The sequence below is a fragment of the Rhizobium sp. Leaf453 genome, from assembly GCF_001425605.1.
Classification (GTDB): Bacteria; Pseudomonadota; Alphaproteobacteria; order Rhizobiales; family Rhizobiaceae; genus Pararhizobium.
Window position 1 is genome coordinate 401,485 of record NZ_LMRG01000023.1, and the last position, 56,486, is coordinate 457,970.

The following is a 56,486-nucleotide window of genomic DNA, read 5'->3' on the forward strand; positions in this document are numbered from 1 at the left end:
CAATATTGGAGCGCGCCGGAAACGGCGAGCGCAAAGGGCGCCTGGCCGAGTTCCGTCGGGTCGATGCCGAGGAACAGATGGTGCATGATGGGGTTAGCCACAAATACCATGTCGAGAATGTCGTGCCGATCGACCTCGCCTTCGGCGCAGACCTTGCCGATCAGGCCATTAATGGCCTCGCGCACCGCCTTGGTCATGGCTTCCCGACCATCGGGGTTCATCATGACATAGGAGACACGGCTCATCAGGTCTTCGCCGAATCGAATCTGCGGATTTGACGTGCCGGAGGAGCCAACGATGCGGCCCGACAACAGCGACACGAGATGCATGGCGATCGTTGTCGAGCCGATATCGCAGGCGATGCCGTAGGCCTCGTTCTTCAGACCCGGATAAAGGGCGACGATGAAGGGACGCGATGAGTCCATGTCGCGATGGATTGCAGCGGTGACGCCCCAGTTGCCCTTGCGAAGAATCGACTGCACCTGCGGGATGAGGTGCGGTGCCACCAGCAGATCTTTCCAGCCCCAGTCCTTTTCGAGCATGACCTTCAGACGATCGAGGTCGCCGAGCGGCTTGTGCATGTCGGGCTCGTCCACCTCAACATAGCAGAGCTGGACGGCGGCATTGCGCTCGATGACACGGTCGCTGGCAGCCTTGCGCACCACCTGGGCATTGACGACGGTATCCTGCGGCACGTCGATGACGAGATCGCCCTGAATCATCGCCGAGCAAGACAGGCGGCGGTTTTCCGGAAGGCCGCGGATCTTGTCGTAGCGTTCCTCCTTCGGGCCACGGGCCGAGATGTGGTCATTGGAGGAGACGATCTTGTGCTTGGCGAAATTGCCTTCCTGAACTTCGATCTGACAGCGCCCGCAGGTCGCGCGACCGCCGCAGACGCTCTCGACATAGACGCCGAGCGAGCGGGCGGCATCAAGCACCGGCGTGCCGACGGGAAAACGCCCGCGTTTGCCCGACGGCATGAACAGGACGAGAGGATCGCTTTTGTTTTCCTGGGCGGACACGGTCAGATCATTCCTATCAGGTAAGGCGCCGTACATTGGCTCGGATCCTTTTGCCGTATGGTTTGAGAGCAGCCACCGCAACGCGATCGGACGCGCCCGAGAGACCGGCACAGGTGCCGGTCGCCAGCGCTGTCGCGGCGATCATGCCTTCGTTCACCATGGCGAGATTGACGGCCATCGCGCTTTCGGCGGCCGCAGACAGTTTTTCGGTGATCATCTGGCCGATCTCCGCCGGTCCGGCCGCAGATCCGCTCATGCCCGACACGGCAAGGTCCTGCATTCGGGAGGATATGACCATGGGAGCCTGAAACCAGAGGCTCGCAAACTCGGTGAGCAGATCGGCACTGAAAAACATTAGTTCTCTTTTCCGGGCGGTTATTCCGCCCTAGCGCTTGTTCCGGCACGTCCGGCGCGGCCGCCACGGCGACCGCCACCGGCACCGGCCGGAGATGCCGCGGCAGCAACAGCGCCACCTTCGGCCGGCTTGTGATCACGATAGGTCATGATCCAGTTGCCGCAATTCGGGTCCGTGCCGTTCAGGACGTTGGCCGCGCGAACGGCTTCCATTTCCTGTGGGCGGCAGGGATTCATGATGGCCGACGTCATGCCCGCACCGATGACCATGGGGATGAAGCCGGCGTTGATGCCGTGGCGATGCGGCAGGCCGAACGAGATGTTCGACAGGCCGCAGGTGGTGTTGACCTTCAGTTCGTTGCGCAGGCGGTGCAGAAGCGCGAAGACCTGACGGCCAGCATCGCCCAAGGCGCCGATCGGCATGACAAGCGGATCGACAACGATATCGTGCGGCTTGATACCATAGTCCATGGCTCGTTCGACAATTTTCTTCGCAACTGCGAAACGAACGTCCGGATCCATCGAAATGCCGGTCTCGTCGTTGGAGATGGCGACGACTGGAACGTCGTATTTCTTGCAAAGCGGCAGGATGGCCTCGAGCTTTTCTTCCTCGCCGGTGACGGAATTGACCAGCGGCCGCCCCTTGGCGACCTTGAGGGCGGCTTCGATGGCGGCAGTCACGGAACTGTCGATCGACAGCGGCACGTCGACGAGGCCCTGGACGATTTCCATCGTCTGCACCAAAAGGCCTGGCTCCGTCTCGTTCGGGTTGACGGACGTGACGCCGGCGTTGACGTCGAGCATGGTCGCGCCCGCAGCCACCTGCTCCAGCGCATCCTTGATGACCGTGTCGAAATTGCCTTCGATCATTTCGGCGGCCAGCTTCTTGCGGCCGGTCGGATTGATCCGCTCGCCGATGACGCAGAACGGCTGGTCGAAGCCGATGATGATTTCGCGGGTGGCGGAGGCAACGATGGTGCGGGTCATGTCTGATCCTCTGGTGCGGTGGGGCGCTTGATCTCTGTCATGCGCCGGAAGGGATTGTCAAAGGCTCGGCCTCCCGACCGAACCTGTTGTACTCAAATTTGTTCAGTGCGGGCGATGGGCCGCGACATCGGCCATTTCCTGCGGATTTTCGGTCTTGCCGTCCTTCAGCGATTCCATCCGCTCGGCCACTCGGTGATCGCCAGGATTTTCCTCGCGCTTCCAGGGTGTACGTCCCTTCAGGACACCGGATTCATGCACGATCTCGGCGACATATTCTTCCTGGCGATAGGCCATCACGTGAACGCCGGAGACGCCCTGGATTTCCTTCACCTCGTTGATGATGTCGATGCAGAGCTGCTTGCCTTCCTTCTTCTGGTCCTGCGCGCCTTCGAGCCGCTTGATGATCGCATCGGGAATATGGATGCCCGGCACGTTGTTGCGGATCCAGTTGGCCGTCTTGGCGGATGCCAGCGGACCGACGCCGCAAAGGATGTAGCATTTCTCGTCAAAGCCGAGATCGCGCACCTTCTTCATGTATTCCCGGAACATCGGAACGTCGAAACAATACTGGCTCTGAACGAACTGCGCGCCGGCCTCGATCTTCTTCCCCAGGCGATAGGGACGGAAATCATAAGGCGGCGCGAACGGATTGATTGCAGCACCGAGAAAGACCTGCGGCGGCGTCGTCAGCTTGCGGCCGGAGAGGAATTTCGAATTGTCGCGCATGACGCGCACGGTTTCGAGCAGCGACATGCAGTCGAGGTCGAAGACGGGTTTTGCGCCCGGCTGATCGCCGGCCTGTACGCCGTCGCCCGTCAGGCACATGATGTTGGCCACGCCCATGGCGGCAGCCCCCAGCACATCGCCCTGGATGGCGATGCGGTTCTTGTCGCGGCAGGCGATCTGCATGATCGGCGCGTAACCCATGCGGGTCAGCAGTGCGCAGATGCCGACCGAGGACATGTGGCAGTTGGCGCCGGAGGCATCGACCGCGTTGATGCCATCGACCCAGCCTTCGAAAATGGCCGCGCGCTCGTAGACATCCTCGGGATTGGCGCTGTCGGGCGGGTTCAGTTCGGCCGTGACGGCAAACTCGCCGCGGCGCAGGACACGCTCCAGACGGCCACGCGAGGAATGGCCGGGCAGGGGATCGAGCGGAAGATGGCGGCCAAGGGGATTTTCATCGATATGGGCCATGGTGTCAGGCGTCCTTTGCAGCGGCTGCTGCTTCACGGGCTTCAGCGGCCTGCGCGGTCACGCGCAGCCAGGACGACGTCTCCCGCAGCGACTGGTTGACGGGTTTTTGCACGTTCAGGATCGCATCCCCCTTCACCATGTTGCGCGAGCCTTCCCAGGCCTTGACCCAGACACAGGGCATGTCCGGCTCGACTTCACAATTGCCATTGGCGCGAACGCCGCCACAGGGACCGTTGCGCAACTGCTTGGGGCAGTTCATCGGGCAGGACATGCCGGTCGATGAGAGCGCGCATTGGCCGCACATGCGACAGTCGAACAAGAGACCCTTCACGTTGCGCTCGATGAAGGTGATCGGCGCTTCAACACGGTTGTAACCGACGGCTTTCCAGAGCGGATGCAACAGCAGGAACACATCGGCGAAACGGTGGTAGAACCATTCGAGAAAGCGGGAATGACGCACGGCCCACAAACGGATCGTGTAGCTTCGGCGGGCGCGGCGGTTGGGCGAGACACCCGAAGGAGTGTAGGCGCCGGTCGCGGCCTTCTTGGCGGGGGCGGCATTGCCGGGTTTTGCGTCAGCCATTGTCTTTTCCACCGGATTTCACGAGAGCGACCAGTCGCTCCCGGTCATAGGCCGCCTCGAGTTCGGCTGCGGCCTTGTCCGCTTCCATTTCCAGATCGTCGGAAACGGGCGTCGGGTCGGCCTTTCGCCATTCGGCGAGATAGTCACCGCTGTCGGCCGCCCCGGTGCGCATGGCGCACATGTCGATCGCCTCGGTAAAGCGCAGGGTGAGTTCGCGCTTGGCGGTCTTGCGACCCTGCTTGATGATGACCTGGGCGGGAATGTCGCGCCAGTAAACGATAATGCGGTCTGCCATATGCCCGAAATCTCCTCCGGCCTGACAATGCGCATATACGCGCATCGGGGCTCACCTTGGCACGACGCGCGTCATGCTCAAAAGCGACCTATCTTGTCTGTCGGCGATATAACTACCAGATGCCGCGCGAGATGCCATTCCAGAGCCATGTCCAGATCGGCGGATGATACCATTGTCGCGAAGGACCGTTTGCCGTCAACGGTTTGAGCGTGCCGGACAAGGCGTCCTCAATGGCCTGGATGACGATGTCGGTGGACGCCGCCGTCTGCAACAGCGGGTAGGTGTGCATCGTGTCGCTTTTCGACGGCTTGATGCGCGACTGGTAAAGGATGCCGCCCGTATCGACACCGGCATCGACCAGATGCACCGTGGCGCCGAAATTATCCTCATCGTTCTCGACCCGCGCCCAGTATCCGCCCATCAGTCCACGATATTGCGGATTGATGCCCGCGTGGAAATTGATGACGGGGCAGGGGATGGTTGCCAGCGTTGCCGGCGACAGCATGCGGCAGCTGACAAGAAAGATGACGGCTGGCTGGAGTGTCCGGATATGCCGGACCGCCTGCTCGCTGTTGATCGATTCCATGGATGTGATCGGGATTGCCGGATCGATGCGGTCGCTGACCCCGTAATTACGAATGATGTCGTCGGATCGCTGCTCGGTGAGCCGCTTGCCCAGTCGTGAGGCGATCATTGTCGCAAGCTGGCCGACGGCGGTGATCCAGCCGAGTTTGCGGGCGCGCCGCTTGACGAAGACAGACTTGGATTCCGGTTGTTCCTGCAACACAGCGACGTCGACAAAACGCGATGCCAGCGTATTGATCAGGATTTGCGGGTTTCGGCCGCCGGCGGTGACGACAAGGATCGTTTTGTTGGCGGCGGGCGTCATGCTCGGCGATGTTCCGGTTTTCAGAAGATGAAGGTCAGGAGCGCGCCGGCAGCAAGTACGACCGCGCCTGCAACGGCGAGCGAGACGATACCGATCAGGGCACCGGCAGCAAGCCCCAAACCATCCCGCTCTGTGTGGGCGAAACCGATGACGGCGAGCGCGAAAGCGGGCAGCCAGTTGCCGAAGGGGATCGGCAGGAAGATGACGATCGCAAGGATCAGCGCCAGGAGCCCGATCAGGCGTTCGGCCATCCGGCCACCGAGAAACCAGAATCGCGCCCGGACCAAGGTTTCCGCGCGCTGGAGCCAGGGCGAGATGCGGTTGACGAAGACGAAGAATGCGGCGTTCTCGAAGGCATAGTCGCCCATACGCTTGGGTAACCAGATGCGGCTGCGGCGCGAGGCGAACATCTGCCAGGCGACAAAGATCAGCGGCAAGCCGAGAATGAAGGTCGCGCCGGGCGGAAGCGGAATAAGATTGGGAAGGGCGAAGACAACGAGAAAGGCGCCGAAGGAGCGGTCCTCCATGGCGATGGCGAGATCGCGCAGGGTGATCTTCGGGCCGGCATTGAGGGCGAGGTTGCGAAGAAGCTGGGAAAGCTGTTGCGGATGGTCATGTACCGCCGTTCTCGGCGAAAGCCCCGTCGCGAAAGTGTCCGTCATCCCCGTCGTCCTTTTGTTGTGCTTGTGGGACGGAGTGTGGCGTCGAGCCCTTACGATGGACTTAATCAAATCGAGGCGCGGGCATAAACTGGGCGCAAGGCTAACAGATGGTTGCCTGCGACATGATCACGCCTGCAGCAGTGCTGGCGTCAGGTCGCCGTAGCCGGTGAAGCGATATTCGTATTCGAGACCAAGCGTTTGCGCTGCCTTCTTCGCTTTTTCCTGCAGCTTTTCGTCCTCGACCTGCGAGAGATAGACGAGTTTCCTGTAATGACCGAAATACATGTCGCGGAGTTCCGGATGCCGGTCGAGGCCGAGCGGCTCGATCACGAAGGCCTCGAACTGGCGGGCAAGGAAATCGGTCAGGAAGAACGAGGTGAAATCGTCATCCCAGCCGTTTTGGAACGCCTCGTTGCCGGCGAAGAAGGAAAAACAGTGCGGTCCGGCAATTCGCTCGACCTTTTCGTCTTCACAGAGCGTGTCGAGCAGGCCGCCTGTACCGCAATCGGCATAGGCGACAAAGATGCGTCCGAATCCTTCGGCGCGCGCCTTGTCGATGGCTGCCTTGAGGCCGGGCGTGATTTTTTCCGGTGTGTTGTGCCAGATGGCGGGAAGACAGGTCAGATCGATATGGCCGAGCCCGTTGACCTCGCAGACGGCCAGGATTTCGCGAGCGATGGCTCCGCAACCAATGACGTGAACTTTTTCCGCTTTCGCGCGTTCCATAGCCGAAGATCCTTCTTCCTCGTCAATCTACCCGGCAAAAGTGCAAGGAACCCATCCCATGACTGCAAAGACAATCGCAACGATCGGTATCGTTCTGTTCTCGCTCACGACGCTCGCTTCTTGCGGCAACACCATTCGCGGTATGGGCCGTGACACGGCAAACGCGGTGGATGCGACGCAGGATGCCGGCCGCAGCGTCGAGCGCGCCGCCAACTGATTCCGCCCTGATATAAGAAAACCGGCCGCGCTTTTCATCAGCACGGCCGGTTTTTGCATGTTCAAACGTGTTTGATCAGGCGCCGGACAGCTGATTGTGCTTGCGCTTCATGAATTCCTTTGCGGTTTCCACGGCAACAGCGGCATCACGGCAGTAGGCGTCGGCGCCGACGGCCTTGCCGAATTCCTCGTTCAGCGGTGCACCGCCGACCAGAACGACGTAGTCGTCGCGCATGCCCTTTTCCTTCATCGTGTCGATCACGACCTTCATGTAAGGCATGGTCGTGGTCAGAAGGGCGGACATGCCGAGAATATCGGGCTTCTCGCGCTCGATCGCCTCGAGATAGTTCTCGACGGGATTGTTGATGCCGAGGTCGATGACGTCGAAGCCCGCGCCTTCCATCATCATGCCGACAAGGTTCTTGCCGATGTCGTGGATGTCGCCCTTGACCGTGCCGATGACGACCTTGCCCTGCTTCGGCGCACCGGTGGCGGCGAGCAGCGGGCGCAGGATGGCCATGCCGGCCTTCATGGCATTGGCGGAAAGAAGAACTTCCGGAACGAACAGGATGCCGTCGCGGAAGTCGACGCCGACAATGCGCATGCCTTCGACCAGTGCCTGCGTCAGCACGTCATAGGGTGCCCAGCCGCGCTTCAAGAGGATGTTCGTTCCATCCTCGATCTCTTCCTTCAAGCCGTCGTAGAGGTCGTCGTGCATCTGCTGCACGAGTTCGTCGTCGGAAAGATCCTCGAGAATGATTTCGTCATCTGCCATGATAGGTTTCCTCGGTTCCAGGCGCTGTCAGGCCCATTCCTCCCGACGCAGCCACTATACTTAGCTTTGTTGTTTTCAAAAGCTCTTTTCGAAAGCGACGTCGCATGCCGTGAAAAACGACGGCGTTGTTTAACATGGTTTTCTGCACGCGAAAGGGAATGTCGGAACAGGACGGAAAGAGGGGCTGTCAGAGGCATTGGTTGTGTTTGATCGGCGGCTTGTCCCGGCAGTATCGGCGTTCCGTTTGAATGTCGATCGGGATGCTATGAAATCTTTATACCTTTGCCGATCTTCCGGAATGGCATTCCTATGGATGGCGGCTCTACGTTTCCCGTCATCCGAAACAGGTAGCAGACCGATGCCGATACCGACGACCGATCCATTCCGTTACGCGAAATCCGCCTCCCGAAGCGGCATCCTCCATGCCGGGCGCCAGCGTTCTGTTCAGCGGCAGAGGCGGGCGCGGATGACGGCGGTTCTGAATATCGTCGCGATCGGGCTTTCCCTTGCTTTTGTTGCGGCCATCCTCGCAACCGCCTGAGGCCATGTGATGACGACGATGAACGGGTCTCCGATGGTGGAGGTTGCTTCGGCGACCGGACAGACGTCTCTGCGGACGGCGTTGGCCAGCCTTCTGGCACGGGTATGCGCCGCCCGCGTGCTGCGGGAACACTACATTTGGGAGGCCGTGCGTCTCCTGCCTGACACTGCCGGACTACCGGAAGACATCCGGCACTCTCCCATGCTCCACGACCTCATGGAAAAGGACGCGTTTGGCAGTGCTTTGCGCCTTCTTGCGAAGGCTTGCCGGCCATCGCGCGAGTTTTCCCGCCATGAGCAAAGGGGTGACCGCTGGCATGCTACGGTTCAGGTCGCAGGCGCGTTGGGCCGTGGCCGGCCGGTAACCGGGAATCATCACGATCCGGCCGCCGCCATGCTGATTGCCCTGCTGCGGAGCGCAATTCCACAAGATCGCCAACCGAGGGCAGGGAGGCGGTTGAGAGCCAGTCACCATCAGGAGTTCGCCAATGAGTGAATTTTCACGTCCTCACGGCGCGATCTGCGACCTTGTTACGCCGTTCAACGGTGACAAGCTGGACGAAGCATCCTTAGAGGATCTGATCGAATGGCAGATTTCGACGGGTATCGCGGGGTTGCTTGTGGCTGGCCCGACCGGCGAAAGCTGGGCTCTCTCGGACACGGAACGGGCAAACATGATCCGGATCGCGGTTGCGACCGCCCGGAACCGCGTTCCTGTTCTGGCAGGTACCGGTACGAACTGCACCGAAACGGCGGTCGCGCGCACGGCGGAAGCTAGGAATCTCGGGGCTGCAGCGGCCTACATCGTGATGCCATACTACAACAAGCCCGCTCAGGAAGGCATCTATCGCCATTATGAAGCGCTTGCCGGACGTGTCGATTTGCCCATCATCATCGGTCTCGCGCCGCAGCGGACGGCCATCGACCTGGCGCCCCGGACACTGGAGAGGCTCGCGACGCTGCCCTCCGTCATCGGCATCGTCGATGCGACAGGTGACATCAGGCGTCTCATGACAATGCCGAATGCCTTGCGCCAGCATTTCTCCCTCTATTCGGGGAATGATCTGACAGCTCTTCCGTTCACGATCGCAGGTGGATGTGGCGTCTTCTCTTCGGCAGCCAACCTCGTTCCGCGCCTGACGGTTGCGCTACACCAGGCACTGGCGACCGGAAACATGCAATCAGCGCAACATTTGCAGGAGCGGTTGAATCCGCTGTTTCACGCATTGGAGCGCGAGCCCATGCCGGCTGCGGTAAAATATGGCCTGAGCCTCCTGCGAGGCCTGAGTGACGACGTTCGATTGCCATTGACGCCGGTCGCTGCAGAAACCACCGCCGCGATCAGGATGGCGCTTGCGCCGGTGCTGTGCAAACCGACACGGCAAGCGCGGCAATTCCTATGAGATTTTAAGAAAACAGCCATTCGTTCCGAATGGAACGGATACGACCGCACCTCTATTTTCGAGGGGCGATGACCTTCGATCGAGAAACGATCGGGGATCCCGTCAACAACACAAGGTTAAAAGGATCATGGGCAGTCGATACCCCATTCAACATTCGCTTTCCGCAACAGCGCGTTTCACCGTGGGCCAGGATCATCATGGCTGGTGGGTCGTGCAGGACAGGCTCGGCCGTGTCGGCGGATTGTTCGCAAACGAGGCGGCAGCGCTGCATTTCGCCGGCGAGCAAAGCAACCGCGATGCCCGCGCCATCTGCTGCGCCCCCAAGGGAAAGTGTGTTGAACTTGAAGGGGTGACGATCGGTGCGGTGCCGCTGAACACCTACGCCGGCCGCGCGGCCTGATGCTTTGGGGCGTGTGTTTCCCCCTAAAACGACCCGCGCCCCCTTTTTTATCCCAGACCGTTCAGGTGCATCATCAGGGTGCGTCTGAACTGGCCACAGTCTTCTGAAACGCGATGTCGCACTGGAAGGAGTTGGATCATGAGCAGTGTCGAATCCCCCATGAATGGCCCGGCGGCGCCGAGGTCCGGTTTCGACCCGGAGCCGAATATCGCGGCCCCCGGTCCATCCGCGTTCATCGCCTGCCTCGCTTCGGTCGGCATGACGGCCGCCGCCACCGTCATTGCCGTCGGCCTCGACAACGGCATGACGATCCCCAATGTCTCGCTGATTTTCGTCCTGCCGGTCATCATCTGCGGGCTCGTGTTCGGCTTGGGCTCTTCCTTGCTGTCGGCCGTGCTGGGCGCGCTGTCCTATAACTTCTTCCTGACGGAACCGCGCTACTCGCTGGCGGTCGATGACCCCGCAAATGTCTGGGCGATCGCCCTGCTTTTCCTGGTGGGGCTGGTGGTCAGCAGCATTGCCCATACGTCCCGTCGCCGTGCAAGCGATGCGGCATTGCTTCGCAGGCAGACGGACCTCCTGCATGGCTACAGCCGGGACATGCTGAAAGCGACGGATATGGACAAGACGCTCGTCCTGACCGCGCAGGCTCTCGCCTCCCTGTTTCAGGTGCCCTCGACGGTGATGCTGATCGATTCGGGCAAGATCGTCTCGACGAAGACCGTTGGTGGCGTGGAGCCACAGGCAGGGGAACTCGACGCGGCGCGGTTGTCGCTCGAGCACGGCAGCGCCACGCGGGCCGGGGCCTATCCCGCCGAAGCGTCGCGGTTCGATCTCTGGCCCGTGCCGTCCGCGACGGGATCTTCGGCTGTCATCGGATTGGCATTCGAAGCCAACAAACGTCCGGCTTCACCGGAGTTTGTTGTCGATATCGTCGCAGGATTGATGGCCGGAGCGTTCAGGGCCAGTGGGGCGCGGGCGTCATAGCGCGCGCTTGGTCCGCGGGCATTTTTAACCTGCGGTATCCGGCTTGTGCGTGAGAGCTTTCAACAGCGAATGTTCAGGTTGCCGACCGATAAGCAATTGCCGGAAACGCTGCACTGCATCATATAAGGGCGAACAATTCAAAGCGCCTTCGGCGCCGGAGCCCTTCATGACAGCATCAACGGCCGCCGACCCCGCGTCGAAGTCGGATACGAACAAGTTTCTGGTCCTGCTTCTCGGCTCCATCGGTGTCGTCTATGGCGATATCGGCACGAGCCCGCTCTATGCGTTCCGCGAGGCACTTCGTCCTTTTTCCCATGACGGGGTCCACCCGGACGAGGTCATCGGTCTGATCTCGCTGATGATCTGGACGCTGACCATCATCGTCACTTTCAAATATGTGCTTTTCCTGTTGCGGGCGGACAATAATGGCGAGGGCGGCACGCTTTCGCTGCTGGCGCTGCTGATGAAAAAGTCCGGGAGCTACATGCCGGTCCTGTTTTTTGCGGGCATCATCGGCGCTGCTCTCTTCATCGGCGATGCGATGATCACGCCAGCCCTGTCGGTGATGTCGGCGCTGGAGGGACTGAAGCTGGTGACGCCCGTGCTTTCAGATTACATCCTGCCAATGTCGGCCGCGATCATGGTTGCTCTGTTTCTGGTCCAGTCCAAGGGCACGGCAGCCGTCTCGAATTTCTTTGGTCCGATCACGGTTGTCTGGTTTCTCGTCATGGCCTGGGGTGGTCTGCTTCACATCGGCGACGATGCGACGATCCTGCAGGCGCTCAATCCGCTGAACGCCGTGTGGTTCATCACCCACGCGGGATTTGTCGGCTTGATCGTCCTTGGTGCCGTCTTCCTGACTGTCACGGGCGCCGAGGCGCTCTATGCCGATCTCGGCCACTTCGGTCGCAAGCCGATCCAGACGGCATGGTTCATTCTGGTGTTTCCGGCACTGGCGCTGAATTATCTCGGGCAGGGCGCCTTCGTGCTCGCAAACCCGCAAGCCGCCGACAATCCGTTCTATCTGATGTATCCGGATTGGGCGCTTCTTCCCGTCGTCATCCTGGCGACCATGGCCACCATCATTGCCAGCCAGGCGGTGATCACGGGAGCCTTCTCGCTTGCCCGCCAGGCCGTTCACCTCGGCTTCCTGCCGCGTCTGCTGATCAAGTTTACCTCCGAGACGAACACGGGACAGATTTACGTACCTGCCGTCAATGTTTTGCTTTTTGTCGGCGTCATCGTCCTGATCTTCTCGTTCGGCGATTCGGAATCCCTGGCGACTGCCTACGGGATCTCGGTCACCGGAGCGATGGTCGTGACCACGCTGATGGCCTTCCAGTTCCTCCGGTCCATCTGGAAATGGTCGGCCATTACGGCCGGTGCCGTGCTGTTGCCGTTGTTTATCCTGGAGGCCATCTTCCTCGGCGCCAACCTGATCAAGATTCATGATGGCGGCTGGGTGCCGGTGGCGCTGGCGCTTGGTATCATGGTGATCATGTGGACGTGGACGAAGGGATCCCGCCTCTTGCGCGAAAAGACGGCCCGCAACGATATTCCGCTCGAAAAATTCGTTCATTCGATCGAGAAGTCGAGCCATGCCCCGGCGACGGTCCCGGGAACCGCGGTGTTCCTCACCAGCGTCGGCGACAAGACGCCGGCTGTCCTGCTTCACAACATCAAGCACAATCACGTCCTTCACGAGAAGAACGTCATCCTGACCGTCATCACCTCGGAAAAGCCCTACATTTCCGACGACGAGCGCGCGACCTTTACGCCGATCAGCGACAGGTTCATGCGGCTGGAATTGTGTTTCGGCTTCATGGACGAGCCGAATGTCTCGAAGGCACTGGCCGTCTGCAAGAAGAAGACCGATTTCAACTTCGAGATCATGAAGACGTCGTTCTACCTCGGCCGGCGAACCCTGCTCGGCGATCCGAACTCGGGATTGCCGCATTGGCAGGACAATCTCTACATCGCACTGGCCGGGCTCGGTATCGATCCCTCATCCTATTTCAAGCTGCCGGCAAATCGCGTCGTGGAGATTGGCGAGCAGGTCGCCATCTGAGGGCGTGAAGGCACACGCGTCTGAACTGGACTATGCCGTTGCCGACGATATCTTGGCTTGGAACTGCCGTCTGCCGATTATGGGCGTTGCAATCGTGTTCGAGTTGCGCCACCCGTTGGCGCATTGAGAACCGTTCGGATGCGTGGTCTTGCTAGCATAGGTTCAGCATTGCGCAGACAAGGCGCGGGAGAGGAAGACAGATGACTGAGTTGACGGAACAGACGGAAGAGACCGGCGGCCGCCGTTCGCGTGGTGAAGGCCGGGGTGCTGCTGCACGGCGCGCATCGCGCACAGGCGGTGGCGCGGCCCCTTCCTTGCCCAATATCACCCGCAAGATTCGTGAATATGAAGTGCTGGACGAGGAAGGCCTGGCGCTGATCGAAGCCAATGCCGAGATCATCCTGGAAGAGATCGGCATCGAGTTCCGTGACGATGCCGAGGCGCTGGAACTCTGGAAGCAGGCAGGCGCCGATGTGCGCGGCCAGCGCGTCCATTTTCCCAAGGGCCTTTGCCGCGAACTCCTGAAGACCGCGCCGAAGGAATTCACCTGGCATGCCCGTAACCCGGAGCGCAACGTCCATATCGGTGGCAAGGCGACTGTCTTTGCGCCCGTCTACGGCCCTCCCTTCGTTCGCGACCTCGAAGGTGTCCGCCGTTATGCGACGATCGAGGATTTCCGCAATTTCGTGAAACTCGCTTATATGGCGCCGTCGATGCACTCGTCGGGCGGCACGGTTTGCGAACCGGTTGACGTGCCGGTGAACAAGCGCCATCTCGACATGGTCTACAGCCACATCAAATATTCCGACAAGCCGTTCATGGGCTCGGTGACGGCGCCCGAGCGCGCCGAAGACACGATCGCCATGGCCAAGCTCGTCTTCGGCGATGACTTCGTCGAAAACAACTGCGTGACGCTAAACCTGATTAACGCCAACTCGCCGATGGTCTTCGACGAGACGATGCTCGGCGCACTGAAGGTCTATGCCCGTCATAACCAGGCTTGCGTCGTTTCGCCGTTCATCCTCTCCGGCGCCATGAGCCCGGTCACGGTTACCGGCACGCTGACGCAGATCCTGGCGGAAGTTCTGGCCGGTGCCTCCTTCACCCAGCTCATCCGCAAGGGCGCGCCGGTCCTGTTCGGAACCTTCGCTGCCTCGATCTCGATGCAGTCGGGCGCGCCGACCTTCGGCACGCCCGAGCCGTCACTGGTCTCGTATGGCGCCGCCCAGCTCGCCCGCCGTCTCGGCCTGCCGTTCCGTACGGGCGGTTCGCTCTGTGGCTCGAAGGTTCCGGATGCACAGGCAGCCCACGAATCGGCCAACACGCTGAACATGACGCTGCTTGCCGGCACCAATTTCGTGCTGCACGCCGCCGGGTGGCTGGAAGGCGGTCTCGTCTCGTCCTACGAAAAGTTCATGATCGACCAGGACCAACTCGGCATGATGCAGAAGATGGCGGAAGGCGTCGATCTCAGCGTCAACGCCCAAGCGCTCGACGCGATCCGCGAAGTCGGTCCCGGCAGCCACTATCTTGGCTGCGCCCATACGCAGGCGAACTTCCAGACCGCATTCTACCGGTCTGCGCTCGCCGACAACAACTCCTTCGAACAGTGGGAAATCGAGGGCGAAAAGCGGGTCGAGCAGCGCGCCAATGCGCTCGCCCGCAGCTGGCTGGAGCACTACGAGCGTCCGCCGCTCGACGCCGACATCGATGCAGCTCTTCTCGACTTCATCGCCAAGAAGAAGGATTCGATGCCCGACGCCTTCACTTGAAGAGAGCCCGAACAAGCCAGGGAGCAAGGCGGAGCGGCGCAAGTAGCAGACTTCATCCAGAAGGAAGTCTGGCGCCAACATTACGACAGGCAGGGACCGAAGCCGAAATGACCGGTCCCGCGGCATCCCATCATGATGTCTTGAACGAACTCCGTGCCGCGCTTGCGCCGCACGGAGTTTTTTTGCGCGGTGTCGTCAATTTTTCCAAGGATGATGCGTCGCCACCCTTGAAGGACGGAACGTCCGCCCGCAGCGTAGTTCTGTTGGGCAATGTCGGTAGCTCGATCTGGCCGGCGTTCGAGCGTTGGTGGGCAAGGATGCCCGGTAGCGACAATCCGCTCGACGACTGGTCGAAGGCGGTGATCGAGCCTGTGGCGCATACGCTCGGCGCGACAGCCTATTTTCCTTCTGACCCACCCTGGAAGCCGTTTCAGCATTGGGCGATGCGGGCCGAGGGGCTGAAAGCCTCGCCGCTCGGCATCCTCATCCATCCGGTCTATGGGTTGTGGCACGGTTATCGCGGTGCGCTCGGTTTCGATCATTTTCTGCCAATGCCTGCGCCGCCGCCGGATCGTCATCCCTGCGATCACTGTCCGGACAAGCCGTGCCTCTTGACCTGTCCCGCCGACGCCGTGCTGTCATCGGGTTTTCAGTTGACGCCCTGCCGCACGCATCTGAGAATCGAAGCTGGAGAGAAGGGGTGCATGCAGAGCGGCTGTCTGGCCCGCAATGCCTGTCCCGTCGGCATCGATTACCGGTACTCGACAGAACAGTTGCGCTTTCATATGGCTGCCCTGACTTTGTAGATTTTCCGCCCCGATTTCGCTTTTGTCCCATGACAAGCCAGCGGAAAATGGAGAAGTGTAAAGTATGTTTCGCTCCCTAAGCATCGGGTTCGCCATGACTGCATTTCTGCCTTTCGCTGACTCAGCCGAAGCCGTCTGCCGCACGGTGACGCACCTGACTCAAGGATATGCCGTCTGCAGCTTCGATCCCGCGACCAGCGACATCCGCATCCACCATCGTGGCCGTGACGGGTTGCCCTATGGCGGATTTGAAAATCTCGCGCGCGATCTTCGGCAGGACGGCGAATATCTCGAATTCGCCGTGAATGGCGGCATGTACGAATCGGACTTGAGTTCGGTCGGCCTGCTGGTGACGGATAGTGTCGAGCGCAAGCCGATCGACCGGGGACACAGCTGGGGCAATTTCTACCTGAAGCCCAATGGGGTATTCTTCCTCAAAGGCGGGAAAGCCGGTGTGCTCGAAACCGAAGCCTACATTGACGCCGATCCGAACCCGGATCTCGCCACGCAATCGGGGCCGATGTTGGTCGTCGACGGCATGCTCCATCCGGCATTCCTGCCGAAGAGTGACAGCCTGCAGATTCGCAATGGCGTCGGCGTGGACAGTGCTGGCAAGGTCGTGTTCGTCATTTCGCTTGAGCCGGTGCGCTTCCACGACTTTGCAACGTTGTTCCGCGATCAACTCGATTGCGCCAATGCGCTCTTTCTTGATGGCTCCATCTCCAGCCTTTTCGCACCGGCGCTCGACCGTTATGACAGCACCCATCCGATGGGGCCGATCATCGCCGTGACGCGAAAAATTCCGGGCACATAAAAATATTTCGATCCGGACCCAAAGGATCGGGCAGGATTGAACGTCTCAGTATCAGTTGCAATCAATCCGGGCGGATGAATTGGACGACGATCTGATCGACAGGGCACAAAAAGGCGATCGAACCGCCTTCGGGATGCTCATGGAAAGGCACTATGATTTCGTGCATGCCGTTGCCTGGCGCTGGTCCGGCAATGTCAGCGACGCCGAGGATATCGCCCAGACGGTCTGCCTCAAGCTCGCCAGCGCTATTCGCGGATTTCGCGGCGCCAGCCGGTTTCGCACCTGGCTCTACACGCTGACGCTAAATGCCGCGCGCGACCACCAGCGCAGCCAGTCGCGGGAGCGGCGCAAAGCGGCGAGTTTTCTCGCCGACCCGACAAGCAGCGCCGCCAATGACAATCACGATCAGACCGAGGCACTCTGGGAGGCGGTGCGGCAATTGCCGGACAAGCAGGGCGACGCGGTCCTTCTCGTCTACGGCGAGGGGCTTTCCCATTCCGCGGCAGCCGATGTGATGGGATGTTCGGAGGCGACCGTATCCTGGCATGTGCATGAAGCCCGCAAACGTTTGAAAATCCTGCTCGGCAGGGAGACGATGTGATGACAGACGATCTGAACAGACTTGGCAAAATGGCCCCGCCAGCACCGTCGCAGGCGGCACGCGAGCGCGCATTGTCGCTTGCCATGCAGGCTTTCGACGATGCTGAAAATAATTCCCATGCCACCCAAGGAACCACCGGCGCCCGGCGTCAAAGCTCCATAATCAACTGGCTATGGAGCCCCGTCATGAACAGGAAATTTCTCGCAGGTTCGGCACTTGCCACGCTTCTCGTGGTGCCCGCCGCCGCCTTCCTCACGCTCGAACTGACGCGCGGCGGGTTGCCGGTGGACACCGGGGGACAGCAGATCAAGGTCGCCGGCAAGGATGTGCCGAACGACACAAAGAAGCAGGAATTGTCGAAGCCGAAGGCAGATGCGGAGGTCGATAAGACTTTCGCCGACACCAAGCCCGTGGCGCAACCGTCCGGTGGACTTGCTCAGCAGTCTGATCCGCAGTTGTATCCGGAACCGGCACCCCGGGAAAGGGCGGACGGCGATGTCACTTTAAGCAAACAGGCGGCACCTGAGATAGTACAGCACGAAGCTGAAATGAACGATGCCGCGAGCCCGGCGCGACGCACGCAATTCGCCGCGCCACCTTCGGCCGTTGCAACCGAATCGATGGTCGGCGCCGTCGCGGAAATCATGCCGTCACCTGTGCCGCAGGACACGATCGCCCAGCCGGAAGAAAACCGCGACCGCTTTACCGAGGCCGACACCAATCCGGTCAAGTCTGTCGCCACCGACCCCGTGTCCACGTTCTCGGCCGATGTCGATACGGCCTCCTATTCCTTCGTGCGCAAGGCGCTGATGGCCGGGCAGTTGCCGGATCGCGATAGCGTCCGTGTCGAGGAGATGATCAACTATTTCCCCTATGACTGGGCGGGGCCGGACAACAAGGACCAGCCGTTCAAGGCGACGGTGACCGTGCTGCCGACGCCGTGGAATGCCAATACAAGGCTGATGCATGTGGGTATCAAGGGCTACGACGTCGCGCCGGCCACCGCGCCCCGCGCCAACCTCGTTTTCCTCATCGACGTTTCCGGCTCGATGGACGAGCCTGACAAGCTGCCGCTCCTGAAAAGCGCCTTCCGCCTGCTGGTCGAGAAATTGAAGCCGGAGGATACCGTGTCCATCGTCACCTATGCCGGCAATGCCGGGATCGTGCTGGAGCCGACGGCGATCAAGGACAAAGCGAAAATCCTGTCGGCGATCGACACGCTGCAGCCGGGCGGATCGACGGCCGGGGCTCAAGGGTTGGAGGCAGCCTACGATCTCGCCCAGCGCGCCTTCGTCAAGGGTGGCGTCAACCGGGTGATGCTGGCGACCGACGGCGATTTCAATGTAGGTCCGTCGAGCGACGAGGAATTGAAGACGACGATGGAGGCCAAGCGCAAGAGCGGTATCTTCCTCTCCGTGCTCGGTTTCGGCCGTGGCAATTACAACGACGCCCTGATGCAGACGCTGGCGCAGAATGGCAACGGTACGGCGGCCTATATCGACACGCTGGCCGAGGCACAGAAATCTCTGGTCGAGGAGGCGGGTTCGTCACTTTTCCCGATCGCCAAGGACGTGAAGTTCCAGGTCGAGTTCAATCCGCAGCAGATCGCCGAATACCGGCTGATCGGCTACGAGACCCGGGCGCTGAAACGTGAGGATTTCAACAATGACAGGGTGGATGCCGGCGACATCGGCTCCGGCCACCGGGTGACCGCGATTTACGAGATCACGCCGAAGCGCAGCCCCGCCGTTCTCAACGACGATCTGCGCTATGGTAAGAAGCCGGCCGAGACCGCGGATGCACCGGTTGCCGCCAATGGTGAGCTTGCCTTCCTGAAAATCCGTTACAAGCAGCCGGACAGCGATACCAGCAAGCTGATCACGACGCCGGTGACTGAGACCAATGCCGTACCGTCTCTCGACAAGGCCAGCCAGGACGTCCGCTTCTCTGTCGCGGTCGCTGCCTTCGGGCAAAAGCTGCGCGGTACCGATGCTGTCTCCGCCTATCCCTACGGCTCGATCCTCGATCTCGCCTCCGGCGCGCGCGGTGAGGATGCCTATGGCTACCGCGCGGAGTTCCTCAATCTGGTCCGGCTTGCCAAGAGCCTTGGCGGCGAATAGCCGGCGATCACGTCAACGCAAAACGCCCTCCGTTCGTGCGGAGGGCGTTTCCGTTTGCAAAGACAATCTGCTTCAGGCCTTCGGGTAGGCCTTTTCCAGTCCGCCGGATCGGACGAGCCCGGTGCGAAAGGCGACGTAAGCTGCGTGCTGACCGGATTTCGCCGCTTCCATCAGCCGAATCTGAAGCCGGGCAGGGGCATTAGAGCCCAGCCAATCACCGAGCTGTTCCAGCTTGAGCGAATTGAGCATTCGGGCGCCCGCGGCGAGATCGAGATGGCGATAAAGGCCCTCGACCAGATTTTCGTCCTGGGCGGCGTTTTCCATCAGTAAAAGCAGATAGGATTGCTCGCTCTCGCCGAGGGTCGACAGCTTGGCTGCGACCGAATCGCGGTCCGGGAAAGTGGCGGAGGCGCCGTTCATGTGTGTGCTCCTTTGCTTTCGTGGCTCGCGTATCGGACCCAATGTCGGGGTGTCCACTGCATGCCGTTTGCTGTCAGTCCCTGTAAAAGACGATGCTGGAGCAAAACTGGCGTGGGGTCCATTCATCAGCTTGGCACAGGCCTATCTGTATTAGGTCTTGTTTGCTTTCGAACGTCACGAAATGCGTCTTCTTTCCTGGATTTCATCATGCCGCTTCTCTCCATATGCATGCCCAGCAACCGTGATCTGTCTCGCTCGGTGAAATCCATCGAGAGCGCTCTTGCCTATGCCGAACGCGTCGGAGCGCAGCTGATCATTTCCGACAATTCCGGTGATCCTGCGAAGCGCGCCTTCCTTGAAGGCCGCTCATTTAACCTTCGCTACATAGCCTCTTCCGATCAGGACGCCTCGGCGAACTGGATGCGGGCTCTTTCAAGTGCTGATACGCCGTTTCTTTTGCCCATGGGCGATGACGATGAAATCCGTTTTGTCGAAGGTCATGTTCCGATTGATCTGGCAAGTCTGCCGGACGACGTCGCCGGTGTGCGGCCAACCACCGAGATCTGGACCCAGAGTGGTAGCGTCCTGAAGACCGAAACGTTCACCATCGATGCCCCTGCGGCGGATGAGCGATTGGCGGAATACAATCGCAAGGCCGAGGGCAACAACAGCGTCTATTACAGCATATTCCGCACCAGCCTGTTCGTGCCATTGATGCGCCTTTTCGTCGATTCTCATCCGACGAATGGTGGCTATTGCGACTGGGCGATCTGCCTTTCGCTATTCACCGCCGGTCGCATGCTGCATGATCCGTCGCTGGTTTATCGCTACGATCTGGGCCGCTGGGCGGATGAGCTCGATGAAATGCAGGCATCACAATATCGAAAGGTCGGGCTGCCGGAACATACGGCTGATTTCTTCACCTTCCTGATGTTCCTCGACCTGCATATCTTCAGCCTGCGACGCTCCTTGCCGCTGGCACCGGAAGAGCGGCGCCGCGTCTTCATGATGAACTGCCGGGTGCTGCTATCCGATTTCCTGCGACAGGTTCGGCAGTCCCCGGAAAAGTTTGATAAGACCGTCACCTACATCGCCGGCCTTATTGCCAAGGAGCAGGATATCGATTCGATCGTCCAGTTGAGCGTCCTGATGACGGATTGCATTCAACTGGGGCTCAAGGATCGTTACATCCGGTTTTTCCAGGCTGCCCAAAATGCATGAAGGGCTGGAAGCTTGACGCTTCCAGCCCTTTATCTCATCGAAACGTCACATTTTCGGTAGTCAGCGACGACGGCTGCCGCGTTCGCGGGCTGGGGCTGCTGCGCCTTCATTGGCGGTCTTGTTGCGCAGCGGGCCGATGCGCTCGACGATCGTCTCAAGCGTCGGACGTTCGTTCGGCGTGTAGGTGTCGAGCGCGACCCGCATCGCGGCCAGATGCTCGCACGACGTTCCGCAGCATCCACCGATGATCTTGGCGCCGGCATCGCGGGCAAGGCGGGCATAGTCGGCCATCAGCGGCGGTGTGCCGGAATAATAGATTTCCGAACCGCGAAATTCCGGGATGCCGCAATTTCCCTTGACGATGATCGTCGCATCCGGATTGGCTTCGGTCATGTCGAGCAGCGAGGACAGGATGTCGGAGGCGCCGACGCCGCAATTGGCGCCAGTGGCGATCGGACCGTCACCGATGTCCTGGCCGACCGCGAACATGTCCTTCGGATGCAGGCCCATCATCGTCTTGCCGGCCGTGTCGAACGAGCCGGTGTAGACGTAGGGCAGGCCGACCTTGACGGCTGCTTCGGCTGCTGCCCGGATTTCATCCGGGGCCGACATCGTTTCGATCCATGCGACTTCCGCGCCGCCAGCCTTCAAACCTTCGATCTGTTCGACGAAGGCGGCGACGGCATCTTCATAGCTCATCGCACCGAGCGGGATCAGCAGTTCGCCGGTCGGGCCGACCGAACCGGCGGTAATCACCTTGCGTGGTGCCGCGTCGGCAACTGCGCGCGCGATTTCGGCAGCGCGCTTGTTGAGGTTGTAGACGCGGTCCTGCGCCTGGTGAAGCTTCAGGCGATGGCGTGTGCCGCCGAAGGAATTGGTGAGGATGATGTCGGCGCCGGCATCGACGAAATCCTGATGCAGCTTGGTGATGTTGTCCGGCTTGCTCTCGTTCCAGAGTTCAGGCGCTTCGCCGGCCTCCAGGCCCATGGCGAACAGCGACGTCCCGGTGGCGCCATCTGCAAGAAGCACGCCTTTTTCGGCGAGAAGGTCGGAGAGCGGATTGGCGTGAACGGTCATGATGACTTCCTGATTCAAACGAGTTATACAATCACATAAAGATATCTTTATGTGATTGCAATAACTTTGACCTTGATCAGTGCGGCACGCGCACGCCCATTCGCGCCAAAAGCCCCAATCCGAAGACGGCAAGAGCCATCAGAAGCCACATCGGATCGGCACGATTGAGCAGGAAGCTCTCCATCATGCCGTTATAGGTCATGAAGATGATCACCATGATGCAGAAGTCGGCAAAGTGGCGGCTCTCCGGCCTGCGGTTTGCGCGCAGGTAATCGTAGAACGGTTTGACGAAAAGCATCAGGATGATGATGACGCCGCCGGCAAGGCCAAAGGTCAGGACCGCGTCGAGATAGCTGTTATGCCCCGACACGATGCCGCGGACGTCCCAGTTCGCCTCGAAATTGGCTTCCATGCCGCGAATGACCGGTGACAGCCAGAAGCTGGCATAACCGTGCCCGAGCCAGAGATTGTTGGGGATGCTGGCGCTTGCGAATTTCCAGATATCGTCGCGTCCGGTGAATGTCGCGTCTTCCAGCAACATTGATGTGATCGACAGGAACGTGTGGGAATAGATGCTGCCAAGCGTCAGACAGAAGATCAGTGCGGTGAAGACAAAATGAGCAACCACCATCAAACCCGGCTTACCGACCATGCGTCCGCCCATCACCAGCATGATCGCCAACGGCAGGAAGCCGATGGTCGTTTTCGAGCCGGTATGCAGTACGAAATTGAAGGCCAGAAAGGTGATCAGCACCCCGCGGACGGTTGCTCCTGCGCGCCAGCAATAGATTCCGAACATGCAGAGCACGGAAAAGACCGGAGCCGTGACGTTCTTGTGGATCAGGTGGCCTTTCCAGAAACCGGCATGCCATGGCTCTCCGCCTGTCGCCATATGGATCGCCCTGTCCGGCGCCACCACCAGCGCCGCATAGTTTACCAGCAGAAGAAACAGGATCGCGTTTGCCCCGGCATTGACGAAATCCGTCTCGCTGCGCGGCAGGACCAACACACCGGCAACGAGGATCATGGCGATCAGGCTGAGCATCAATCCGCGTGCCGAGGCCGTCGGATCGTAGGATTGCAGGCAGGAAAAAAACGCCACCGCGAAGATAATGATCCAGCTCGGTGAAATCAGCCGTTTCAGGACCCGCGTGTCAACGACTGCCAGCATGGCGAACAGGTAGATGGCACCCAGGCCGAGGTAACCCAGCTGATTGATGATGTTGCCGTCGTTGGAGGAACTCGTGTCCGTGTCGTAGGGGCTTGGAAACGGCATCAATGTCAGCGCGATCAGCAATAGACCGAAGCCGGACAGGAAGGCGGCGAGGCTCGGCATGATCCGGGCCGTCAGCAGGCTATCCTCGGGCAGGGGAGGAACGGCAAGGCGGTGATAATCCCGCGAGGCTGTCGAGGCATGACGTTGCATGGGACCGGCCGAATTGAGGAAGCGCTGCGGCACGACGGCCGAAGGGGCGTTTCCCTATCCTGACCCATCGTGGTTAAGCCTGCGTGAATCCTGCCGTGCCAACGAAAAAAGCGCCCGTCACCGGGCGCTTTCGTGATGTCCATGGCCTCGAATTATTCCGCAGCCTGTGGGATCTTCTCATGGCTGATCGGCGTGACCATCGCGGCGATAATCGTCGCGAGATCTATGGAGCCGATCGCACGGCCGTTACCATCAACGACATGAGCGACTGTCTGATTGGACACCGTCATCAGGCGTGCCGCACTTTCGAGCACCGTGCCGACGACGATCGGCGTGCCTTCCGGATTGCCCGACAGCGGCTTCATGATCGTTTCGACATTGATCACCCGGCCGCGGTTCACTTCCTTGACGAAGGCGGTGATGTACTCGTCCGACGGCTTCAGGACGATTTCCTGGCCGGTACCCTGCTGGATCACCTTGCCGTCACGCAGGATGGCGATTTTGTCGCCAAGGCGAAGCGCTTCGTCGAGGTCGTGGGTGATGAACACCACGGTCTTCTTCAGTTCCTTCTGCAGATCGAGCAGAACGGTCTGCATATCCACGCGGATCAGCGGATCGAGCGCCGAATAGGCTTCGTCCATCAGCAGGATATCGGCATCATTGGTCAACGCGCGGGCAAGACCGACGCGTTGCTGCATGCCGCCGGACAGCTGATTTGGATAGTGGTTTTCAAACCCTTTCAGACCGACCCGCTCGATCCAGCCCTTGGCGCGCTTGCGGCTTTCGTCGTCCGGCACACCCTGGATTTCCAGGCCGTAGATCGTGTTTTCGATCACGGTCCGGTGCGGCAGGAGCGCAAACTTCTGGAACACCATCGCCGTCTTGTGGCGGCGGAATTCGCGAAGATCGTTCTCGTTCATCTTGCAGACATCGACGCCGTCGTAGAGGACTTCGCCGGAGGTTGGGTCAATGAGCCGGTTGATATGGCGAATGAGCGTCGACTTGCCGGAGCCCGAAAGCCCCATGACGACCATGATGCCGCCGGCGGGCATGGAGATGTTGATGTCCTGCAGGCCCAGCACATGGCCGTGCTTTTCGTTGAGTTCACCCTTGCCCATGCCGGCCTTGACCTGGTCGACAAACTCTTTGCCGCGCGGGCCGAAGATCTTGTAGAGGCTCTTCACCTCGATTGCGTGACTAGCCATGGATCACCTCCGAATGCTTCTGCAGCCGTCTGCCGTAAGCCTGGCTGGTCCGGTCAAAAATGATGGCAATCGCAACGAGCGCGAAGCCGTTGAGGAAGCCGACAGTGAAGAACTGGTTGTTGATCGCCTGGAGAACGTTGCGGCCGAGACCGCCGACGCCCACCATCGATGCGACCACGACCATGGCCAGCGACATCATGATCGTCTGGTTGATGCCGGCCATGATGGTTGGGAGCGCCAACGGGATCTGGACGTTCTTGAGGCGCTGCCATTGCGACGACCCGAAGGCGTCGGCAGCTTCCAATACTTCCTTATCGACGAGCCGGATGCCAAGGTTGGTCAGGCGGATCATCGGCGGTACCGCATAGATGACGACGGCGATCAGGCCCGGCACCTTGCCGATGCCGAAGATCATGACGACAGGGATGAGGTAGACGAAGCTCGGCATCGTCTGCATGACGTCGAGGACGGGATTGATGATCGACTGCGCCCGCTCCGACCGCGCCATGAGAATGCCGATCGGAATGCCGACCAGGATGGCGATCAACGTACAGACTGTGACCATCGCCAGCGTGATCATCGTGTCGTTCCACAGACCGACAAGGCCGATCGCAACCATCGACAGGGCCGTGCCGACCGTGATGCGCATGTTGCGGCTGCCGTAATAGACGATCGCGACCATGAGCGCCATGATGACGATCCATGGCGAATTGACGAAAAGGCTTTCGAGAAAGTTCAAAAACACCTGGAGCGGCTGAACCAGGACGTCGATCGCGTTGGTGTAGGCGCGAACAAGTCCCTTGAAACCCTCGTCGACGCTCTTGCGTACGACGCGGATGGTAGCTTCATCGATAGCCGGAAATTTACAAAGCAGATCTGGTAAGAAACTGCATACTGACGCCATGTCGTTCCCCTTTTTAAACCGGAAATTTTATAGGCCGGTTGCGTCACCGAACTGATTTGATCAGTTCCAGCGCAAACTTTTCACTGGTCTCTGCGGACCCCGGCATGGTGATGCGTTACGCACGTGCGAACAATTCGAGTGTTCATGCTTAGGCATGAACCGTTGGGAAAAGTGCTTTCCTTCCCTTTGCCCAGCGGAAATGTCGCAGGTTACGATCGCATCCACTTTGTTGTTTGCGACCTGTACCGGCTTCTGCGCATTGCACACGTCATCTAAAAGGCAAAAAGGCAGCGGGTCTTGGCCGACCCGCTGCCTTCGTCATGAAAGTTTACAGAGCAGCCTTGACCTTCTCGGCGACTTCAGGGGCAACCCACTTCGACCACATGTCCGGATAGGTTTCCAGGAAGTACTTGGCAGCATCTTCGTTGGTGCCCTGGTTCTCATCCATCCAGGCCAGAACCTTGTTGACCGTTCCGTTGTCCCAGTTGCGTGCCTTCACATAGTCCATGGCAACACCGGCCTTTTCGGAAAATGCCTTGGTGACGACCGTGAACACGTCGGAGGTCGGGTAGGAGTTGACTTTCGGATCCGGGCAATCCGGAACGGCCGTGCAGGCATCCCAGTCAGCCTTGTTGTTTTCGACGCCGAAGCTCAGGCGCGTCATCTCGTACTTGCCGAGGATCGCGGTCGGAGCCCAGTAGTAACCCAGCCAGCCCTTCTGCGAACTGAAGGCGTTCGAGATCGAACCGTCGAGGCCGGCAGCCGAGCCGGTATCGACCAAGATGAAGCCTGCTTCCTCGGCCTTCAAGGCCTTGTAAAGATTGGCAGTCGAAACCTGGCAGTTCCAGCCCGACGGGCAGTTGATGACGGCAGCCTTCGACGGATCTTCCGGCGCCGGGAACAGTTCAGGATGCTTCAGGGCGTCCTGGACGGTCTTGATGTCCGGGTGAGCATCGGCGAGGAACTTCGGAATCCACCAGCCTTCGACACCTCCTTCATTCAGGATCTTGGCAGCCTCGATCAGGCGGCCTTCCTTGATGGCGGCATCCAGCGGCGTGCGAACGGCGTTGACCCAGAGTTCCGGAGCCATGTCCGGCTGGCCCTTTTCGTTCATGGAGGTAAAGGTCGGCATGGTGTCGCCGGTCACGAGCGATACGGTGCAACCGTAGCCGTTTTCGAGGATGAACTTGTCGACCTGCGCGGCGACGCCGGCAGAAGCCCAGTTCATTTCTGCGATGCTGACTTCACCGCATTCTGCGGCCGAAGCGGAGCCGGCAAGCGTGTAGATGCCGGCGGCGATGATGGTGGAAGCGAGGAGCTTCTTCATGTTTAAGACCTCCCAGTCTTATTGCAGCCATAAATCGTTGGGGCCGACCAGGATACTGCAGCCCTGGGAACCCAATGCTCAGGTTGAAGCAGGCCGGGGGGTCTTGGAGGCAAGGCCATTTTTCGTCCCCGCTGCGACGGTGTCGGATTTTTTTGTCTGACCGGGCAACGTGGTCGCCAGCCATCTCTCCTTTTCCCGTTAGAGGCAGCGTAAGTGTTCCACCAGAGAAATCAACCTCTGGAATTGCTTCGGCTCTATCACATTCGTCTGAAACGGTAGAAAAACGCACGCGCAAGCTGTTGAATTTTAAGGGGGTGGATTATTTTTTGTGCAGAACCGGTGTCCGGCAGCGCAATTTTACCGCTGGTTCACAAAGGTAATGTGATGCCCGTTTTATCGTAGACAAATTCTGTTCAGTATGCGCCGCCGAAAGCTTTTTTTGTCGTTATGAAAAAAAGTGAAAAAAAAGCCGAATTCACCTTTGGTTAAGCTCTCAATAACCATCCGGTAACCCCTCTCACGCTAATTGTGTCCGTGCGACAGGGCATCCTGTCGCCCGCCCGGATCAGGTTCTGCGTCCCGGGCTGGAGCGATCTCCGGGTGTTCGCCGGAGTGGCCATGCGTCTCTTGTGGCAAGCCGCACAGTCCTTGAATGGATTGGTGCGGTTTTCGCGTTTGAGGAATTTCGCCATGCGATTTGGCGTTGGTGGACATAAAAAAACCGCGCCACTTGCGCGGCGCGGTTTGAATGGTCTTCCTGGGAGATGCTATCAGCCGACGCTGCGCGTGCGGACAAAGCCGAGCGGGCCGAAAGGCGCCGACATCACGACGTTGCGCTCGCGCGACTGGTTTGCCGGAACAACCGAGTTCCATGCGATCTGGACGAAATTGGGCTTGCTGAAGATGAACAACATCGGACTTTGACCTTGGGAGTGGAGCGACCCTTCGCTCCTTGCTTGATGGCGCTGATATACGCCTCCTGTGGCGCAAAGCAACAAGTGTTTTTGCCACGCAATGTCGCTTTTCGGATAGTGTGGCATCAAAGATGCACAAGCCTTGCCGCAGTGCGAAATATTGCGTGATTGACAGCGTTCAAACGCGGCATAAATGCGGCAAAATATGGCTTTTCCTGTGCTGGTCGCGATGCTACAGGAGGCGCCATGACAAAGACGATCATGCTTCAGGGAACCGGCTCCGATGTCGGAAAAACGGTACTCGTGGCGGGGCTGTGCCGTGTCGCATCCAATCGCGGCCTGAAAGTCGCGCCGTTCAAGCCGCAGAACATGTCGAACAACGCCGCCGTGTCGGATGACGGTGGCGAGATCGGCCGTGCCCAGTGGCTGCAATCGATGGCGGCGCGCATTCCATCGTCTGTTCATATGAACCCGGTCCTGCTCAAGCCGCAGTCCGAAACCGGCAGCCAGATCATCGTTCAGGGGAAGGTGGCCGGGCAGGCGAGGGGACGCGACTACCAGGCGCTGAAACCCAGGCTGATGGGCGCTGTCATGGAGAGCTTTGAGACGATCCGCGCCGGGACCGATCTGGTGGTGGTCGAAGGCGCCGGATCACCGGCCGAGATCAACCTTCGGGCCGGCGACATCGCCAATATGGGCTTTGCCACGCGCGCCGGCGTACCGGTCGTGCTGGTCGGCGACATCGACCGGGGCGGCGTTATCGCCTCGTTGGTCGGCACCCATACGATCCTGCCCGACGAGGATCGGGCAATGATCAGCGGCTACATCATCAACAAGTTTCGCGGTGACGTGTCGCTTTTCGACGACGGCATCGCCGCCGTCGGTGGTTTCACTGGCTGGCCCTGCTTCGGTGTCGTTCCCTGGCTGAAAAGCGCCGGCCGTCTGCCGGCCGAGGATTCCGTCGTTCTGGAAAAGCTGGCGCGCGGCGGTGGCAAGGCGTTGAAGGTTGCCGTGCCGGTCCTGTCGCGCATTGCCAATTTTGATGATCTCGATCCGCTCGCGGCCGAACCGGAGGTGGATCTGGTGTTCGTGCGGGCCGGAGATCGCATACCCATGGATGCCGGACTGGTGGTCATTCCAGGCTCCAAGGCCACCATCGCCGATCTCGTCGATTTTCGTGCGCAGGGCTGGGACCGCGACCTGCAGGCGCATGTGCGCCGGGGCGGGCGTGTCATCGGCATTTGCGGTGGATACCAGATGCTGGGCGAGCGCGTCACCGATCCCGACGGGATCGAGGGCAATGTACGCGATATTGAGGGGCTGGGGCTGTTGTCGGTCGAGACGGTCATGGCGCCGGAAAAGACGGTGCGCAACAGCAGCGCCCGCTCGGCCATATACGACGTTGCACTCGAAGGTTATGAAATCCATCTCGGTCGCACGACCGGCGCCGATTGCGCTCGCCCGGCGGTGATCATCGACGGCCGCGCCGACGGCGCCGTGTCCGCCGACGGCATGATCAGCGGCACCTATCTGCACGGGCTCTTTACCAGTGACACCTACCGGGCGGCCCTGCTCAGAAGTTTCGGTATAGAGGACGGGGGCCTGAACTATCGGCAGTCGGTCGATCAGGCATTGGACGATGTCGCAGCGGAACTGGAGGCGGTTCTTGATCCGAAATGGCTTGACGGGCTGATGTCCTGAGGAACGGGGCTATCCCGTTCGACGCATTGTCGCATGGCGCATGTCCACCATCCCTTGCCGGGGTGCTCCGATTGACAGGGTTCAGTCAAGCGCCTAATCATCGATCATTGGATGGTTCCCGATATGCCGGTGCATGTCGGGAGTAAATGGGAATGTGACGGGATGGACCCAAGCCGGGCATCCTTATCGCAGCCGACCCCGCGACTGTAGAACGGTCAGGGTTCGCCATCCGGGAAAACCAGACTTCCGGACAGACCGCATCGGGCGGGCGCGGGAGGAACGGTCCAACCGGAAAAGCCACTGGAGTGTCATTGCGATTAGCCGGGGCCGGACGCCTCTATTATCTACGAATCGTCCACCTCTTCGCAAGAAAATCGACTCCGGGAAGGCGAGGCGAACCCGTTCGTGCCTTGGGCACGTGACGCCGTGAGCCAGGAGACCTGCCAGCCTCAGGGCATCGTGCCCGATCCAGGGAGAGATACTCTCGATGCCAGCACGGAGGTTGTCATGGCTTCACCGACCCGTTCCACGAACGGCTTATATCGTATTTTCGAACCGGCCATCGCGTGGTCGCGTGTTGTGTCCGTGCATGCCGCCTTACTCTAGGCGGGACATATCATGACATCGACACAGTCAGGGCCCGTGCTGGTCCTTGGCGGCGCCCGCTCCGGAAAGTCCACCTTTGCCGAAAAACTGGTCGTCACGTCGGGTCTCGCCATGCATTACGTCGCGACCGGGAGGGCCTGGGACGGCGAGATGCAGGCAAGGATTGCCGAGCATCGCGAAAGGCGCGGGCCTGACTGGCAGACCCACGAGGAGCCGATCGATCTCGTCGCCTGCCTGTCGGCGATCGACGCGCCGGAGCGGATCGTTCTCATTGATTGCCTCACCCTGTGGGTGACCAACCTGATGATGGAAGACCGCGACATGGCGACCGAATTCGAAAGGCTTGCGGCCTACCTGCTGCAGGCAAAGGCCCGGCTGGTGTTCGTTTCGAACGAGGTCGGGCTTGGTATCGTGCCGGAAAACAGGATGGCGCGTGATTTTCGCGATCATGCTGGCCGGCTGCACCAGATCGTTGCGGAGAAATCCGCTGAAGTCTATTTTATCGCGGCCGGATTGCCGCTGAAAATGAAGGGTTGATCCATGACCACCGAAAAATCCGCGCACGGCAAGATTCCGGCAACTGTCATCACCGGCTTTCTCGGCGCCGGCAAGACAACGATGATCCGCAACATCCTGCAGAACGCCGAAGGCCGCCGCATCGCGCTGATCATCAACGAGTTCGGCGATCTTGGCGTCGATGGCGACGTGCTGAAGGGCTGCGGCGCGGAGGCTTGCACCGAGGACGACATCATCGAGCTGACCAATGGCTGCATCTGCTGCACCGTCGCCGACGATTTCATCCCGACAATGACCAAGCTGCTCGATCGTGAAAACCGCCCGGACCACATTGTCATCGAAACATCGGGGCTTGCGCTGCCGCAGCCGCTGATCGCCGCTTTCAACTGGCCGGATATCCGCACCCAGGTGACCGTCGATGGCGTCATTACGGTCGTCGATAGCGCCGCTGTCGCCGCCGGCCGTTTTGCCGACGATCACGACAAGGTCGATGCCTTGCGCGTCGAGGACGACAATCTCGACCATGAAAGCCCAATCGAGGAGCTTTTCGAGGATCAGTTGACCGCAGCCGACCTCATCATCCTGAACAAGACCGATCTCTTGGATTCGACCGGCCTTGCCTTCGTGCGCAATGAGGTCTCCTCGCGCACCAGCCGCAAGCCGGCGATGATCGAAGCCAAGAATGGCGAAGTTTCCGCCGCCGTCCTGCTCGGCCTCGGCGTCGGCACCGAAAGCGATATCGCCAACCGCAAGTCCCATCACGAGATGGAGCACGAGGCAGGCGAGGAGCATGATCACGATGAATTCGACAGCTTTGTCGTCGAACTCGGCGCGATCGCCGACCCAGCAGCCTTCATCGAGAAGCTGAAGCCGATCATCGCCGAGCACGACGTGCTGCGCCTGAAAGGCTTTGCCGACGTACCCGGCAAGCCGATGCGCCTGTTGATCCAGGGTGTCGGCAGCCGCATCGACCAGTATTTCGACCGCGCCTGGGCCGCCGGCGAAGTTCGCCGTACCCGCCTCGTCGTCATTGGTCTGCATGATATGGATGAAGCGGCTGTAAGGGCGGCGATCGCGGCTGCGGTTTGAGCCGTAAAGAATGATGCGTAGGGCATACCCCCCTCTGTCACTCCGTGACATCTCCCCCTCAAGGGGGGAGATCACCGCGATTGGCTGTGCGTCCCTGACCGGCTGCGCACCGAGCGTTCGGTCAATCTCCCCCCATGTGCGGGAGATGTCCCGGAGGAACAGAGGGGGGTACCGCAGGCAGCGGAGGTCGTCATGCATCTCCTCCTAGCCCAGAAGGGCACAATCACGGATGGCGAGGAGGCGATCGATCTCGGTCAGTCGCCGGCCGATATCCTGTTCCTCTCTGCCGCCGATACCGAACTGTCCTCGATCGCATCGGCGCATCGCACGCGGGGCGGCAAGAGCTTGCGGGTCGCGAGCCTGCTGACACTCAAGCATCCGATGTCGGTCGATACCTATGTCGAGCGCACCGCCCGTCATGCCAAACTCATCATCGTGCGCGCGCTCGGCGGCGCCAGCTATTTCCAGTATTTGCTTGAGGCGCTGCATGCGGCGGCCGTGACGCACAAGTTCCAGATCGCCGTGTTGCCCGGCTACGACAAGCCCGATCCGGGGCTCGAACCGTTCTCGACCGTATCCGCCGAGGACCGCAACCATATGTGGGCCTATTTCACCGAGGGCGGGGCTGACAACATGGCTCGCCTGCTGGCCTATGGCGAGGCGCTGATCGATGGCTCGGAAAAGCCGGAACCGGCCGCTCCCTTGATGAAGGCCGGCATCTGGTGGCCGGGGCAGGGTGTGGTCGGGGTGGATGAATGGAAGAAGCTAGCGGAGGTCTCGCCGTCGGGGAGCCGCCGCTCTCCCTCTTCTCCCCAGCGGGGAGAAGTGCCGAGCTTGCGAGGCGATGAGGGGGCGGCTGGCTCTGACATTATGGCTGTGCCCCCCTCATCCGGCCCTGCGGGCCACCTTCTCCCCGCTGGGGAGAAGAGGGAGCGTGAGGCCGCCTCAGCAATCTCCCCCCTTGAGGGAGAGATGTCCGACAGGACAGAGGGGAGTGAAGCTTCGGCAAGCGCGATTGCATCGGCTTTGCCCGTGGTCGCCCTCTGCTTCTACCGCGCCCTCGTCCAGAGCGGTGAAACCAAGCCGGTCGAAGCCCTCATCGAGGCGTTGCAATCCGAAGGGATGACCGTTCTGCCGGTCTTTGTTTCCAGCCTCAAGGATGCTGTATCGATCGGGACGCTGGAAGCGATCTTCGGCGAGGTGCCGCCGGATGTTGTGATGAACGCCACCGGTTTTGCCGTCTCAGCGCCCGGTGCGGACCGCCAGCCGACCGTGCTGGAAATCACCGATGCGCCGGTGCTGCAGGTGATCTTTTCGGGTTCCTCGCGGGCCGCGTGGGAAGCCTCGCCTCAGGGACTGATGGCGCGTGACCTGGCGATGAATGTCGCGCTGCCGGAGGTCGATGGCCGCATCCTGTCGCGCGCCGTATCCTTCAAGGCCGCCGCGATCTACGACACGGCCGTCGAGGCCAATATTGTCGGCCACGAACCGCTGCCGGATCGCGTCGCCTTCACTGCCAAACTCGCCTCCAACTGGGCGCGGCTGCGCCGGACAGCACCGCGCGACCGGCGCGTGGCGATCGTCATGGCGAACTATCCGAACCGCGACGGGCGGCTCGGCAATGGCGTCGGTCTCGATACGCCGGCCGGCACCATCGAGGTGATGAAGGCTATGGCGACGGCCGGTTATCCGGTTGGCGGTATTCCTGCGAATGGCGACGCTCTGATTGCCTATGTGATGCAGGGGCCGACCAATTCGGCGCGCAACGATTGCGAGGTTCGCGAGACTCTTTCCCTGAATCGGTACAAGGACTTCCTGTCGTCTCTTCCGGTTCAGATTCAGAATCAGGTTGCCGAGCGCTGGGGAGCGCCGGAAAGCGATCCGTTCTTCCGCGATGGATATTTCGCGCTTCCCTTGAGCCGCTTCGGCGAGACGCTGGTCGGCATCCAGCCGGCGCGCGGTTACAATATCGATCCGAAGGAAACCTATCATTCCCCGGACCTCGTGCCGCCGCACGGTTATCTCGCCTTCTACGCCTTCCTGCGGCAGGAGTTTGGCGCGCATGCGATCATCCATATGGGCAAGCATGGCAATCTCGAATGGTTGCCGGGCAAGTCGCTCGCCTTGTCGCAGACGTGTTATCCGGAAGCCGTTTTCGGGCCGATGCCGCATCTCTATCCCTTCATCGTCAATGATCCCGGCGAGGGAACGCAGGCCAAGCGGCGCACCAGCGCCGTGATTATCGACCACCTGACGCCGCCGCTGACGCGCGCCGAATCCTATGGTCCGCTCAAAGATCTCGAAGCGCTGGTCGACGAATATTACGACGCGGCCGGCGGCGATCCGCGACGGCTTCGGCTGCTCAGCAAACAGATCCTCGATCTCGTCCGCGATATCGGTCTCGACCGCGATGCCGGAATTTCCGGTTCGGACGCCGAGGACAAGGCGCTGGAAAAGCTCGACGCCTATCTTTGCGACTTGAAGGAACTGCAGATCCGCGACGGCCTGCACGTGTTCGGCTTGGCGCCGGAAGGCCGGCTGCTGACGGACTTGACCGTGGCGCTGGCGCGGGTGCCGCGCGGGCTGGGCGAGGGCGGCGACCAGAGCCTTCAGCGGGCGATTGCGGCGGATGCTTTTCGCGTGGAAAACCCCTCCCCAACCCCTCCCCACAATGGGGAGGGCCTTTACGTTGCGGCGTCTGCGAACGAGGTGAATCCGACCTCCGAGCTTGCTGCAAATTCCGGGGGCGGCGTTTCTAATGGGAGCGTCCCGCGAGTTAGTCCCTCCCCCTTGTGGGTAGGGGTTGGGGAGGGGACTTTTGTTTTTGATCCCCTCGATTCCACCCCCTCCGCCCCATGGACCGGCCCGAAGCCAGCAATCCTCGCCGATGTCACCGACGCCCCTTGGCGCACGGCGGGCGACACTGTCGAGCGCATTGAGCTTCTGGCCACCAAGCTTGTCTCCGGCAAAACGCCGTGCCCAGCCGGCTGGAACGCCACGCTAGCCGTTCTCGGCAATATCGAAGCCCGCCTCAAGCCATCGATCGTCGAGTCCGGTCCGGCCGAGATCGCTGCCCTGATGAAGGGCCTCGATGGCCGCTTCGTCGCCCCCGGCCCGTCCGGTGCACCAACTCGGGGACGACCGGATGTCTTACCTACGGGCCGCAATTTCTATTCCGTCGATAGCCGCGCCGTGCCGACGCCGGCGGCTTTCGAGCTTGGCAAGAAATCCGCCGAACTGCTAATCCGTCGCTACCTGCAGGATCACGGCGACTGGCCGACATCCTTCGGATTGACCGCCTGGGGCACGTCGAACATGCGCACCGGCGGCGACGACATCGCCCAGGCGATGGCGCTGATCGGCACGAAGCCGGTCTGGGATATGATCTCGCGCCGGGTGACCGGATACGAGATCGTGCCGCTCGCCGTGCTCGGGCGCCCGCGCGTCGATGTGACACTGCGCATCTCCGGCTTCTTCCGTGATGCATTTCCCGAGCAGATCGCGCTGTTCGATACGGCGATCCGCGCGGTCGGCGCGCTCGACGAGGATGACGCCGACAACATGATCGCGGCCCGGATGCGGGCGGAGACGGCACGGCTGGTGGCTGCGGGCATCGACGCCAAGGAAGCACAACGACGCGCCTCCTACCGCGTCTTTGGTGCCAAGCCGGGTGCCTATGGTGCCGGCCTGCAGGCGCTGATCGACGAGAAGGGCTGGGAGAATAAGGCTGATCTCTCGGAAGCCTATCTCACCTGGGGCAGTTATGCCTATGGCGCCGGCGAAGACGGCAAGGCAGAGCGTGGGCTCCTGGAGGCCCGGCTGAAAACGGTCGAAGCGGTCGTCCAGAATCAGGATAATCGTGAACACGATCTGCTCGACAGCGACGACTATTACCAGTTCGAGGGCGGCATGAGCCTTGCCGTGGAGCAGGCGACAGGCGCGCGTCCGGCGATCTATCACAACGACCATTCCCGGCCGGAAAAGCCGGTGATCCGTTCGCTGGAGGAGGAGATCGGCCGAATCGTGCGCGGCCGTGTCGTCAATCCGAAATGGATCGAAGGCGTGATGCGCCATGGTTACAAGGGCGCCTTCGAGATGGCGGCGACGGTCGACTATATGTTCGCCTTCGCGGCGACGACGGGCGCGGTGCGCGATCATCATTTCGAGGCGGTCTATCAGGCCTATGTACTGGATGAGCGCGTGCGCCAGTTCATGGCCGACAAGAACCCGGCGGCGCTGCGCGAAATGACCGACAAGCTGATGGAAGCGATCGATAGGGGATTCTGGTCTCCACGCTCCAACTCGGCCCGGTTCGAGCTTCAGGGCCTGGCGGCGGCGGCGGAATAGGCGATGACGACGATGACTGCCGTGCAATCACTTGCCGGCAAAAGCGAAATTTGAAAGAGGGACACCATGAGCGAAGACGAAATCCAGGCAACGGAAACCGGACCGGTCAACGATGAAGCCCGCCATGCTATGAAAATGGCGAAGAAGAAGACCGCGCGTGAAAAGATCATGGCGACGAAGACGGACCAGAAGGGGCTGATCATCGTCAATACCGGCAAGGGCAAGGGCAAGTCGACCGCCGGCTTCGGGATGATCTTTCGCCACATCGCCCATGGCATGCCGTCCGCTGTTGTCCAATTCATCAAGGGTGCCTGGGAAACCGGCGAGCGCGACCTGATCGAGAAGCATTTCGGCGACGTCTGCCAGTTCTACACACTGGGCGAGGGCTTTACCTGGGAGACGCAGGATCGCTCACGCGATATCGCCATGGCTGAAAAGGCTTGGGAAAAGGCTAAGGAACTGATCCGCGACGAGCGCAATTCCATGGTCCTGCTCGATGAGATCAACATCGCGCTGCGCTACGATTATATCGATGTTGCCGAAGTCGTGCGGTTCCTGAAGGAAGAAAAGCCGCACATGACGCATGTCGTGCTGACCGGCAGAAACGCCAAGGAAGAACTGATCGAGGCCGCCGATCTCGTTACCGAAATGGAATTGATCAAGCATCCGTTCCGCTCGGGCATCAAGGCGCAGGTCGGCGTCGAATATTGAGGCTTTCGGCACAGTCTGCGCCGGTCGTCCGGCGCAGACTGATCTCGCTTGAATAATGGACGGCGCTTCATACGCCGAGCCAGAGGCGAATGGGGTGCGCGGGATCGGACAAGAGCTTGATCGCCAGCGCGATGCAGGTCACGACCAGCAGCGGCTTGATGATCTTTGCACCGTTCTTCATCGCGAAGCGTGAGCCCACCTGCGCACCGGCGAACTGCCCTGCCCCCATCAACAGGCCAACTTTCCAGAGCACGACGCCATAGAGCACGAAGACGATGAAGGCGCCGATATTGGAGCCGAAATTGAGGAACTTCGTGTGCGCCGTCGCCTTCAGGACGCCGAAGCCGGCGAGCGCGATGAAGGCCATCATGAAGAACGAACCGGTGCCGGGGCCGAAGACGCCGTCATAGAAACCGACCATTGGCACCAGTGTCAGCGTAAACAGGAACGGTGTCATCCGCTGCGTCCGATCTATATCGCCGACGCTTGGCTTCAGCGCAAAGTAGAGAGCGATCGCGACGAGCATGAAGGGGAGGACGGCTTTCAACACGTCGCCCGGCACCACAGTCGCCAGCATCGCCCCCAGCGCCGCACCGAGGGCTGACATCACCGCCATCGGCAATTGCTCCCGCAGGTTCACATGCCCCTTGCGGGCATAGGCAAGACTGGCCGAACCGGAGCCGAACAGCGACTGCAACTTGTTGGTTCCGAGCGTTTCCAGCGGCGGAATGCCTGCCAGCAGCATGGCCGGCACGGTGATCATGCCACCGCCACCAGCGATGGAATCGATGAAGCCGGCGAGGAAGGCAGCAAGGAACAGCAGGGCGAGAAGTTGGGGGGCAAAATCGTGCAAGGGGGGACTCAATAAGGAATGCAGCGGGAGGGCAAATCGGAAATCTGTTTGTCAGAGCTTGATGCGAAATGCAAAGCCGGAGGTCAGAATCAACCACATTCGAGGGGTGAAACAGGGCAAATCGGTTTGCTGTCGTCGATTATCGTTCGGAAATCGCCGTGATGCCGTTGTCCGCATGGCGGATGGCGCAATCCGGTTTGACCGCTTCGGCGCGCTCCGGTAAAAAGACAAAACGTGCGACGGTGCCCGCTTCGGTGGGCTGAAAGAGCGTCCGGTGCGGCCGACCCATTCAGGGGGCTTCCATCCGGTGCTGTCCAGACCACTTCGACGCTCCGGCGTTCGAAGGCCCCGGCGCATCCTTGAGAGTGCGGCGTGGGAGGTCCGTTTCGTGATTCAGCAGGACAGGGTCAGTCGGCCAGAAGCGCCAATCTTCACACTCGGCTTGGGCTGCGAGCGCGGCGCGCCGGTTGATGAGGTGATCGCGCTTGCCGAGCAGGCGTTGCGGTACGCGGGCATCGATTGCCGGGCGGTGGCCTGTATCGCGACCCTTGATGTCCGCCTCTCCGAACCGGCCATCGTTGCTGCTGCTTTGTATTTCTCCGTCCCGCTGAAGGTCTTTCCGGTGGCCGTTTTGGAGGCCGAAACGCCGCGCTTGAAGACACCGTCAAACCTTGTCTTCGCAATCACCGGCTGCCATGGCGTGGCCGAAGCGGCGGCTCTTGCGGCTGCCGGCGAGACGGATGACCTGGTCGTGCCGAAGCTCAAGTCTGCTCACGCGACCGCTGCTGTGGCTGGCTGCTTTGTCGAATCGAATCAGACTGTTGCCGAATTTCCTTCGATGAATGATTCCGGTTCTTCACATCCCGAATCAATCGCCCGCCATATGCCGCCGGTCGTCGCGGAGGCTTTGGCCTGATGGACAAGCCGTTTCCGAATTTGCCGGATCTGGAGCCGGGTTCCGTCTGGCTGGTCGGCGCCGGTCCGGGTGATCCCGGCCTGCTGACGCTGCATGCCGTCAATGCACTGCGGCAGGCCGACGTCATCGTTCATGATGCCCTGGTCAATGTCGATTGCCTGACGATGGTGAAGACCGGTGCCGTGCTAGAATTTGCCGGAAAGCGCGGCGGCAAGCCTTCGCCGAAGCAGCGCGATATTTCGCTCCGTCTCGTCGAACTGGCGCGACAGGGCAAGCGCGTGCTGCGGCTGAAGGGCGGTGATCCCTTCGTCTTCGGCCGCGGTGGCGAGGAGGCGCTGACGCTGGTCGAGCACGGCATTCCCTTCCGCATCGTTCCGGGCATCACTGCCGGCATCGGCGGGCTTGCCTATGCCGGCATTCCAGTGACCCATCGCGAGGTCAATCATGCTGTGACGTTCCTCACTGGCCATGATTCGTCCGGTGTCGTGCCCGATCGCATCCATTGGGAAGGCATCGCTAAGGGCTCGCCCGTCATCGTCATGTACATGGCGATGAAACATATCGGTCAGATCACCGCCAACCTGATATCCGCCGGCCGGTCGCCTGACGAACCCGTCGCCTTCGTCTGCAATGCCGCGACGCCGGACCAGACGGTGCTCGAAACGACGCTGGCGCGGGCTGAGGCGGATGTGACGGCATCCGGGCTCGAGCCGCCGGCAATCGTCGTCGTCGGCGAGGTCGTGCGCCTGCGCCCGGCGCTGGATTGGCTCGGCGCGCTCCACGACGGCCGCACGCTCACAGCCGATCCCCTGTTGAACCGGGCCTTCAAGGATCCGGCATGAGCGGCCTGCTGATAGCGGCCCCATCCTCTGGCTCCGGCAAGACGACCTTCACGCTCGGCCTGCTGCGGGCTCTGCGCAATCGTGGCATGGCGCTTTCGCCAGGCAAGGCCGGACCGGATTATATCGATCCGGCCTTTCACACGGCGGCGAGCGGCAAGGCCTGCCTGAATTATGATCCTTGGGGCATGCGTCCCGACCTACTTCGTGCCAACGCAGCAGCGGCCACCGGCACTGGCGAGACGCTGATCATCGAGGCCATGATGGGCCTGTACGATGCGGCGATTGACGGGCAGGGATCGCCGGCCGATCTTGCCGCTTTGCTTGGATTGAACGTCGTGCTGGTGGTGGATTGCGGCCGCATGTCCCAGTCGGTCGCGGCACTGGTGCGCGGCTATGCGGGACATCGTGACGACGTCCATGTTGCGGGGGTCATTCTCAATAAGGTTGGCAGCGATCGACACGAGATGATGTTGCGTGCAGCGCTGGATGCGATCGGCATGCCGGTGTTCGGTGTCCTGCGACAGAACGCTGCCCTGAAACTTCCCGAACGGCACCTCGGTCTCGTGCAGGCTGGAGAACATGCGGAACTCGACCTGTTCATCGAAACCGCAGCCGCGCATGTCGAGGCGGGCTGCGATCTCGATCAGATCGTGATGGCGGCACGGCTTGGAACATCGCGAGACGCGGCAGTGGACGCCGAGCCGCTGAAGCCAATCGGCCAAAGGATCGCGATTGCCAGCGATACCGCCTTCGCCTTCTCCTACGAACACCTTCTGTCCGGTTGGCGCGGGGCAGGCGCGGAACTGTCGTTCTTTTCGCCGCTGGCGGATCAGGCGCCCGCCGCTAATGCGGATGCGGTTTACCTGCCGGGTGGCTATCCGGAGCTTCACGCCGGGCAACTGGCGGAGGCTGACCGGTTTCGCGACGGGATGGTGTCTGCGAGGGATCGCGGCGCGCGGATTTTTGGCGAGTGCGGTGGCTACATGACTCTCGGGGAGGGACTTGTCGCCGCGGATGGCAAACGCTACGCCATGCTCGGCTTCCTGCCGCTGGTCACCAGCTTCGCCGAGCGCAAGCGGCATCTGGGCTACCGGCGGGTAAAGCCGGTCGATGACAGCTTTTTTGACGGTCCGCTGATGGCGCATGAATTTCACTATGCCTCGATCCTTTCAGAAGGTGATGCCGACCGCCTGTTCGAGGCGACGGACGCGGCCGGTGCAGCGCTTGGCTTGACGGGCCTGAGACGAGACCGCGTCGCCGGATCGTTCATGCATGTCATCGACATGGCGAAAGCGTCATGAGCAGGCCAATCGTGCATGGCGGCGGCCTTACGGAGGCGGCCGCGCTCTTCGGTGGCAATCCAGGCGATTGGCTGGATCTATCGACGGGCATCAATCCCAATCCGGTCGCACTGCCGGAGATTCCCGTCAGCGCCTGGCACCGGTTGCCGGATCGACATCTGGTCGATGCAGCGCGGCAGATGGCGACTCGCTATTATCGTTGCGACCCCGGCCAGCCCTTGCCGGTTCCGGGGACGCAATCCGTCATCCAGTTGCTGCCGCGTTTGGTGGCTCCGGGAAGGCGGATCGCCATCCTCGCCCCGACCTATGGCGAATATGCCCGCGTGTTTTCTGTTGCCGGATATGCGGTCGACGAGATTTCGGATTTCGATCGGCTGACGCCGGATCACGGTCTTGTCGTTGTCGTGAATCCCAACAATCCGACCGGCCGAGCCTATGCTCCGTCGGAACTGTCAGCGCTCGCGAAGCATCTCGCGGCAAACGAAAGTCTGTTGCTCGTTGATGAAGCTTTCGGCGACACCGAGCCGGATCTCAGCATCGTGCCTGAGGCTGCCGAACACGGCAATCTCATCGTGTTTCGTTCCTTCGGCAAGTTCTTCGGACTGGCTGGGTTGAGGCTCGGTTTCGTCATTGGAACCGATGCTATTCTGTCTGATTTCGCCCAGTGGCTTGGTCCCTGGTCGGTGTCCGGCCCGGCACTGGTCATATCCCGCGCGCTGATGGAGGGTGATACCGCCCCGGTGCAGGCCGCTATCGCAGAGCGCAAGGCCGGCCTTGACGCCGTGCTTCGACAGGCGGGTCTTGCGATCATCGGCGGGACGCCGCTGTTCACGCTGGTCGATCATCCGCACGCCGCACATTTGCATGAACAGTTGTGCTACGCGCATATTCTGACGCGAAAATTCAGCTACGCGCCGACATGGCTACGGATTGGGCTTGCACCCGATGCGGCAGGCGATACACGGTTGAGGGACGCCCTGCGTATCGCCGACCTCGCCTGAACGGACCTTCCATGTCGACTGAAATTCTTGCCGTGCTGATTGCGGCGCTTGTCCTCGACCGCATTGTCGGCGATCCCGAATGGTTGTGGCAGCGTCTGCCGCATCCGGTCGTCCTGTTCGGCACGATGATCGGCTGGTTTGACCGCACCTTCAACCGCAAACGCTTCGAGAACGACGTGCTACGGATCGGCGGCGCGTTGACAATTGTAGTCTTGTTGCTGTGGAGCCTTGTTTGCGGCTGGCTGATCCATCGGTTGCTGTTGCAATTCGGTATCGTCGGCTGGCTGCTGGAGGTTGTTCTGGTCGCCGTCTTCTTGGCGCAGAAGAGCCTTGCAGATCACGTCTCGCGCGTCGCCACCGGATTGCGTACCGGCGGTTTGGAGGGCGGGCGCAGGGCCGTCTCGATGATCGTCGGGCGTGATCCTGAAACACTGGACGAACCGGCGGTCTGCCGCGCGGCGATCGAAAGCCTGGCGGAGAATTTTTCCGATGGCGTCGTGGCGCCTGCTTTCTGGTATGCCGTGCTCGGACTGCCGGGCCTGCTTGCCTACAAGATGCTCAACACAGCGGATTCGATGATCGGCCACAAGAGCCCGAAATATCTGTATTTCGGCTGGGCCTCGGCCCGTCTCGACGATCTTGCCAATATTCCCGCCGCTCGACTTTCGATCCTGCTGATTGCCGCCGGCGCCTGGTGGAAGACTGGCCTGCGCGCAGCCCGCAATGCGCTCGGGATTGCACTTCGGGACAATGGCCTGCACCGCTCGCCAAATTCTGGCTGGCCGGAGGCGGCAATGGCGGGCGCGCTGGACATCCAGCTTGCCGGCCCGCGGATCTACGCCGGTGCGCTGGTGGCGGAACCGATGATCAACGGATCTGGTCGCGCGACCGCCACCGTCGGCGATGTCGAATCCAGTGTTTCGATATTCTACGGCGCCTGCACCGCGCTCGTTGTATTGGCCGCCTTTATAGCGGCGATCGCCAGTATTGTATGAAACCATTACTGAGGCCGAAAAAACTCTCCGGTTTTCGTTAAGGCCGAATTTTCCATTTGTCTTAAACGTCTATCATTGCAATGAATGTAAGGTCTGTGTCGTGTTGGGACACCAGTAAAAAGGTGCATAAATTCGGAGAGGACTTTCATGCGTAAAATCTTCGTGGCCTTTCTGGCCTTGTTGTTCATGCAATTTCATTCGACGTCCGCTTTCGCCGCAAATCTTATTGCCAAAGTCAGCCTTTCTTCTCAAACCATGACAGTATCGCAGAACGGGTTCGTCAAATACCGCTGGAAGGTATCGACGGCGCGCAAGGGATATGTCACGCCGCAGGGCAGCTGGAGCGCCAAGTGGCTGTCGCGCAACCACCGCTCGCGCAAGTATGACAATGCGCCGATGCCCTATGCGGTCTTCTTCAATGGCGGCTATGCCGTCCATGCGACGTTCGATCTCAAGCGCCTCGGCCGCCCGGCATCGCACGGCTGCATTCGTCTGCATCCCGATAATGCCGCCGCATTCTTCTCGCTCGCCAGCCAGAATGGCCTGAAGAACACCAAGATTGTCGTCACCCGCTGAACCCGGGGAGGCATGTGCTTGATGTTGAGGCCGGCGGGGGCGCCGGCCTCAACGACCCATTCAGGCCGCCGGACTGAGATCAATGACAATCTTGCCGAAAGGCCCACGGTCGAGATGATCGAGTGCCGCCTGCAGGTCCTCCAGCTTGTAACGTGCATCGATCACGGGCTTGATACCGGTGTCATCGATCGCACGAACAAAATCCTCGAATGACCGGCGATGGCCGACGCTGATGCCCTGGATGACTGGCGATTTCAAAAGCAGCGGGCCGACCGGACCGCTGACCTCGAAACCTTCAAGCACGCCGATGACGGAAATCCGGCCGTGCACCGCGATGGCGCGGAGCGAGTGCCCGAGATTGGCTCCTCCGGAAATTTCCAGGATATGATCGACACCCCGGTCGCCCGTTAGTTTGTAGACGGCCTCGACCCAGTCTTCCCCGGCACTGTTGATGCCATGATCGGCCCCGAGAGCTTTCACCCGCGCCAGTTTCTCGTCGCTACGAGAGGTGACGAACACGTCCGCGCCATAGGCCTTGGCGATCTGCAGACCGAACAGCGCGACACCGCCCGTGCCCTGAACGAGGACGGTCGAGCCTGCCTTGATATCATCGCGCTCCTTCAGCGCGAACCAGGCCGTCAGGCCGGCGACGGGCAGGGTGCTCGCTTCGGCGTCATCAAGAGTTGCGGGGGAGCAGACGAACCAGTCTTCGGGGAAGACGACATAATCGGCGAGCATGCCCTGATAGGTGCCGCCCGTCGTCTGGTAGGCGGGGGTGCGGGCATTGCCATTGTCCGGTCCATCGATCCAGTCCGGCTTGAATGTCGACATCACCCGGTCGCCCGCCGTGAAGCGGCTCACTCCGGGACCGATCGCGTCGATCACGCCGGCCATGTCGGAGACCGGAGTGAAAGGTTGCGGCAGCGTCAGGCCCATGCCCGTCTCGATCACCATCTTGTCGCGGTAGTTCAGCGAGGCTGCGGAAACCTTGACGCGGATCTCGCCCGGTCCCGGTTCGGGGATGGCGACGGTTTCCAGTTTCAGATTGTCTCGGCCGATGGCCGACATCGACCAGCGCCTCATCGTTTTCGTCATGTTTCGTCTCCTGCATGGCTAAGTTCAAGCGATGAGGCGAAACTAGCATTGCGTTTCATTCGCCAGTGGCGATATGATTTCCTTCCATTGTTTCCTCGCAGGCTACAAACGCTATGAATGATCGTCTGACCGGAGTGTCCGTCTTTGTCGAGGCCGTAGAGGCCGATAGCTTCTCGGAAGCGGCCAAGCGGCTGAACCTATCGCGATCGGCGGTCGGCAAGACCATTGCCCGACTGGAGGACCGCCTCGGTGCGCGGCTGTTCCACCGCACGACCCGCAGCCAAATGCTGACTGAGGATGGCCAGGCGTTCTACGAGCGTTGCCTCAGGGCGCTGGACGAGTTGCGGGCTGGCGAAGCAATGCTGGAATCGGGCCGCAAGGAGGTGGCGGGTCGCCTGCGCGTGTCCATGCCGGTCCTGTTCGGCCGCCGCTGCGCCGCACCGATTCTGCTCAGGTTGGCCGCCGAACACCCAAAGCTCGAACTCGACCTCAATTTCACCGACAGTCGCGTCGATGTTGTCGAAGACGGCTTCGATCTCGCCATCCGCAACGGACCCCTCGGCGAATGGCCGGGGTTGATGGCACGCCGGATCGCCCACCAGCGTATGACGGTTTGCGCGTCGCCCGCTTATCTGGAAGCTCACGGCTACCCCGAGACCCGCGACGATCTGATGGATCATACCGCGATCATGTACGCGCGCTCGGGTCGCATTCGCTCTTGGCTCTTTCCGGTCGAAGGCGGCCCGGATGTGGAAATCCAGCCGCGTTCGCGCATGCGCTTCGATGATCTGGAAATGATCGCCGATGCAACAAGCGCCGGGCTCGGCCTGTGCTGGTTGCCCTGTTGGCTGGTGCACGATCGGGTAGAAGCGGGCGCGCTCGTTCGGCTTTTCAAAAACGAGCCGCGACTCTCCTTCGATTGTTACGCCGTCTGGCCGAAAACGCCGCATCTGCCGTTGCGCGTCCGCCTTGCCATCGACGCGCTGGCGGCCGAACTGCCGGCGGCGACGGCGCTTTGAGGGCTTTGCGCTCCCAGCATTCGACGTTTGCGCAACACCGCCGCCGCTAAATGCAACTCTTCCCGTGAAGGCCATTGGCTTTTCAGCCGCATTTACCTATAGGTTCGCCAAAACATGTATTCGAAAGAGGTTATGGCGTGACAGCTACATTCGACAAGGTTGCCGACATTATTGCAGAAACCAGCGAAATTGATCGCGAGACGATCACGCCGGAAAGCCACACGATCGACGATCTGGGCATCGACAGCCTTGACTTCCTTGACATCGTCTTCGCGATCGACAAGGAATTCGGCATCAAGATCCCGCTCGAGCAGTGGACCCAGGAAGTCAACGAAGGCAAGGTTTCGACGGAAGAATATTTCGTTCTGAAGAACCTCTGCGCCAAGATTGACGAACTGAAGGCCGCCAAGGGCTGATATTTTCTCCGCGTTTCCCCCGCGGAAACACGTGCTTGCACGACACCAATGCCGCCTGTCGCGTGGTCTGCGCTTGACAGGCGGCATTTGCGTTTTTACTTGACGGTCGCATGATCACGCCGCAGGTCCTCTTTCGGATAGGACTAATTCCGGCGGGATCGCATGATTTGAAATCCGGAGCATTCCTGGCGCTGTCTTTTCGCGCCGCGCTTCGGGCCAAGCTGGATTGCTCCTGATGCTCCTTGAATATTTCCAGATGATCGATCGGGTCGAGACCGTCGATCTTACCGCCAAGACGCTGACGGCGCGTTCGGTCGTTCCGGCCAAGAGCCCGGTGTTCGAAGGCCATTTTCCGGGTTACCCGCTGGTTCCCGGCGTTCTCCTGATCGAGACCATGGCGCAGGCGAGCGGCTTCCTCGTGCTCGCCGCCACCGATTTCGCTGCCATGCCGTTCCTGATGTCCGTCGATGGCGCCAAGATGCGCACCTTCGTCGAGCCGGAAGCCGTCCTGGATATCGAGGCCTTTCTTGAGCATGACGGTTCCGGCTTCGCGGTCGTCAAGGCGAAGATCACGTCGGAAGGCAAGAAGGTCTGCGATGCCCAGTTGAAACTGCGCACCATGCCGTTCGATCAGGTCCCGCTCGGACCGATCGTCAAGAAGCGTGCGGAAGAAGTAGGGTTGATGGCGGCGCTAGCGCTGTCGGCCACGACGGGAGAGTGACGATGGTGAAGGCCGCCAATGACGTTGTAATCACCGGTGTCGGCATCGTCACCAGCCAGGGTGTCGGCACGGAGGTGCACACGGCCCTTCTGACTGCGGATCAGTCGCCTGTCCCGCGGGTCGAAACCGAACGTTTCGCGCCTTATCCGGTGCATCCGCTACCGGAAATCGACTGGTCGCAGCAGATCCCGAAGCGTGGTGACCAGCGCCAGATGGAAAATTGGCAGCGCCTCGGCGTCTTCGCCGCCGGCCTGGCTCTGGATGATGCCGGCTTCAAGGATGACCTCGAAGCCTGCGGCAGCATGGATATGATCGTCTCCGCCGGCGGTGGTGAGCGCGATATCAATGTCGATTCGCTGATCGTCGACGAAGCGCTGAAGCGCAATGACCGCGAGCAACTCCTGAACGAGAAGCTGACGACGGAACTGCGCCCGACACTCTTCCTGGCGCAGCTTTCCAACCTGATGGCCGGCAATATCTCGATCGTGCACAAGGTGACCGGCTCGTCGCGGACCTTCATGGGCGAGGAGGGCGCCGGCATCTCGGCGATCGAAACCGCATTTGCCCGTATCAAAGCCGGTCAATCGACCCACACGCTGGTCGGTGGCGCATTCTCCGCCGAGCGGCTCGACATGATCCTGCTGATCGAAGCGATCCAGGGCCATGCGCTGGGCGGCTACCACCCGATCTGGTCGCGCAAGCCGGAAAATGGCGGCGGCATGATGACCGGTTCGGTCGGCGCTTTCCTTATTCTCGAATCGCGCGAACACGCCGAGGCCCGTGGTGCCCGCATCTATGCGACGATCGATGCCGTTGGCGGTGATCGTGGCAGCCGTGAGGGCGATCGCCTTGAGCAGCGCCTGCAATATCTGTCGGCGCCGGCGGCTGATGCCGATCCCGCGCGCACAGTCGTCTTCTCCGGTACGACCGGCTTTCCCGATCTCGCCGCGCGCGAAAAGGCATTTCTCGATGCCCAGTTCCCGAAGGCCGCCATCCGAGCCTATGGCGGGCTTTCCGGCCATGCCCTGGAGTCGCAATTCCCCCTCGGGATTGCATTTGCAGCCCTGTCGCTGGGAGCGGGCGCCAAGGTGCCGCCGTTTGATCCGGCTGTCGAATTGCCGATGGAAAAGGCAGCGACGACGGCTATCGTGACCACGATCGGGCATGCGCGCGGCGAAGGCGTCGCCGTTTTGTCGGTAGAAGAATAAGGAGCGGCGGATATGTCCAGCGCATACAAGGATCATCTCGGCCGCCCGCTCATCGCCGTCACCGGCATGGGCGTCATCACCTCCCTCGGACAGGGCGTCGAGGATAACTGGAAGGCCCTGACATCTGGCGTTTCCGGCATCCACAAGATCACACGCTTCCCGACCGAAGGCCTCTCGACCCGAATCAGCGGAACCGTCGATTTTATTGATTTGCCAGCGGAAAATGCCGTCGAGCGTTCCTACGCCTTCGCGCGCGAAACGACTGCGGAAGCTCTCGCACAGGCCGGGATCTCCGGTGATTTCAACGGTCCCCTTTTCCTGGCAGCACCGCCCATCGAGCCGGAATGGAGTGCCCGTTTCGAACTGGCCGACCGCTCGCGCCCATCGCAGAAGCCGGCCGACGCCTATGATCGGTTCCTTGCCGCCATGCGCGATCGTGCCGACCCCGTGTTCCATGAAGCCGCGCTGTTCGGCGCCATCTCTGAGCGTCTGTCTGACCGGTTCGGCACACGCGGTCTGCCGGTGACGTTGTCGACCGCCTGCGCTTCGGGCGCGACCGCGATCCAACTCGGCGTCGAAGCGATCCGCCAGGGACGCACCGACCGCGCCCTGACTGTGGCGACTGACGGCTCGGTCAGCGCCGAAGCTCTGATCCGCTTTGCGCTCCTCTCAGCCCTCTCCACGCAGAACGATCCGCCGGAGCGGGCATCGAAGCCCTTCTCCAAGGATCGCGACGGTTTTGTCATCGCCGAAGGCGCGGCAACGCTCGTGCTGGAATCGCTGGAGGCGGCGATCGCCCGTGGTGCGCGCGTCTACGGCATTCTGAAGGGCTGCGGCGAAAAGGCGGATTCGTTCCACCGCACGCGCTCTTCGCCCGATGGTGGCCCGGCGATTGCGACGATCCGCGCGGCGCTGGCCGATGCTGGTCTGAGCGAAGGTGATATCGGCTATATCAACGCCCACGGGACGTCGACGCCGGAAAACGACAAGATGGAATATGGTGCGATGTTGTCGGTGTTCGGCGAAGCGCTGGCCGGCATTCCGGTGTCCTCGAACAAGTCGATGATCGGTCACACGCTGACGGCGGCTGGCGCTGTCGAGGCCGTCTTCTCGCTGCAGACGATCCTCACCGGCACGCTGCCGCCCACCATCAACTACCAGAACCCGGACGCCTCGATCGTTCTCGATGTCGTGCCGAATGTGAAGCGGGATGCGCAGATCAATGCCGTCCTGTCGAACTCCTTCGGCTTCGGCGGCCAGAATGCCAGCCTTGTCATGGCGGCAGAACCGGCCTAATCGACACTGACATCTTTTTGAATAAGACGCCTTCGGGCTCAAGGACTTATGATATGCGCGCTTTGCAACTGGTCGATGACCGTAAGCTGGAAATGACCGATCTGCCCGAACCCGAGGCACCCGGCCCGGGCGAGGTGACGCTGCGCGTCAAAGCGGTTGCGCTCAACCACATCGACGTCTGGGGCTGGCGCGGCATGGCTTTTGCCAAGCGCAAGATGCCGTTGGTGATCGGCGCGGAAGCGTCCGGCGTGGTCGACCAGATCGGCCCCGGCGTTTCCAATGTTCTGCCGGGCCAGCTTGTTTCCATCTACGGCGCCCGCACCTGCGGCCTCTGCCGACCCTGCCGCGAAGGTCGCGACAACCTGTGCGAACATGTCGGCGGCGTTCATGGCTTCCATCTCGATGGTTTTGCCCAGGAAAAGGTTAATCTTCCGGCCCGTCTGCTGGTTCCGGCCCCTCCGGGCGTCGATGCCATCGGCGCAGCCGTGGCGCCCGTGACTTTCGGCACCGTCGAGCACATGCTGTTCGATAATGCCAAGCTTGAGCCGGGCGAAACCATCCTCATCCATGCTGGCGGCTCAGGCATCGGCTCGGCGGCCATCCAGCTTGCCAAGAAGATTGGTTGCACGGTCATCACCACCGTCGGCTCCGATGACAAGATCGAGAAGGCCAAGGCGCTCGGCGCCGACCACGTCATCAACTACCGCAAGGACCGCTTCGAGGGCGTAACCCGCAAGCTGACCAAGAAGAAGGGCGTCGATGTCGTCTTCGAGCATGTCGGCAAGGATACCTGGGCGGCTTCGATGTTTGTCCTCAAGCGCGGCGGCCGCCTGGTCACCTGCGGCTCGACCTCGGGCGTTTCGACGGAAATGAACTTGATGATGTTGTTCCAGCAGCAATTGAAGCTGCTTGGCTCATTCGGTTGCCGGATGGAAAACATGGCGGATGCCATGCAGAAGATGGCGAGGGGCCTCGTTTATCCCGTTATCGATACCGAAGTCGGCTTCGACGAGATCGACAAGGCGCTGGAGCGGATGGAAACCCGCCAGGTCTTCGGCAAGATCATCCTGCGGATGGACTGAAGACAGTGCGCATGCTGATCACACGACTGGTTCTGGCGGCGGAGCATTTCCGCCAGTGGTCGATTGCGCAATTCGTTTTCCTGCTGCTCGGTACGCTGAAGCTGTTTCCGGCCAATGCAGCCATCGAGTTTTCCGATCGCTTCACCCGCTGGCTCGGTCCGAAACTGAAGCGCCGCCACAAGCTGACGCTGACCAATCTTCGCAATGCCTTTCCCGAAAAGAGCGAGGCCGAGATTTTGGCGATCGCGCTCGACAGCTGGGGCAGCATTGGGCGATTGGCGGCGGAATACGTTTTCCTAGACGACATTTTCGATTTCGATCCGACCGATCCGAAGCCAGGCCGCATCGAGGTTTCCGGCATTCCGCTGTTCCTCGAACTGCGCGACAAGCCGCGTCCCTTCATCGTTTTTACGGCCCATACAGGCAATTTCGAGCTGCTGCCGGTCGCGAGCAACGCATTTGGCCTCGATGTCACCGTGCTGTTCCGCCCGCCGAACAATCCGTATGTCGCCGACAAGGTCTTCAATTTCCGCAAGCAGCGCATGGGCAATCTCGTGCCGTCGCATGCCGGCTCGTCCTTCACCCTTGCCCGCAAGCTGGAAGCGGGCGGCGGCGTCGGCGTCCTGGTGGACCAGAAGTTCCGCAAGGGGCTGACGACGAAGTTCTTCAATCGGGACGTTCGCACCAATCCGCTTTTGGCCAAGCTGGTTCGCCAGTTCAATTGCGAGGTCTATCCGGCGCGCTCGATCCGTTTGCCCGACGGCCGTTTTCGCCTGGAACTGGAGCCGGCAATCAAAATTCCGCGTCGCGCGGATGGCAGCGTTGACGTCAATGCGACGGCACAATTGTTGAATGACAAAGTGGAAAGCTGGGTGCGGGAATATCCGGGCCAGTGGCTCTGGTACCATGACCGTTGGGCCATCAAGAAAACCCTGAAGGATTAGGCCTTCCTCATCTGCTTGCGTCGCGACTTTAAAGCTGCACTTTTTCGGGGAATCAGCTAAAACTATTCATGCATAAATAGTTCTTTTAGTTTCTTTGCTGCCTCTGTTTTTCGATGCCTAAAACGTCTTTGTCCGATGGCATAACCATGTTTCAGAAGTGATACATTTTCTCACTTTGGACATCAATTATTTTAACGGAAACGTTTCAGGTCGCGTCGAGGCGGTTGAACGGTATTTTATAGAGTGTAAACTCGACCTTACGTCATGGGGATTGCAAGCGCTTCGGGGACAGAAGCAAGCGCTATTCAATCGATTTAAGTCCGGCAGTGCCGGAAGTGCAGCTGCTCGTTCTGCTCAGGAGCAATATTGGCTGCGGGGAGTGGGATTAGGCAATTGAAGGCACTGATAGACCTTTTCTGGTTCAAATATTCGCAGTTGCAATACGCCGTCAAATCCGGCGACGAGCTGTTGATTTCCATTCTCGATCGCGAGATTGAACCGGTTCTGACTGCGATTTATCAGGAGGAGGCGTCCTGTGTCGCGGATGCCCGTCTGCAATTCCAGTTCGTTCTCGATCTGCTTCAACGGGAAGCAGATGACATAGCCAGCGTGTTGCGCCAGCAAGGCGTTCTTCAATCCTTGGCCGACCGATACTTTGCCGCCGGGAACGGCAACATTCTGAATGGGAAATGGCAACAGTCCGCAGTTCCTATGACAATGCACCGGGGGCGGGTCGACGAAGGCTTCCTCAACGAAGCCATCCTCGATTGCATGCCGGATCGCATCGCCGTCATCACGCCGGATTACCGCTATCTTTACACCAACCCTGTCAACGCAGCGCGTCTCGAAGAGCGGCCGATGGATCTCGTCGGCCGGCATATCGTCGAGTTTGTCGGCATTCAGCGGTTCGAGCAGCGGGTCAAGCCCAATCTCGACAAATGCTTTGCCGGCGAGACGGTGGATTATACCTTCGCCAAGGATGTCGATAATCGCACCGTCGTCGTGCGTTGCCGCATGACGCCGTGCATGTCGAGCACCGGCAAGGTTATTGGAGCTATCCTGATCCTGCAGGAAATCGCCGATCGCCGCCGCTCGATCGCGGCCTGATATCCAAGCCCTTCATTCGAAAGGCGAGGGCAGTTCGCCCTCGCGCATCCTTGCCTGCTTTACTTATCCGACCAGACAGCCAGTTCGTATCCATCGGGATCGAGAAACTGGAATCGCTTGCCTCCGGGGAATGCGAATGTTTCAGCGACGATGCGCGCGCCAGCCGCTTCCAGCCGCGACTGGATGGTAACAAGATCGTCGGCATACAAAATGACCAGCGGTCCGCCTGGCTTCGGTGTCCCGGTCGTCAGCCCGCCGGTCAGCCTTCCGTCGGTGAATTCGCAATAGTCCGGACCATAATCGGTGAACGACCAGCCGAACGCCGCGTCGTAAAAAGCGCGTGAACGCGCGATATCGCTGACTGCGAATTCGATATTGTCGATCTGCCGATCAACGCCTTTCTGTCCCATCTGTCGTCTCCTGTTCTTCCATGATCTTTTTCAAGGATTCGAGATCCTTCTTCACCCAGTCGGCATCCGCAGCGAAGTGCTCCTCGCTCATATCCGGCAATTTTAACAGTGTGAACATGACTTCCGCGCCATCCCCGTTCGGCACGACGCGCAATGCATTATGGACCTTGAGCCCTGATTCCATCGTCACAAGGTGATCAAGCACACCGAAATCGTTCGGCGGTGAGAAGGTGACGCGGGCACTGCCGAGCGGGCCGCTGGTGATCCAGTCGGTGCCATCCGGTTCCAGCCCCGAACTCAGTCCTGATGCCCACAGCGGCATGTTTTCGGGCTTGGCCGCGAAGGTGTAGACCTCGCGCCAGTCTCTCCCGATCGTGATATGCACGATCCTGGCTTTCATCGTGGGCATGGCCGTATTCTCCATCCTTGCTTTCGCTTGGAGCCTATCCGGCCCATCCGGAAAAGTCTCACTTTTGACAACAATCACTTGTCGTTAATCGATTTGAATGCCAAAACTCCGTCAGAATTTGCAGGGCGCGTTCAGGCAAGGATCGCCGGAAGAAATCGTCCTGTGCATCTCAATCTGGTGGAGTTGTTGCGCATGTCCAGCCGGACACTGGCCGCTTCACTGTCTAACGGAGGCACATACGTGGCACAGGCGGAAATCGGCCTTATCGGTCTTGGCGTTATGGGATCGAATCTGGCGCTCAATATTGCCGAAAAGGGCAACAAGATCGCGGTTTTCAATCGCACCGTGGAAGCGACCCGGAAGTTCTACGCCGATGCCGGCGAACTCCAGGGCCAGATCATTCCGTGCGAAACCATCGAGGAATTCGTCGCGGCCATCCGCCCGCCGCGCCCGATCATCGTCATGATCAAGGCCGGCGAGCCGGTCGATCAGCAGATGGAACTGCTGAAGCCCTATCTCGAAAAGAACGACATCATGATCGATGCCGGCAATGCCAACTTCCGCGACACGATGCGCCGCTTCGACAATCTCAAGGACAGCGGCCTGACCTTCATCGGCATGGGCGTGTCCGGCGGTGAGGAAGGTGCCCGCCACGGTCCGTCGATCATGGTCGGCGGCAAGGAAGAATCCTGGAAGCGCGTCGAGAAGGTCCTGACCTCGATTGCTGCCAAGTACAATGACGATCCGTGTGTTGCCTGGCTCGGCGAAAACGGCGCCGGTCACTTCGTCAAGACGATCCACAACGGCATCGAATATGCCGACATGCAGATGATCGCCGAAATCTACGGCATCCTGCGCGACGGCCTGAAGATGAGCGCGACCGAAATCGGCGAAGTCTTCGGTGAGTGGAACAAGGGCCGCCTCAACTCCTACCTGATCGAGATCACCGAGAAGGTTCTGAAGGCCGCTGACCCGATTACCGGCAAGCCGATCGTCGATCTCATCCTCGACAAGGCCGGCCAGAAGGGCACCGGCAAATGGTCCGTCATCGAAGCGCAGAACATGGGCATTCCGGCGACCGCCATCGAGGCCGCCGTCGCTGCACGCAGCATTTCGTCGGTGAAGGACGAGCGCGAAGCCGCCGAAAAGGTATTGGGCCTGCCCGAGGTTGGCGAGTTCAAGGTGGCCGACAAGGCTGCCTTCTTGAAGGATCTGGAAAGCGCGCTGCTGGCCGCCAAGATCGGCGCCTACGCGCAGGGCTTCGCCGTCATGGCGCAGGCCTCGCGTGAGTTCAACTGGAACCTCCCGATGCCGACCATCGCCCGGATCTGGCGCGCCGGTTGCATCATCCGCTCGGTCTTCCTCGATGAAATCACCACGGCCTTCACCAAGGACCCGAACGTTGCCAATCTGATCGTGACCCCGGCCTTCTCGGCGATGGTCAAGGAAACCGATGGCGCCCTGCGCCGCGTCGTTTCCGCTGCCGTTCTCGGTGGCCTTCCGGCGCCGGCTCTTGCCTCGGCGCTCGGCTATTTCGACAGCTATCGCCGCGCCCGCGGCACCGCCAATGTCATCCAGGCTCAGCGCGACTTCTTCGGCGCCCATGGCTTTGATCGCGTCGATGGTGCCGATTCGCATCACGGCCCGTGGGGCAGTGGCCTGAACGCCTGATTCCTGTCACCGGGTTTGAGGCCGGATCGCTGAAATTGAAACGGCCGCTGATCTCTCAGCGGCCGTTCTGCTTTCTACCCGTCCGTGCGCAATCCTTCAGACGTCGTCGGCGGGGTAACTCAAAGTCTGCAATTCGGTTGCCGGCTGCCCGTCAATGCGGGCAATAACGGCCTTTGCCAGTTCGCGTCCCGCCAGCCTGAAATTTTCCCGCACCGAAATCACTTCCGGCCTCAGCCAGCGAATGATGTCGTTGGACTGCTTCGAGACCATGTCGACATCGCGTCCAAGCTGCAGGCCAGCGGCCTCGATCCCGGCAACCAGCGCCACGGCGCCACCACCGCTTCCGGAGATCACTCCATCAGGCGCGCCCGGTGCACGCATCGCCGTCTCACAGGCAACCCGAATTTCATCGAGGCTGTTGTCGAGGTCCACGGTGTTGAACGGCACAGGGATCGCCCCGAAATCGCGCAAGCCGCGCTCGAACCCGGTTCGCATGTGCATGTGATAAGTCAAACCCGCCGGCGGATGGAGCAGCATGATCCGCCGTCTCCCGCGTTCCACCAGCATGCGCACGGCGTCGTATGCGAACCGCTCATTGTCGAAGTCGTGAAAGGGATGGGCGAGACCCATGTCGGTGCGGCCGTGGGTGCCGAAGGGAAAGTTGCGCTCCATCATCAATGCGACGCGGGGATCCTTCGGCTCCGTTCGTGAGATGATCACGCCGTCGGCCGCTCCCGTCTCCAGGACATAGCGCACCGGGTCGAGAGGGTCGCTTTTCATGCTGTAGGGCGTGATGACCAAGTGGTACTGGGTCGCAGCGAGGATTTCCGAGATTCCCACCACCATTGGGCTCGTCAGGCCGATGAACTCTTCCTCGAGGCTGAGAATGAGGCTGATGACATTCGTCTTGCCCGTGCGCAGCCGAACGCCGGCGCGGTTCGGGTGGTAACCGACCTGGGCCGCGACAAGCCGTACGCGCTCCTTGGTTTCCGCGCCGATATCGGGTGCGTTCTTCAGGGCTCTGGAAACGGTCGTAATCCCGAGGCCGGTCATGAAGGCAATCGTCTTCAAGGTCGGGCGTTCGTTTGCTGAGGTCGGCGCTGCCGCCTGCCTGCCTTTGGTCTTCTCGTCCATTCCCCCGCCCATTGCTTCCCGTGTTCAGGCGGCCTCGTCACATGAACGGCGTTTGCCTGCAGCCAGACCCTTCACGGTCTTTCAACGCCTTATATACGAAATGTGACAGAGGGGCACCCTTTGCCCGTCTTCTCCCTTTGCAGAAAATCTGTAACGATACAGGTGGCTTGTCGAGAGCTTTTTTATCGCAGTCGAAGATGCTTCCCGGCGGGGTTGAATCATGCGTTGCGAGAGGTAAGGAGTGCATCTGCGAAATTTCGGCGATGTGCAAAAATGTCGTAATGCATCATTTTTCGGCGAAATATCTGCATTATAAGCAACTTCTTGAGGTGATTGCGCCGCAACAAGGCATTCTGTCTGGAGGAAGAAAAATTGGCAAAACACAGCTTTTAGGTGTATTAAATATTTTTTGACGAATTATGCGTTGTGGCTGTTGCGTCTGTAAATCGATTGAACTAAGTTTTTCCGGTAACGTTACAGTGAGGGAGGAAAACTCATGAAATTGCGTTTGTTGGCTGCTGCTCTGGCGGCAACTGTGGTGCTTCCGCTCGGCGTGGCTAACGCGACCGATCTCGAAGTCACCCATTGGTGGACGTCGGGTGGTGAAGCTGCGGCCGTGGCCGAGCTTGCCAAGGCATTCGATGCGACCGGGAACAAGTGGGTCGATGGTGCTATTGCCGGTTCCGGTGGTACGGCCCGTCCGATCATGATCAGCCGTATCACCGGCGGCGACCCGATGGGCGCCACCCAGTTCAACCACGGCCGTCAGGCCGAGGAACTGGTGCAGTCCGGTCTGATGCGCGACCTGA

58 protein-coding genes and 1 riboswitch (2 of these 59 only partly in view) are annotated in these 56,486 nt (G+C 60.5%); of the genes, 35 read left to right on the forward strand and 23 right to left on the reverse strand.

What is annotated here, in order from left to right:
* The 9 genes from ASG68_RS20005 to ASG68_RS20045 all read right to left on the reverse strand — a co-directional run.
* Positions 1-980: the start of an ASKHA domain-containing protein gene (locus ASG68_RS20005; protein ID WP_244484299.1), read on the reverse strand. 1,021 nt of this gene lie to the left of the window's left edge; the window shows 980 of its 2,001 coding nt (coding positions 1-980); its start codon is at positions 978-980; its stop codon lies off the left edge, out of view.
* Between the two features lie 58 nt (positions 981-1,038).
* On the reverse strand, positions 1,039-1,377 hold the full coding sequence (locus ASG68_RS20010; RefSeq protein WP_062580289.1) for a hypothetical protein: 339 nt from the start codon (positions 1,375-1,377) through the stop codon (positions 1,039-1,041).
* A gap of 20 nt (positions 1,378-1,397) precedes the next feature.
* A complete protein-coding gene (locus ASG68_RS20015) occupies positions 1,398-2,363 on the reverse strand; it encodes a methyltetrahydrofolate cobalamin methyltransferase (RefSeq protein WP_062580291.1) in 966 nt (321 codons plus the stop codon).
* Positions 2,364-2,465: 102 nt separating this feature from the next.
* Positions 2,466-3,560 carry a methylenetetrahydrofolate reductase gene (locus ASG68_RS20020; protein ID WP_062580293.1) on the reverse strand — a complete coding sequence of 365 codons (1,095 nt, stop codon included), beginning with the start codon at positions 3,558-3,560 and terminating at the stop codon, positions 2,466-2,468.
* Positions 3,561-3,564: 4 nt separating this feature from the next.
* Positions 3,565-4,143 (reverse strand): methylenetetrahydrofolate reductase C-terminal domain-containing protein, encoded by a 579-nt coding sequence (locus ASG68_RS20025; RefSeq protein WP_062580296.1) that lies wholly within the window; start codon positions 4,141-4,143, stop codon positions 3,565-3,567.
* The gene (locus ASG68_RS20030; RefSeq protein WP_062580298.1) at positions 4,136-4,438 is read right to left on the reverse strand and encodes a virulence factor; all 303 of its coding nucleotides are present in this window, start codon (positions 4,436-4,438) and stop codon (positions 4,136-4,138) included. Before ASG68_RS20030 ends, ASG68_RS20025 begins: the two co-directional genes overlap by 8 nt.
* Positions 4,439-4,550: 112 nt before the next feature.
* Entirely contained in the window at positions 4,551-5,327 is a 777-nt protein-coding gene (locus ASG68_RS20035) for a formyl transferase (protein WP_062580301.1), read from the reverse strand.
* Positions 5,328-5,347: 20 nt separating this feature from the next.
* Complete coding sequence (locus tag ASG68_RS20040) at positions 5,348-5,989, reverse strand: exopolysaccharide biosynthesis protein (protein ID WP_062580302.1); 642 nt, start codon at positions 5,987-5,989, stop codon at positions 5,348-5,350.
* Between the two features lie 126 nt (positions 5,990-6,115).
* Positions 6,116-6,715: a DUF1638 domain-containing protein gene (locus tag ASG68_RS20045; protein ID WP_062610057.1), complete on the reverse strand. Its 600-nt coding sequence runs from the start codon at positions 6,713-6,715 to the stop codon at positions 6,116-6,118.
* Between the two features lie 58 nt (positions 6,716-6,773).
* Here ASG68_RS20045 and ASG68_RS20050 point away from each other — a divergent pair, with 58 nt between their 5' ends.
* Positions 6,774-6,932: an entericidin A/B family lipoprotein gene (locus tag ASG68_RS20050; RefSeq protein WP_062580304.1), complete on the forward strand. Its 159-nt coding sequence runs from the start codon at positions 6,774-6,776 to the stop codon at positions 6,930-6,932.
* 75 nt (positions 6,933-7,007) lie between these two features.
* Here ASG68_RS20050 and ASG68_RS20055 read toward each other — a convergent pair whose 3' ends face one another.
* The gene (locus ASG68_RS20055; protein WP_062580305.1) at positions 7,008-7,706 is read right to left on the reverse strand and encodes a corrinoid protein; all 699 of its coding nucleotides are present in this window, start codon (positions 7,704-7,706) and stop codon (positions 7,008-7,010) included.
* A 358-nt stretch (positions 7,707-8,064) separates the two neighbouring features.
* On the opposite strand from ASG68_RS20055, the gene ASG68_RS20060 reads away from it, so the two are divergent.
* The 10 genes from ASG68_RS20060 to ASG68_RS20110 all read left to right on the forward strand — a co-directional run bounded on the left by ASG68_RS20060 (position 8,065) and on the right by ASG68_RS20110 (position 19,217).
* Positions 8,065-8,247 carry a hypothetical protein gene (locus tag ASG68_RS20060; protein WP_062580307.1) on the forward strand — a complete coding sequence of 61 codons (183 nt, stop codon included), beginning with the start codon at positions 8,065-8,067 and terminating at the stop codon, positions 8,245-8,247.
* 487 nt (positions 8,248-8,734) lie between these two features.
* Positions 8,735-9,649: a 4-hydroxy-tetrahydrodipicolinate synthase gene (gene dapA, locus ASG68_RS20070; RefSeq protein WP_062580311.1), complete on the forward strand. Its 915-nt coding sequence runs from the start codon at positions 8,735-8,737 to the stop codon at positions 9,647-9,649.
* Between the two features lie 127 nt (positions 9,650-9,776).
* On the forward strand, positions 9,777-10,049 hold the full coding sequence (locus ASG68_RS20075) for a hypothetical protein (RefSeq protein WP_062580313.1): 273 nt from the start codon (positions 9,777-9,779) through the stop codon (positions 10,047-10,049).
* A gap of 138 nt (positions 10,050-10,187) precedes the next feature.
* Positions 10,188-11,036, forward strand: a complete 849-nt coding sequence (locus tag ASG68_RS20080) for a DUF4118 domain-containing protein (RefSeq protein ID WP_062580316.1) — start codon at positions 10,188-10,190, stop codon at positions 11,034-11,036.
* A gap of 166 nt (positions 11,037-11,202) precedes the next feature.
* Entirely contained in the window at positions 11,203-13,104 is a 1,902-nt protein-coding gene (locus tag ASG68_RS20085; protein WP_062580318.1) for a potassium transporter Kup, read from the forward strand.
* Positions 13,105-13,304: 200 nt separating this feature from the next.
* Entirely contained in the window at positions 13,305-14,876 is a 1,572-nt protein-coding gene (locus tag ASG68_RS20090; protein ID WP_062580320.1) for a trimethylamine methyltransferase family protein, read from the forward strand.
* Between the two features lie 107 nt (positions 14,877-14,983).
* The gene (locus tag ASG68_RS20095; RefSeq protein ID WP_062580322.1) at positions 14,984-15,682 is read left to right on the forward strand and encodes a hypothetical protein; all 699 of its coding nucleotides are present in this window, start codon (positions 14,984-14,986) and stop codon (positions 15,680-15,682) included.
* Positions 15,683-15,776: 94 nt separating this feature from the next.
* Positions 15,777-16,496 carry a phosphodiester glycosidase family protein gene (locus ASG68_RS20100; RefSeq protein ID WP_244484285.1) on the forward strand — a complete coding sequence of 240 codons (720 nt, stop codon included), beginning with the start codon at positions 15,777-15,779 and terminating at the stop codon, positions 16,494-16,496.
* Between the two features lie 79 nt (positions 16,497-16,575).
* Complete coding sequence (locus ASG68_RS20105; RefSeq protein WP_062580326.1) at positions 16,576-17,097, forward strand: RNA polymerase sigma factor; 522 nt, start codon at positions 16,576-16,578, stop codon at positions 17,095-17,097.
* Positions 17,097-19,217 (forward strand): vWA domain-containing protein, encoded by a 2,121-nt coding sequence (locus tag ASG68_RS20110; protein WP_062610059.1) that lies wholly within the window; start codon positions 17,097-17,099, stop codon positions 19,215-19,217. Before ASG68_RS20105 ends, ASG68_RS20110 begins: the two co-directional genes overlap by 1 nt.
* A 72-nt stretch (positions 19,218-19,289) precedes the next feature.
* Here ASG68_RS20110 and ASG68_RS20115 read toward each other — a convergent pair whose 3' ends face one another.
* A complete protein-coding gene (locus ASG68_RS20115) occupies positions 19,290-19,637 on the reverse strand; it encodes a hypothetical protein (RefSeq protein ID WP_062580331.1) in 348 nt (115 codons plus the stop codon).
* Here ASG68_RS20115 and ASG68_RS20120 point away from each other — a divergent pair, their 5' ends adjacent.
* On the forward strand, positions 19,638-20,858 hold the full coding sequence (locus ASG68_RS20120; protein ID WP_156384897.1) for a hypothetical protein: 1,221 nt from the start codon (positions 19,638-19,640) through the stop codon (positions 20,856-20,858). It begins immediately after the preceding gene.
* Positions 20,859-20,918: 60 nt separating this feature from the next.
* Here ASG68_RS20120 and bmt read toward each other — a convergent pair whose 3' ends face one another.
* The 5 genes from bmt to ASG68_RS20145 form a co-directional block, all read right to left on the reverse strand.
* A complete protein-coding gene (gene bmt / locus ASG68_RS20125; protein WP_062580335.1) occupies positions 20,919-21,935 on the reverse strand; it encodes a betaine--homocysteine S-methyltransferase in 1,017 nt (338 codons plus the stop codon).
* A gap of 76 nt (positions 21,936-22,011) precedes the next feature.
* Entirely contained in the window at positions 22,012-23,361 is a 1,350-nt protein-coding gene (locus ASG68_RS20130) for an O-antigen ligase family protein (RefSeq protein ID WP_156373740.1), read from the reverse strand.
* 152 nt (positions 23,362-23,513) lie between these two features.
* Entirely contained in the window at positions 23,514-24,566 is a 1,053-nt protein-coding gene (locus ASG68_RS20135; protein ID WP_062580340.1) for a quaternary amine ABC transporter ATP-binding protein, read from the reverse strand.
* The gene (locus ASG68_RS20140) at positions 24,559-25,470 is read right to left on the reverse strand and encodes an ABC transporter permease (protein ID WP_062580342.1); all 912 of its coding nucleotides are present in this window, start codon (positions 25,468-25,470) and stop codon (positions 24,559-24,561) included. The genes ASG68_RS20135 and ASG68_RS20140 overlap by 8 nt, the downstream gene beginning before the upstream one ends.
* A 328-nt stretch (positions 25,471-25,798) precedes the next feature.
* The gene (locus tag ASG68_RS20145; RefSeq protein ID WP_062580344.1) at positions 25,799-26,797 is read right to left on the reverse strand and encodes a glycine betaine ABC transporter substrate-binding protein; all 999 of its coding nucleotides are present in this window, start codon (positions 26,795-26,797) and stop codon (positions 25,799-25,801) included.
* A gap of 618 nt (positions 26,798-27,415) precedes the next feature.
* On the opposite strand from ASG68_RS20145, the gene ASG68_RS31530 reads away from it, so the two are divergent.
* The 6 genes from ASG68_RS31530 to cobO all read left to right on the forward strand — a co-directional run bounded on the left by ASG68_RS31530 (position 27,416) and on the right by cobO (position 36,681).
* On the forward strand, positions 27,416-27,721 hold the full coding sequence (locus tag ASG68_RS31530; RefSeq protein ID WP_156384898.1) for a hypothetical protein: 306 nt from the start codon (positions 27,416-27,418) through the stop codon (positions 27,719-27,721).
* Positions 27,722-27,957: 236 nt separating this feature from the next.
* Positions 27,958-29,412: a cobyric acid synthase gene (locus tag ASG68_RS20150; protein WP_062580346.1), complete on the forward strand. Its 1,455-nt coding sequence runs from the start codon at positions 27,958-27,960 to the stop codon at positions 29,410-29,412.
* Between the two features lie 95 nt (positions 29,413-29,507).
* A riboswitch (cobalamin riboswitch) is annotated at positions 29,508-29,875 on the forward strand.
* A gap of 155 nt (positions 29,876-30,030) precedes the next feature.
* Positions 30,031-30,555: a bifunctional adenosylcobinamide kinase/adenosylcobinamide-phosphate guanylyltransferase gene (cobU, locus tag ASG68_RS20155; protein ID WP_062580350.1), complete on the forward strand. Its 525-nt coding sequence runs from the start codon at positions 30,031-30,033 to the stop codon at positions 30,553-30,555.
* Positions 30,556-30,558: 3 nt separating this feature from the next.
* Complete coding sequence (gene cobW, locus ASG68_RS20160; protein ID WP_062580352.1) at positions 30,559-31,623, forward strand: cobalamin biosynthesis protein CobW; 1,065 nt, start codon at positions 30,559-30,561, stop codon at positions 31,621-31,623.
* A 192-nt stretch (positions 31,624-31,815) separates the two neighbouring features.
* Complete coding sequence (cobN, locus tag ASG68_RS20165; protein WP_062580354.1) at positions 31,816-35,970, forward strand: cobaltochelatase subunit CobN; 4,155 nt, start codon at positions 31,816-31,818, stop codon at positions 35,968-35,970.
* A 66-nt stretch (positions 35,971-36,036) separates the two neighbouring features.
* Complete coding sequence (gene cobO, locus ASG68_RS20170; RefSeq protein ID WP_062580356.1) at positions 36,037-36,681, forward strand: cob(I)yrinic acid a,c-diamide adenosyltransferase; 645 nt, start codon at positions 36,037-36,039, stop codon at positions 36,679-36,681.
* A gap of 67 nt (positions 36,682-36,748) precedes the next feature.
* Here cobO and ASG68_RS20175 read toward each other — a convergent pair whose 3' ends face one another.
* Positions 36,749-37,534 carry a TSUP family transporter gene (locus ASG68_RS20175; protein WP_062580359.1) on the reverse strand — a complete coding sequence of 262 codons (786 nt, stop codon included), beginning with the start codon at positions 37,532-37,534 and terminating at the stop codon, positions 36,749-36,751.
* Between the two features lie 139 nt (positions 37,535-37,673).
* On the reverse strand, positions 37,674-37,823 hold the full coding sequence (locus ASG68_RS31535; RefSeq protein ID WP_156373742.1) for a hypothetical protein: 150 nt from the start codon (positions 37,821-37,823) through the stop codon (positions 37,674-37,676).
* Positions 37,824-37,922: 99 nt separating this feature from the next.
* Between ASG68_RS31535 and ASG68_RS20180 the strand changes: the two genes are divergently transcribed.
* The 6 genes from ASG68_RS20180 (at position 37,923) to ASG68_RS20205 (ending at position 43,165) form a co-directional block, all read left to right on the forward strand.
* A complete protein-coding gene (locus tag ASG68_RS20180; RefSeq protein WP_320416526.1) occupies positions 37,923-38,450 on the forward strand; it encodes a cobalamin biosynthesis protein in 528 nt (175 codons plus the stop codon).
* Positions 38,450-39,292, forward strand: coding sequence for a uroporphyrinogen-III C-methyltransferase (cobA, locus tag ASG68_RS20185; RefSeq protein WP_062580362.1), 843 nt, complete (start codon positions 38,450-38,452; stop codon positions 39,290-39,292). The genes ASG68_RS20180 and cobA overlap by 1 nt, the downstream gene beginning before the upstream one ends.
* Positions 39,289-40,593, forward strand: coding sequence for a cobyrinate a,c-diamide synthase (locus tag ASG68_RS20190; RefSeq protein ID WP_062580364.1), 1,305 nt, complete (start codon positions 39,289-39,291; stop codon positions 40,591-40,593). Before cobA ends, ASG68_RS20190 begins: the two co-directional genes overlap by 4 nt.
* Positions 40,590-41,594 carry a threonine-phosphate decarboxylase CobD gene (gene cobD, locus ASG68_RS20195; protein WP_062580366.1) on the forward strand — a complete coding sequence of 335 codons (1,005 nt, stop codon included), beginning with the start codon at positions 40,590-40,592 and terminating at the stop codon, positions 41,592-41,594. Before ASG68_RS20190 ends, cobD begins: the two co-directional genes overlap by 4 nt.
* An 11-nt stretch (positions 41,595-41,605) precedes the next feature.
* The gene (gene cbiB / locus ASG68_RS20200; RefSeq protein WP_062580368.1) at positions 41,606-42,589 is read left to right on the forward strand and encodes an adenosylcobinamide-phosphate synthase CbiB; all 984 of its coding nucleotides are present in this window, start codon (positions 41,606-41,608) and stop codon (positions 42,587-42,589) included.
* Between the two features lie 147 nt (positions 42,590-42,736).
* Positions 42,737-43,165, forward strand: coding sequence for a L,D-transpeptidase (locus ASG68_RS20205; protein ID WP_062580370.1), 429 nt, complete (start codon positions 42,737-42,739; stop codon positions 43,163-43,165).
* Between the two features lie 60 nt (positions 43,166-43,225).
* Here the strand turns inward: ASG68_RS20205 and ASG68_RS20210 are convergent, their stop codons facing one another.
* The gene (locus tag ASG68_RS20210) at positions 43,226-44,260 is read right to left on the reverse strand and encodes a zinc-dependent alcohol dehydrogenase family protein (RefSeq protein ID WP_062580372.1); all 1,035 of its coding nucleotides are present in this window, start codon (positions 44,258-44,260) and stop codon (positions 43,226-43,228) included.
* A gap of 113 nt (positions 44,261-44,373) precedes the next feature.
* Here ASG68_RS20210 and ASG68_RS20215 point away from each other — a divergent pair, with 113 nt between their 5' ends.
* The 7 genes from ASG68_RS20215 (at position 44,374) to ASG68_RS20245 (ending at position 50,946) form a co-directional block, all read left to right on the forward strand.
* The gene (locus ASG68_RS20215) at positions 44,374-45,279 is read left to right on the forward strand and encodes a LysR family transcriptional regulator (RefSeq protein ID WP_062580374.1); all 906 of its coding nucleotides are present in this window, start codon (positions 44,374-44,376) and stop codon (positions 45,277-45,279) included.
* A gap of 137 nt (positions 45,280-45,416) precedes the next feature.
* On the forward strand, positions 45,417-45,695 hold the full coding sequence (locus ASG68_RS20220; RefSeq protein ID WP_007760287.1) for an acyl carrier protein: 279 nt from the start codon (positions 45,417-45,419) through the stop codon (positions 45,693-45,695).
* A gap of 235 nt (positions 45,696-45,930) precedes the next feature.
* Positions 45,931-46,416: a 3-hydroxyacyl-ACP dehydratase FabZ family protein gene (locus ASG68_RS20225; protein ID WP_062580377.1), complete on the forward strand. Its 486-nt coding sequence runs from the start codon at positions 45,931-45,933 to the stop codon at positions 46,414-46,416.
* 2 nt (positions 46,417-46,418) lie between these two features.
* A complete protein-coding gene (locus tag ASG68_RS20230; protein ID WP_062580379.1) occupies positions 46,419-47,624 on the forward strand; it encodes a beta-ketoacyl-ACP synthase in 1,206 nt (401 codons plus the stop codon).
* Between the two features lie 12 nt (positions 47,625-47,636).
* A complete protein-coding gene (locus tag ASG68_RS20235) occupies positions 47,637-48,920 on the forward strand; it encodes a beta-ketoacyl-ACP synthase (protein ID WP_062580381.1) in 1,284 nt (427 codons plus the stop codon).
* Between the two features lie 53 nt (positions 48,921-48,973).
* Positions 48,974-50,002 carry a zinc-binding dehydrogenase gene (locus tag ASG68_RS20240; protein WP_062580383.1) on the forward strand — a complete coding sequence of 343 codons (1,029 nt, stop codon included), beginning with the start codon at positions 48,974-48,976 and terminating at the stop codon, positions 50,000-50,002.
* 11 nt (positions 50,003-50,013) lie between these two features.
* A complete protein-coding gene (locus ASG68_RS20245) occupies positions 50,014-50,946 on the forward strand; it encodes a lipid A biosynthesis lauroyl acyltransferase (RefSeq protein WP_062580385.1) in 933 nt (310 codons plus the stop codon).
* Positions 50,947-51,300: 354 nt separating this feature from the next.
* Here the strand turns inward: ASG68_RS20245 and ASG68_RS32555 are convergent, their stop codons facing one another.
* On the reverse strand, positions 51,301-51,642 hold the full coding sequence (locus ASG68_RS32555) for a hypothetical protein (RefSeq protein ID WP_244484287.1): 342 nt from the start codon (positions 51,640-51,642) through the stop codon (positions 51,301-51,303).
* A 15-nt stretch (positions 51,643-51,657) separates the two neighbouring features.
* Here ASG68_RS32555 and ASG68_RS32560 point away from each other — a divergent pair, with 15 nt between their 5' ends.
* Positions 51,658-52,053, forward strand: coding sequence for a PAS domain-containing protein (locus ASG68_RS32560; RefSeq protein ID WP_244484289.1), 396 nt, complete (start codon positions 51,658-51,660; stop codon positions 52,051-52,053).
* A 59-nt stretch (positions 52,054-52,112) separates the two neighbouring features.
* Here the strand turns inward: ASG68_RS32560 and ASG68_RS20255 are convergent, their stop codons facing one another.
* Both ASG68_RS20255 and ASG68_RS20260 read right to left on the reverse strand, forming a co-directional pair.
* Positions 52,113-52,463 (reverse strand): VOC family protein, encoded by a 351-nt coding sequence (locus tag ASG68_RS20255; protein WP_062580392.1) that lies wholly within the window; start codon positions 52,461-52,463, stop codon positions 52,113-52,115.
* Positions 52,444-52,872 (reverse strand): hypothetical protein, encoded by a 429-nt coding sequence (locus ASG68_RS20260; protein ID WP_062580901.1) that lies wholly within the window; start codon positions 52,870-52,872, stop codon positions 52,444-52,446. The genes ASG68_RS20255 and ASG68_RS20260 overlap by 20 nt, the downstream gene beginning before the upstream one ends.
* Positions 52,873-53,112: 240 nt before the next feature.
* On the opposite strand from ASG68_RS20260, the gene gndA reads away from it, so the two are divergent.
* Entirely contained in the window at positions 53,113-54,543 is a 1,431-nt protein-coding gene (gndA, locus tag ASG68_RS20265; RefSeq protein WP_062580903.1) for an NADP-dependent phosphogluconate dehydrogenase, read from the forward strand.
* 96 nt (positions 54,544-54,639) lie between these two features.
* Here the strand turns inward: gndA and ASG68_RS20270 are convergent, their stop codons facing one another.
* Positions 54,640-55,677, reverse strand: a complete 1,038-nt coding sequence (locus tag ASG68_RS20270; protein WP_062580394.1) for a LacI family transcriptional regulator — start codon at positions 55,675-55,677, stop codon at positions 54,640-54,642.
* Between the two features lie 41 nt (positions 55,678-55,718).
* Between ASG68_RS20270 and ASG68_RS31540 the strand changes: the two genes are divergently transcribed.
* Positions 55,719-56,090, forward strand: coding sequence for a hypothetical protein (locus ASG68_RS31540; RefSeq protein ID WP_156373743.1), 372 nt, complete (start codon positions 55,719-55,721; stop codon positions 56,088-56,090).
* An 83-nt stretch (positions 56,091-56,173) separates the two neighbouring features.
* Positions 56,174-56,486 carry the beginning of an ABC transporter substrate-binding protein gene (locus tag ASG68_RS20275; RefSeq protein ID WP_062580396.1) on the forward strand. Its footprint extends 923 nt past the window's final position, so only the first 313 of its 1,236 coding nucleotides appear in the window; its start codon is at positions 56,174-56,176; its stop codon lies beyond the right edge, outside the window.

Coding starts and splice junctions, on each gene's coding strand:
- ASG68_RS20010 (WP_062580289.1), bottom strand. CDS start 1,377: ATGTTTTTCAGTGCCGATCTGCTCACCGAGTTTGCGAGCCTCTGGTTT.
- ASG68_RS20015 (WP_062580291.1), bottom strand. CDS start 2,363: ATGACCCGCACCATCGTTGCCTCCGCCACCCGCGAAATCATCATCGGC.
- ASG68_RS20020 (WP_062580293.1), bottom strand. CDS start 3,560: ATGGCCCATATCGATGAAAATCCCCTTGGCCGCCATCTTCCGCTCGAT.
- ASG68_RS20025 (WP_062580296.1), bottom strand. CDS start 4,143: ATGGCTGACGCAAAACCCGGCAATGCCGCCCCCGCCAAGAAGGCCGCG.
- ASG68_RS20030 (WP_062580298.1), bottom strand. CDS start 4,438: ATGGCAGACCGCATTATCGTTTACTGGCGCGACATTCCCGCCCAGGTC.
- ASG68_RS20035 (WP_062580301.1), bottom strand. CDS start 5,327: ATGACGCCCGCCGCCAACAAAACGATCCTTGTCGTCACCGCCGGCGGC.
- ASG68_RS20040 (WP_062580302.1), bottom strand. CDS start 5,989: ATGACGGACACTTTCGCGACGGGGCTTTCGCCGAGAACGGCGGTACAT.
- ASG68_RS20045 (WP_062610057.1), bottom strand. CDS start 6,715: ATGGAACGCGCGAAAGCGGAAAAAGTTCACGTCATTGGTTGCGGAGCC.
- ASG68_RS20050 (WP_062580304.1), top strand. CDS start 6,774: ATGACTGCAAAGACAATCGCAACGATCGGTATCGTTCTGTTCTCGCTC.
- ASG68_RS20055 (WP_062580305.1), bottom strand. CDS start 7,706: ATGGCAGATGACGAAATCATTCTCGAGGATCTTTCCGACGACGAACTC.
- ASG68_RS20060 (WP_062580307.1), top strand. CDS start 8,065: ATGCCGATACCGACGACCGATCCATTCCGTTACGCGAAATCCGCCTCC.
- dapA (WP_062580311.1), top strand. CDS start 8,735: ATGAGTGAATTTTCACGTCCTCACGGCGCGATCTGCGACCTTGTTACG.
- ASG68_RS20075 (WP_062580313.1), top strand. CDS start 9,777: ATGGGCAGTCGATACCCCATTCAACATTCGCTTTCCGCAACAGCGCGT.
- ASG68_RS20080 (WP_062580316.1), top strand. CDS start 10,188: ATGAGCAGTGTCGAATCCCCCATGAATGGCCCGGCGGCGCCGAGGTCC.
- ASG68_RS20085 (WP_062580318.1), top strand. CDS start 11,203: ATGACAGCATCAACGGCCGCCGACCCCGCGTCGAAGTCGGATACGAAC.
- ASG68_RS20090 (WP_062580320.1), top strand. CDS start 13,305: ATGACTGAGTTGACGGAACAGACGGAAGAGACCGGCGGCCGCCGTTCG.
- ASG68_RS20095 (WP_062580322.1), top strand. CDS start 14,984: ATGACCGGTCCCGCGGCATCCCATCATGATGTCTTGAACGAACTCCGT.
- ASG68_RS20100 (WP_244484285.1), top strand. CDS start 15,777: ATGACTGCATTTCTGCCTTTCGCTGACTCAGCCGAAGCCGTCTGCCGC.
- ASG68_RS20110 (WP_062610059.1), top strand. CDS start 17,097: ATGACAGACGATCTGAACAGACTTGGCAAAATGGCCCCGCCAGCACCG.
- ASG68_RS20115 (WP_062580331.1), bottom strand. CDS start 19,637: ATGAACGGCGCCTCCGCCACTTTCCCGGACCGCGATTCGGTCGCAGCC.
- bmt (WP_062580335.1), bottom strand. CDS start 21,935: ATGACCGTTCACGCCAATCCGCTCTCCGACCTTCTCGCCGAAAAAGGC.
- ASG68_RS20130 (WP_156373740.1), bottom strand. CDS start 23,361: ATGCAACGTCATGCCTCGACAGCCTCGCGGGATTATCACCGCCTTGCC.
- ASG68_RS20135 (WP_062580340.1), bottom strand. CDS start 24,566: ATGGCTAGTCACGCAATCGAGGTGAAGAGCCTCTACAAGATCTTCGGC.
- ASG68_RS20140 (WP_062580342.1), bottom strand. CDS start 25,470: ATGGCGTCAGTATGCAGTTTCTTACCAGATCTGCTTTGTAAATTTCCG.
- ASG68_RS20145 (WP_062580344.1), bottom strand. CDS start 26,797: ATGAAGAAGCTCCTCGCTTCCACCATCATCGCCGCCGGCATCTACACG.
- ASG68_RS31530 (WP_156384898.1), top strand. CDS start 27,416: ATGCGTCTCTTGTGGCAAGCCGCACAGTCCTTGAATGGATTGGTGCGG.
- ASG68_RS20150 (WP_062580346.1), top strand. CDS start 27,958: ATGACAAAGACGATCATGCTTCAGGGAACCGGCTCCGATGTCGGAAAA.
- cobU (WP_062580350.1), top strand. CDS start 30,031: ATGACATCGACACAGTCAGGGCCCGTGCTGGTCCTTGGCGGCGCCCGC.
- cobW (WP_062580352.1), top strand. CDS start 30,559: ATGACCACCGAAAAATCCGCGCACGGCAAGATTCCGGCAACTGTCATC.
- cobN (WP_062580354.1), top strand. CDS start 31,816: ATGCATCTCCTCCTAGCCCAGAAGGGCACAATCACGGATGGCGAGGAG.
- cobO (WP_062580356.1), top strand. CDS start 36,037: ATGAGCGAAGACGAAATCCAGGCAACGGAAACCGGACCGGTCAACGAT.
- ASG68_RS31535 (WP_156373742.1), bottom strand. CDS start 37,823: ATGGGTCGGCCGCACCGGACGCTCTTTCAGCCCACCGAAGCGGGCACC.
- cobA (WP_062580362.1), top strand. CDS start 38,450: ATGGACAAGCCGTTTCCGAATTTGCCGGATCTGGAGCCGGGTTCCGTC.
- ASG68_RS20190 (WP_062580364.1), top strand. CDS start 39,289: ATGAGCGGCCTGCTGATAGCGGCCCCATCCTCTGGCTCCGGCAAGACG.
- cobD (WP_062580366.1), top strand. CDS start 40,590: ATGAGCAGGCCAATCGTGCATGGCGGCGGCCTTACGGAGGCGGCCGCG.
- cbiB (WP_062580368.1), top strand. CDS start 41,606: ATGTCGACTGAAATTCTTGCCGTGCTGATTGCGGCGCTTGTCCTCGAC.
- ASG68_RS20205 (WP_062580370.1), top strand. CDS start 42,737: ATGCGTAAAATCTTCGTGGCCTTTCTGGCCTTGTTGTTCATGCAATTT.
- ASG68_RS20210 (WP_062580372.1), bottom strand. CDS start 44,260: ATGACGAAAACGATGAGGCGCTGGTCGATGTCGGCCATCGGCCGAGAC.
- ASG68_RS20215 (WP_062580374.1), top strand. CDS start 44,374: ATGAATGATCGTCTGACCGGAGTGTCCGTCTTTGTCGAGGCCGTAGAG.
- ASG68_RS20225 (WP_062580377.1), top strand. CDS start 45,931: ATGCTCCTTGAATATTTCCAGATGATCGATCGGGTCGAGACCGTCGAT.
- ASG68_RS20230 (WP_062580379.1), top strand. CDS start 46,419: ATGGTGAAGGCCGCCAATGACGTTGTAATCACCGGTGTCGGCATCGTC.
- ASG68_RS20235 (WP_062580381.1), top strand. CDS start 47,637: ATGTCCAGCGCATACAAGGATCATCTCGGCCGCCCGCTCATCGCCGTC.
- ASG68_RS20240 (WP_062580383.1), top strand. CDS start 48,974: ATGCGCGCTTTGCAACTGGTCGATGACCGTAAGCTGGAAATGACCGAT.
- ASG68_RS20245 (WP_062580385.1), top strand. CDS start 50,014: ATGCTGATCACACGACTGGTTCTGGCGGCGGAGCATTTCCGCCAGTGG.
- ASG68_RS32560 (WP_244484289.1), top strand. CDS start 51,658: ATGACAATGCACCGGGGGCGGGTCGACGAAGGCTTCCTCAACGAAGCC.
- ASG68_RS20255 (WP_062580392.1), bottom strand. CDS start 52,463: ATGGGACAGAAAGGCGTTGATCGGCAGATCGACAATATCGAATTCGCA.
- ASG68_RS20260 (WP_062580901.1), bottom strand. CDS start 52,872: ATGCCCACGATGAAAGCCAGGATCGTGCATATCACGATCGGGAGAGAC.
- ASG68_RS20270 (WP_062580394.1), bottom strand. CDS start 55,677: ATGGACGAGAAGACCAAAGGCAGGCAGGCGGCAGCGCCGACCTCAGCA.
- ASG68_RS31540 (WP_156373743.1), top strand. CDS start 55,719: ATGAACGGCGTTTGCCTGCAGCCAGACCCTTCACGGTCTTTCAACGCC.